48 protein-coding genes and 1 pseudogene (2 of these 49 cut by a window edge) are annotated in these 57,493 nt (G+C 64.5%); 19 read left to right on the forward strand and 30 right to left on the reverse strand.

The genetic code is table 11. The features are described 5' to 3' along the window. From NTD88_RS06770 to NTD88_RS06810, 10 genes and pseudogenes are all read right to left on the reverse strand, one after another. Positions 1–1,046, reverse strand: the 5' portion of a protein-coding gene (locus NTD88_RS06770) for a hypothetical protein (RefSeq protein ID WP_262127817.1). It extends 94 nt beyond the left edge of the window; the window shows 1,046 of its 1,140 coding nt (coding positions 1–1,046); it begins with the start codon at positions 1,044–1,046; its stop codon lies off the left edge, out of view. A gap of 60 nt (positions 1,047–1,106) precedes the next feature. Then, on the reverse strand, positions 1,107–2,249 hold the full coding sequence (locus tag NTD88_RS06775) for a hypothetical protein (RefSeq protein WP_095153449.1): 1,143 nt from the start codon (positions 2,247–2,249) through the stop codon (positions 1,107–1,109). 139 nt (positions 2,250–2,388) lie between these two features. Beyond that, positions 2,389–4,131 carry an amidohydrolase gene (locus NTD88_RS06780; RefSeq protein WP_262156207.1) on the reverse strand — a complete coding sequence of 581 codons (1,743 nt, stop codon included), beginning with the start codon at positions 4,129–4,131 and terminating at the stop codon, positions 2,389–2,391. A 98-nt stretch (positions 4,132–4,229) separates the two neighbouring features. After that, a complete protein-coding gene (locus NTD88_RS29125) occupies positions 4,230–5,066 on the reverse strand; it encodes a methyl-accepting chemotaxis protein (protein WP_410017266.1) in 837 nt (278 codons plus the stop codon). A 27-nt stretch (positions 5,067–5,093) separates the two neighbouring features. After that, a pseudogene (locus NTD88_RS29130) lies at positions 5,094–5,951 on the reverse strand (cache domain-containing protein); the annotation flags it as partial. Beyond that, positions 5,951–6,520: a DUF3237 domain-containing protein gene (locus NTD88_RS06790; RefSeq protein WP_262156209.1), complete on the reverse strand. Its 570-nt coding sequence runs from the start codon at positions 6,518–6,520 to the stop codon at positions 5,951–5,953. The gene NTD88_RS06790 and the pseudogene NTD88_RS29130, both read right to left, overlap by 1 nt. Before the next feature lie 61 nt (positions 6,521–6,581). Next, positions 6,582–8,444, reverse strand: a complete 1,863-nt coding sequence (locus NTD88_RS06795; protein ID WP_262156210.1) for a CocE/NonD family hydrolase — start codon at positions 8,442–8,444, stop codon at positions 6,582–6,584. 78 nt (positions 8,445–8,522) lie between these two features. Next, positions 8,523–9,344, reverse strand: coding sequence for a TorF family putative porin (locus NTD88_RS06800; protein WP_262156211.1), 822 nt, complete (start codon positions 9,342–9,344; stop codon positions 8,523–8,525). A 229-nt stretch (positions 9,345–9,573) separates the two neighbouring features. Further along, on the reverse strand, positions 9,574–10,695 hold the full coding sequence (locus NTD88_RS06805; protein ID WP_256587655.1) for an extracellular solute-binding protein: 1,122 nt from the start codon (positions 10,693–10,695) through the stop codon (positions 9,574–9,576). 21 nt (positions 10,696–10,716) lie between these two features. Then, positions 10,717–11,949, reverse strand: coding sequence for a serine hydrolase domain-containing protein (locus tag NTD88_RS06810; protein ID WP_262156212.1), 1,233 nt, complete (start codon positions 11,947–11,949; stop codon positions 10,717–10,719). Between the two features lie 127 nt (positions 11,950–12,076). Between NTD88_RS06810 and NTD88_RS06815 the strand changes: the two genes are divergently transcribed. After that, positions 12,077–12,679 (forward strand): TetR/AcrR family transcriptional regulator, encoded by a 603-nt coding sequence (locus NTD88_RS06815; protein WP_095153442.1) that lies wholly within the window; start codon positions 12,077–12,079, stop codon positions 12,677–12,679. Positions 12,680–12,728: 49 nt separating this feature from the next. Here NTD88_RS06815 and NTD88_RS06820 read toward each other — a convergent pair whose 3' ends face one another. The 11 genes from NTD88_RS06820 to araD1 form a co-directional block, all read right to left on the reverse strand. Beyond that, positions 12,729–13,298: an NTP transferase domain-containing protein gene (locus tag NTD88_RS06820; protein WP_262156213.1), complete on the reverse strand. Its 570-nt coding sequence runs from the start codon at positions 13,296–13,298 to the stop codon at positions 12,729–12,731. Beyond that, positions 13,295–14,317, reverse strand: coding sequence for an XdhC family protein (locus NTD88_RS06825; protein WP_262156214.1), 1,023 nt, complete (start codon positions 14,315–14,317; stop codon positions 13,295–13,297). The genes NTD88_RS06820 and NTD88_RS06825 overlap by 4 nt, the downstream gene beginning before the upstream one ends. Positions 14,318–14,333: 16 nt before the next feature. Continuing rightward, positions 14,334–15,686, reverse strand: coding sequence for a c-type cytochrome (locus NTD88_RS06830; RefSeq protein WP_262156215.1), 1,353 nt, complete (start codon positions 15,684–15,686; stop codon positions 14,334–14,336). A gap of 12 nt (positions 15,687–15,698) precedes the next feature. Continuing rightward, the gene (locus NTD88_RS06835) at positions 15,699–17,957 is read right to left on the reverse strand and encodes a xanthine dehydrogenase family protein molybdopterin-binding subunit (RefSeq protein WP_262156216.1); all 2,259 of its coding nucleotides are present in this window, start codon (positions 17,955–17,957) and stop codon (positions 15,699–15,701) included. After that, positions 17,957–18,415, reverse strand: coding sequence for a (2Fe-2S)-binding protein (locus tag NTD88_RS06840; RefSeq protein WP_262156217.1), 459 nt, complete (start codon positions 18,413–18,415; stop codon positions 17,957–17,959). Before NTD88_RS06840 ends, NTD88_RS06835 begins: the two co-directional genes overlap by 1 nt. Before the next feature lie 151 nt (positions 18,416–18,566). Then, positions 18,567–19,469, reverse strand: a complete 903-nt coding sequence (locus tag NTD88_RS06845; RefSeq protein WP_262127832.1) for a LysR family transcriptional regulator — start codon at positions 19,467–19,469, stop codon at positions 18,567–18,569. Between the two features lie 186 nt (positions 19,470–19,655). After that, entirely contained in the window at positions 19,656–20,564 is a 909-nt protein-coding gene (locus NTD88_RS06850; RefSeq protein WP_262156218.1) for a LysR family transcriptional regulator, read from the reverse strand. 122 nt (positions 20,565–20,686) lie between these two features. Next, on the reverse strand, positions 20,687–22,258 hold the full coding sequence (locus NTD88_RS06855) for an aldehyde dehydrogenase (NADP(+)) (protein WP_262156219.1): 1,572 nt from the start codon (positions 22,256–22,258) through the stop codon (positions 20,687–20,689). Positions 22,259–22,291: 33 nt separating this feature from the next. Beyond that, positions 22,292–23,845: a UxaA family hydrolase gene (locus NTD88_RS06860; protein WP_262156220.1), complete on the reverse strand. Its 1,554-nt coding sequence runs from the start codon at positions 23,843–23,845 to the stop codon at positions 22,292–22,294. Positions 23,846–23,874: 29 nt separating this feature from the next. Continuing rightward, a complete protein-coding gene (locus NTD88_RS06865) occupies positions 23,875–25,194 on the reverse strand; it encodes an MFS transporter (RefSeq protein ID WP_177454383.1) in 1,320 nt (439 codons plus the stop codon). A 72-nt stretch (positions 25,195–25,266) separates the two neighbouring features. Then, the gene (gene araD1 / locus NTD88_RS06870; RefSeq protein ID WP_095153433.1) at positions 25,267–26,265 is read right to left on the reverse strand and encodes an AraD1 family protein; all 999 of its coding nucleotides are present in this window, start codon (positions 26,263–26,265) and stop codon (positions 25,267–25,269) included. Between the two features lie 110 nt (positions 26,266–26,375). Between araD1 and NTD88_RS06875 the strand changes: the two genes are divergently transcribed. After that, positions 26,376–27,293, forward strand: a complete 918-nt coding sequence (locus NTD88_RS06875) for a LysR family transcriptional regulator (protein WP_262156221.1) — start codon at positions 26,376–26,378, stop codon at positions 27,291–27,293. 494 nt (positions 27,294–27,787) lie between these two features. On the opposite strand, the gene NTD88_RS06880 is transcribed toward NTD88_RS06875, so the two are convergent. Further along, positions 27,788–28,708: a LysR family transcriptional regulator gene (locus NTD88_RS06880; RefSeq protein WP_262156222.1), complete on the reverse strand. Its 921-nt coding sequence runs from the start codon at positions 28,706–28,708 to the stop codon at positions 27,788–27,790. A gap of 206 nt (positions 28,709–28,914) precedes the next feature. Between NTD88_RS06880 and NTD88_RS06885 the strand changes: the two genes are divergently transcribed. Both NTD88_RS06885 and NTD88_RS06890 read left to right on the forward strand, forming a co-directional pair. Continuing rightward, the gene (locus tag NTD88_RS06885) at positions 28,915–30,135 is read left to right on the forward strand and encodes an MFS transporter (protein WP_262156223.1); all 1,221 of its coding nucleotides are present in this window, start codon (positions 28,915–28,917) and stop codon (positions 30,133–30,135) included. Between the two features lie 177 nt (positions 30,136–30,312). Next, positions 30,313–31,644 (forward strand): diguanylate cyclase, encoded by a 1,332-nt coding sequence (locus NTD88_RS06890; RefSeq protein WP_262156224.1) that lies wholly within the window; start codon positions 30,313–30,315, stop codon positions 31,642–31,644. A 50-nt stretch (positions 31,645–31,694) separates the two neighbouring features. Here the strand turns inward: NTD88_RS06890 and cprA are convergent, their stop codons facing one another. The 7 genes from cprA to NTD88_RS06925 form a co-directional block, all read right to left on the reverse strand. Continuing rightward, positions 31,695–32,825: a cationic peptide resistance protein CprA gene (gene cprA / locus NTD88_RS06895; protein ID WP_262156225.1), complete on the reverse strand. Its 1,131-nt coding sequence runs from the start codon at positions 32,823–32,825 to the stop codon at positions 31,695–31,697. Positions 32,826–33,214: 389 nt separating this feature from the next. Then, complete coding sequence (locus tag NTD88_RS06900) at positions 33,215–34,180, reverse strand: polysaccharide pyruvyl transferase family protein (RefSeq protein ID WP_262156226.1); 966 nt, start codon at positions 34,178–34,180, stop codon at positions 33,215–33,217. 4 nt (positions 34,181–34,184) lie between these two features. Further along, positions 34,185–34,922 carry a glycosyltransferase family 32 protein gene (locus NTD88_RS06905; RefSeq protein ID WP_262156227.1) on the reverse strand — a complete coding sequence of 246 codons (738 nt, stop codon included), beginning with the start codon at positions 34,920–34,922 and terminating at the stop codon, positions 34,185–34,187. Next, on the reverse strand, positions 34,919–36,169 hold the full coding sequence (locus tag NTD88_RS06910; protein WP_262156228.1) for a capsule biosynthesis protein: 1,251 nt from the start codon (positions 36,167–36,169) through the stop codon (positions 34,919–34,921). The genes NTD88_RS06905 and NTD88_RS06910 overlap by 4 nt, the downstream gene beginning before the upstream one ends. Positions 36,170–36,358: 189 nt before the next feature. Further along, positions 36,359–38,167: an ABC transporter ATP-binding protein/permease gene (locus NTD88_RS06915; RefSeq protein WP_262156229.1), complete on the reverse strand. Its 1,809-nt coding sequence runs from the start codon at positions 38,165–38,167 to the stop codon at positions 36,359–36,361. A 69-nt stretch (positions 38,168–38,236) separates the two neighbouring features. Then, positions 38,237–39,460 (reverse strand): MFS transporter, encoded by a 1,224-nt coding sequence (locus NTD88_RS06920; RefSeq protein ID WP_262156230.1) that lies wholly within the window; start codon positions 39,458–39,460, stop codon positions 38,237–38,239. A gap of 31 nt (positions 39,461–39,491) precedes the next feature. Continuing rightward, positions 39,492–40,739: an MFS transporter gene (locus NTD88_RS06925; RefSeq protein ID WP_262156231.1), complete on the reverse strand. Its 1,248-nt coding sequence runs from the start codon at positions 40,737–40,739 to the stop codon at positions 39,492–39,494. Between the two features lie 186 nt (positions 40,740–40,925). Here NTD88_RS06925 and NTD88_RS06930 point away from each other — a divergent pair, with 186 nt between their 5' ends. The 15 genes from NTD88_RS06930 (at position 40,926) to NTD88_RS07000 (ending at position 57,256) form a co-directional block, all read left to right on the forward strand. Further along, on the forward strand, positions 40,926–41,828 hold the full coding sequence (locus NTD88_RS06930) for a LysR family transcriptional regulator (RefSeq protein ID WP_262156232.1): 903 nt from the start codon (positions 40,926–40,928) through the stop codon (positions 41,826–41,828). A 188-nt stretch (positions 41,829–42,016) separates the two neighbouring features. Beyond that, complete coding sequence (locus NTD88_RS06935; protein WP_262156233.1) at positions 42,017–43,354, forward strand: NAD(P)/FAD-dependent oxidoreductase; 1,338 nt, start codon at positions 42,017–42,019, stop codon at positions 43,352–43,354. 130 nt (positions 43,355–43,484) lie between these two features. Continuing rightward, entirely contained in the window at positions 43,485–44,516 is a 1,032-nt protein-coding gene (locus NTD88_RS06940) for an ABC transporter substrate-binding protein (protein ID WP_262156234.1), read from the forward strand. Positions 44,517–44,529: 13 nt separating this feature from the next. Then, the gene (locus tag NTD88_RS06945) at positions 44,530–45,564 is read left to right on the forward strand and encodes an ABC transporter substrate-binding protein (RefSeq protein ID WP_095153419.1); all 1,035 of its coding nucleotides are present in this window, start codon (positions 44,530–44,532) and stop codon (positions 45,562–45,564) included. Positions 45,565–45,661: 97 nt separating this feature from the next. After that, a complete protein-coding gene (locus tag NTD88_RS06950; protein WP_177454381.1) occupies positions 45,662–46,744 on the forward strand; it encodes an ABC transporter ATP-binding protein in 1,083 nt (360 codons plus the stop codon). Beyond that, positions 46,741–47,622, forward strand: a complete 882-nt coding sequence (locus NTD88_RS06955) for an ABC transporter permease (protein ID WP_262156235.1) — start codon at positions 46,741–46,743, stop codon at positions 47,620–47,622. Before NTD88_RS06950 ends, NTD88_RS06955 begins: the two co-directional genes overlap by 4 nt. Positions 47,623–47,626: 4 nt before the next feature. Beyond that, the gene (locus NTD88_RS06960; protein ID WP_262156236.1) at positions 47,627–48,442 is read left to right on the forward strand and encodes an ABC transporter permease; all 816 of its coding nucleotides are present in this window, start codon (positions 47,627–47,629) and stop codon (positions 48,440–48,442) included. Continuing rightward, positions 48,439–49,923, forward strand: coding sequence for a 2Fe-2S iron-sulfur cluster-binding protein (locus NTD88_RS06965; protein WP_262156237.1), 1,485 nt, complete (start codon positions 48,439–48,441; stop codon positions 49,921–49,923). The genes NTD88_RS06960 and NTD88_RS06965 overlap by 4 nt, the downstream gene beginning before the upstream one ends. Continuing rightward, on the forward strand, positions 49,920–51,089 hold the full coding sequence (locus NTD88_RS06970; RefSeq protein ID WP_262127854.1) for an NAD(P)/FAD-dependent oxidoreductase: 1,170 nt from the start codon (positions 49,920–49,922) through the stop codon (positions 51,087–51,089). The genes NTD88_RS06965 and NTD88_RS06970 overlap by 4 nt, the downstream gene beginning before the upstream one ends. Positions 51,090–51,150: 61 nt before the next feature. Further along, positions 51,151–51,942, forward strand: coding sequence for an IclR family transcriptional regulator (locus tag NTD88_RS06975; RefSeq protein WP_095153415.1), 792 nt, complete (start codon positions 51,151–51,153; stop codon positions 51,940–51,942). A gap of 106 nt (positions 51,943–52,048) precedes the next feature. Further along, positions 52,049–53,083, forward strand: a complete 1,035-nt coding sequence (locus tag NTD88_RS06980; RefSeq protein ID WP_262156238.1) for a zinc-dependent alcohol dehydrogenase — start codon at positions 52,049–52,051, stop codon at positions 53,081–53,083. A 34-nt stretch (positions 53,084–53,117) separates the two neighbouring features. Beyond that, complete coding sequence (locus NTD88_RS06985; protein ID WP_095153413.1) at positions 53,118–53,477, forward strand: RidA family protein; 360 nt, start codon at positions 53,118–53,120, stop codon at positions 53,475–53,477. Between the two features lie 56 nt (positions 53,478–53,533). Further along, positions 53,534–55,033 (forward strand): CoA-acylating methylmalonate-semialdehyde dehydrogenase, encoded by a 1,500-nt coding sequence (locus tag NTD88_RS06990; RefSeq protein WP_262156239.1) that lies wholly within the window; start codon positions 53,534–53,536, stop codon positions 55,031–55,033. A 67-nt stretch (positions 55,034–55,100) separates the two neighbouring features. Next, positions 55,101–56,528, forward strand: a complete 1,428-nt coding sequence (locus NTD88_RS06995) for an aldehyde dehydrogenase family protein (RefSeq protein ID WP_262156240.1) — start codon at positions 55,101–55,103, stop codon at positions 56,526–56,528. 263 nt (positions 56,529–56,791) lie between these two features. Continuing rightward, positions 56,792–57,256, forward strand: coding sequence for a DUF3574 domain-containing protein (locus NTD88_RS07000; protein ID WP_262127858.1), 465 nt, complete (start codon positions 56,792–56,794; stop codon positions 57,254–57,256). Positions 57,257–57,404: 148 nt separating this feature from the next. On the opposite strand, the gene NTD88_RS07005 is transcribed toward NTD88_RS07000, so the two are convergent. Further along, on the reverse strand, positions 57,405–57,493 hold the final stretch of the coding sequence (locus tag NTD88_RS07005) for a TonB-dependent receptor plug domain-containing protein (RefSeq protein WP_262156241.1). 2,296 nt of this gene lie beyond the right edge of the window; only the last 89 of its 2,385 coding nucleotides appear in the window; its start codon lies beyond the right edge, outside the window; its stop codon occupies positions 57,405–57,407.

Below are 57,493 nucleotides of genomic sequence, written 5' to 3' on the forward strand. Positions count from 1 at the left end.
TAGATGTCCGTCACCTTGACCTGGTGATCCCCGGTACGGTTGAAGTTGCCGGCATCGCCGTCGATGTAGGAGTAGTTGCCGGTAATGAAACGGGTCAGTTTTATGGCGTTGTTGGCCGTCGTCACGCTAAAGGGCCGATCCACCGAACCGCTGTACCAGTAATTGCTCAGCAAATAGCTCTGGGTGTTGCCGTTGTAGGTCGTTCCGGGCAGGTGGATACGGCCACCGGCCATCCATAGGTAGCCACTTTTCGGGTTACCACACTGGAAGTTGGTGTAATACGTCCAGTTTTCGCCGCTCACCCATTCCGCGCTGTGGATGGGGAACGCCGGGGGGGCGGACCATTGGTACTCGAACAGCCAGTTCTTGGAGTCTTTGTGGTTGGAGGGCGCATCGCCGTTGACGATGGTCCGGGTCGGGAAATATTGCAGCTCTGACGGGGAAAAATTGGGCGGTTCGTGCGATGTGATCGACACCGTACTGGCTGTGATGCCGCTGGTTTTTCCCGCGCAATCCATGTTCTGGCTACCGCCATGGCCGTCAGGCACGCCTTTGATCTGTGCGGCGATGCTGATGCTGGCAAGGGTCACCTGGTAAGGACAGGTGACGTAGAACTGGAAGTAGATGGTGCCATCATCGCCAACCGTCGCGCTCAAGCTGTGCTGCTCACGGACAAACGCGGCCCCCCCGGACGGCGTGGTCAGAAACGCGTTGCGGACATCGCTGAAGCACCAGTTATTCTGCTGCCCGTTGTTCCAGGAAAACTGCGCCAGGTTTTCCCCGTTCACCAGCCACAAGGCGCTGAATATTCTCTGGAGCAGGTCCTGGTCCGGGATGATCCAGTTTCTGCGGCTGTCTACCGCACGGGTTTGCACCGTGACCCCGACCTGGTTCTTGCCGTTGCGGTACAACTGGCCCCCGGAGGTGCCCGGGTTGTCGCTGAAATGAATGGATAGCTTGTCGATTCCGGCCCAGCTATTGCTCGCCGCCGAGGCGTTCTGGTCGATGCTGGCGGCGATTTCTTCTCTTGATTGCAATGCGTGCATGGTATTCACCGTAAGTATTGGAAGGTTTGTTCAGGTCGATCATCGGGATCACAGGGGTGATCAGGACCTGCCCGGCTTTACCTTGAAATCATCGAGAAGCCCCTCGGTTTCCGGGGTGAAGTCCCCTGAGTTGCCGAACTGATCCCACACGGTGAAATACACATTGGACTTGCCGCCGCTAGCCGGCGAAGAGACGTTGACCGGCGAACCGGGGTAACCGAAGCCGCGGCCACCGCCCAGGGTCGTGTCGTACTCGGCCACGGTGAAATAGAAGGAATTGTCATCCTGGTTGACCTGAACCGGCCACCAGTGGGACGCGCTACCCGGTTGATCCTTCAGGCCGAACACCTGCTGTTGCGCTGGGCTGGATTTGCTCCAGGCATAGGCGATGTTGAATTTGCGGTAGCGCTTGAATGCTTCGCCGGGGTTCTGGTAAGCGGTGCTTTCGTCGAAGACATGCCAGTACTCGCCGACGCTGGCCGGGGCGATGTCGAAGCGGATGAACTCATGGCCTGGCTCGCGGCAGGCAAACACATGGTTGCGCGCCACGATCTTTTGCGTCTCGCTGTTGTCCGGATCCTGATAGGCCTGGAACGAGGCCAGGTCAGTGTTGAGGTCGGTGTAGCGAACCGGCGGCACGGCGGCGATGCTGAGCGTGTTCTTTGGGAAATCGTTGGGTTCGACGCCACGCGTGGTCACCGAGTAGGTACCGCCGCCGTCGGGGTTGGGCACATCGGCTTGCGCGGCGATGGCAATGGTCGCGGCATGTTCAGCCGGCGGGCACATGACGTAGAAACTGAATTGCAGCACGTCACTGTCCGCATCATCCACGGAGCCTGTGCTGAACAGGAACGTGTTCATCGAACTGCCTGTGGTGAATCCGTTGGCCGTGTCGGTGTAGCACCAGTGTGCGCCGGTGTTGCCGGCCTGGACGAACTGCAGCCGGCTGGCATCCTTGTAGTCCACCAACCCCAGGGCGCGGCGTACCAGCGCGGTGATGCCGGGGCTGTTGCTTTCGGTCAGCGGGTTGCCCTGGTCGTCTGTCGGCTTGGCCGTCAGCAGCACTCCGATCTGCTGATAGCCGTTCTTGTAGATTTTGCCGGCATTAGGGACGCCGTCGTCCGCGAATTCGATTTTGAGTTCATAGAGCTTGCTCCATGGACCAACCGATGCGGCGGCCTGTGTCCTTGCTGTTTCACTCATGGCAATTCCTTTTGCGCGATATTACTGGCGACCTCACGCCTGACTTTTGCAGTTCCATTGCAAGGTCGAGGAACAGAAGTAATAGCACATAGATATCAATGCGCCATCGCGAAACAACAATTCCCTTTCAGCCCGTTGCCTATGGTTGCCGATACACCTCCTTCCCGCCAAACCAGGTCTGCACCACCTGCGTCTCGGCCAAGGCCTGCTCGTCGACGGTAAACACATCCCGGTCCAGCACGACGAAATCCGCCTGCTTGCCTTTGACCAGCGAGCCGATCCGGTCTTCCAGGCGGATGGTTTTCGCGGCGTTCAGGGTGTAGGCGTAGAACATCACCTCGCGCGGGATGGTTTCTTCGGGGTTGAGCACGCCTTTGCTGCCGCGCCGGGTGGTCGCCTGGGCGATGGCCATCCACGGGTTGGCGGGCGATACCGGCCAGTCGCTGGCGCCGGCGATGGTGGCGCCGGCCTTGAGCAGCGAGCGGGCCGGGTACTGGAAGCGGAAGGCAAAGGCGCTGACGTAGGGCTTGACCATGTCGATGGCGTATTCGTCGCCAATCGCCCAGAGCAGTTGCATCGAGGCAATCACGTTGAGCGGTTTGAAGCGGGTGAACTCTTTGGGGTTGACCAGTTGCAGGTGGGTGATGGAGTGGGGAATCCCGCTGTCACCGGCGGCGCGGGCCTGTTCGAAGGCGTTGAGCGATTCGCGCACGGCACGGTCGCCGACGGCGTGGATATGCACCAGCCAGCCGCGTTTGTCCGCAGCAGTGACCAATTCGCCGAAGTGCTCGGGATCGAACAGCAGTTCGCCCTGTTTGTGGCTGTTGCTGTACGGCGAGATCACCGCGGCGCTCTGCGCGGGGAATTCCAGCACGCCGTCGGCGAAGATCTTGATGCCCGGCAGGGTGAGGTTGGGTACGCCCGCGAACTGCTGGCGAACCGTTTCCAGCACGTCCAGGTCGGCGGGGCGGCTTTTCGGGTTGGCCACCAGCAAGGCGGCGACGTGGGCGCTCAACTGGCCCTTGAGGCCCAGCGCCTTGTAGCCCGGCAGCACGCCGACGGTGGTTGCCGTGGGCTTGATGGCGAACACCGCCTGACCCGGCGAGGCGTTGGCCGCCGGGTCCATCCAGCCGGTGATGCCGAGGCTGTTGTTGTAGCGGACTGCGGCTTCGGCGCCTTTGAGCAGGGTGGCGTCGTCGAGTGGCGGCAGCACGGCCGAGACCCGGTCCCATCCGGCGTCCACCAGAAAGCCGCTGGGCTCGCCGTTCGGCAGCGCGCCGATAGTGTCGCGCTCGGTCGCGTCGAGGCGGGCCAGCAGCGCTTTGTCGATGCCGGCGACGGCGAGCATGCGGGCATTGACCCAGGCGGTGTGGTGGTCGCTGCCCATCAGGATGACCGGGGTCGCGGCCCATTCGCCCTGGTTGAAGAGCCGCCCCAGCGCTTCGGCCTGGGCCCAGTAGCCCGAGTTCATGCCCTGCACTTGCAAGGTGTCCGCGCCCAGGCGGGCCTGGCCGTTGTCGCGCCATTGGCGCAGGCGCTGCTCCAGTTCGGGGAGGGCGACGACTTCATCCTGCAGGTTCGCCGCCGACAGCGAGAGCCCGCCGAAAATGGCGTGGGAATGGGTGTCGATCAGGCCCGGCATGACCCGCTTGCCGGCAAGGTCGAGCACCTGGGTGTCGGCATCGGCGAGGGCGCGGATCTGCTCGTTGCTGCCGGTGGCGACGACCTTGTCGCCCTCGACCGCCATGGCCTGGACCTGGGGCAGGTAGTGGTCGGCGGTGAAGATCCGGCCGTTGACCAGGATAAGGTCGGCCGCAGCTTGGGCATGGCCGGTGAAATGGGCCAGCAATAGGGCGCAGAGGGTGGTGGAAAGTCGTTTCATTGGCGTGCTCGGTGTCGGTGTGAAAAAGGGGAGCCTCTCGCGAGCAAGCTCGCTCCTACAGGACCGCATTACCGTAGGAGCGAGCTTGCTCGCGATACTCAGTGCTCGATCCTGAAGCGGTTCAAGGTAAGTTTCAGATCACTGGAACCGGCATGCAGGCGGTCGCTCAGTTCGCGGGTGCGCTGGGCGAACTCGGCCGCTTGCTTGGCCTGTTCGGCAGCGCTGGACAGGTTGCGGTTGATGTCTTCGACGGCCAGTGACTGTTGCAATGTCGCCTCGGCCACGCTGCTGCCCTGCAGGACGATGGCCCGCAACGACTCGACGATGGCGCGCAAGCGCTCGCCGGCCAGGCTGGCCTGGGTGACGGTGTGCCCGGACAGGGCGCGGGTCTGGCTGATCATCGCCACGGCGTTGCCGCTGCTGACGCTCAGTTCGCCGATCATCCCTTGGATTTCCGTGGTGGCGTCCTGGGTGCGCTGCGCCAACAGGCGCACTTCATCGGCCACCACGGCGAAGCCGCGGCCCTGTTCGCCAGCCCGTGCCGCCTCGATGGCGGCATTGAGGGCGAGCAGGTTGGTCTGCTCGGCAATCGCCCGGACGATGGCCAGCACCGAGCTGATCCGCTCGCTCTGTTGCGCCACGGAATTGATGGTCTCGACGCCGCTGTTGATCAGGGTCGACAGCCCGTCGATTTCACGCAGGGTCAGTTCGACGTTCTTCAGCCCGTCCAGCGCCTGGGATTCGGCGTCGGACGCTTCTTTCGCCGACGCCTGCGCGTGGCTGGCGACGTCCTGGATGCTGTAGGTCACTTCATTGAGCGCGGTGGCGACCAGCGTCACTTGTTGGGCTTGCAGCGCGCTCTGTTGCCGGGCTGACGTTGCGTTGTCGTGGATGGTCTGCGCGGCTTCGTCGGTCGCCGTCGCGGCGATGCGCATGTCACCGATGATGCCGCGCAGGGTCGCGGTGAAGCTGTTGAAGTCCCGCGCCAGCCCGGACAGTTCGTCGCGGCCGTCAGTCGCCAGTTGGCGGGTCAGGTCGCCATTGCCCCGGGCGATTTCGGCCATGGCCTGCACGGTGTTTTTCAACGGCCGGGCGATGCCTCGGGAAATCAGCGCGGTCACCAGCACCAGCAGCGCCGACAAGGCCAGGCCAATGGCGCCGATGCGCAGCACTTCGTAGTGGAATCGGGCCTGGATGTCGTCGATGTACACGCCGCTGCCGAGAATCCAGCCCCAGGGCTTGAACAGCTCGACATAGGAGATCTTGTCCGCCGCACCGGCGCCGCCGGGTTTCGGCCAACTGTATTCGACGATGCCTTTGCCGGCGCCCTGGGCGATCTTCAGCATCTCGCCGTTGATCGCCAGGCCGTTGGCATCTTTCAGGCCGCTGACGTCCCGGCCTTCGAGTGCCGGGCTCAGCGGGTGCAGAAGCATCCGCTGGTCGAGGCTCTGGATGAAGAAGTACTCGGTGCTGTCATAGCGCAGTCCGCGGATCATTTCCCGGGCCTGCTGTTGCGCGTCTTCTTCGCTCAGCGCCCCTTGCTGCTGCAGGCTGTGGAAGCGCTGGAGGATGCCGGCGGTGTTCTCCACGGCGGTCTGGATCTGGTAGATCTTGGCCCCGTACAAACCGGAGCGGATCTGCAGCAGGACCAGCGCCATGAGCACGGCGATGGTCAGCATGGCGACCAGCAGGATCAGCCACAGGCGTCTTTCGATTGCGATGTTTCTCAGGCTCAGCATGGTGCGCCTCGCGGTACGACTGCCCAACGGAAAAAAAACGGGCGCACGCCAGGGAGCGGAGTGCGTGCGCCCTGGCAGCATCAGACGCCGCCAACCTTGTAGACGCTGATCAGCACCTCATGCTCGCTGATGCCGTCGATGGTGCCGACGAACACATAGTCGTTGAGCCAGGCATTGGCGCCGGGCTGGGTCTTGAAGCGCGGTGTGGTGCGGCAATAGAAATCGCTTTCCTGCATGTCGCGCAGTTCCAGGCCCTTGGCTTTCTTGGCCAGACCGGATTCGTTGAGGCGCCATATACCGGGGTTGTCGATGATGATGAGTTGGCCGTCGTCGGTCTTCAGGCGGTACAGCGCATTGATCAGGGTGACGCCGTCGTCGCGGGTCACCGACATGTCGGCGCCGCCCGGAACGACGGTGCCCTTGACGCCCTTGCCGGTGAAGCTGCCGCCGATGATCGGGTAGTTGATGCGCATGCCGTCCGGGCCCTTGCCCATGTCTTCGCGCGGGCCGAGCTGGACGCTGATCTGCATGACCAGTTGGTTGTCCAGGCGCTTGGGGATTTTTTCCTTGAGTTCCAGCGCCTGGGCCGGTGACAGGCAGATCGCGGCGAGAAACAGGCACAGCAGGCGCAGTGTGTTGAGTGCTTTCATAAGGTCAGCTCGTGGCAATAAGGGGGTGGACCACCCGCGTCCGACGCGGGTGGCGCGAGGGTCAGAACGGCGGCCAGGACGACAGCGGATCGTGGCGGCAAGGCTGTTTGAGCAGTGAATTGCACTCGGGCAGGTCTGGCGGCACGTTCACCCCGGTCAGCTCGCCGAGCACCAGGCGCGAAGGGTGCGCCGCGTCATGGAACACCGTGTTGCGGCTGGACAGCGCGTAGTAGGCGAAGCCGTAGCCGCCGGTGCGCGAGGGCGCGTCGATCCAGATGCGCAGCCGCGAGCCTTCACGGAACGGGTGGGAGAACGGCGGGATTTCCACCCGGCCCAGCGCCGGCACGTTCGGCAGCATTGGCTGGATACCGTCCGGTTCGTTGAGCTGCTGTGGCCGCAGTTCGCTGGATTTGCTGTCGTCCAGTTTGCGGTTGGACATGCGCAGCCAGCCGCGCTGGACGAACACTTCCTTGTCGTCCGGGCGCACCTCGGTGATGGTCACCTGCACATCGGTGTCGGGGGCGAGGAAGGTCGACAGCCAGATGTCCGCGCTGGCGCTGCCGTAGCTGAGGAAGTCGCGTTCGAACGGCGCGCTGGTGTAGGCCAGGCTGCCGTCACGCCACAGCGGGTGTTGCCAGCCCCAGGCATGGTCCTTGAGGTAGGTGTTCACGTCCGGGCCGGGGATCGGGTAGATATACGCGTCCGGTTTGCCGCTGCCTTTGCCGCCCTGGACCAGTTCGCCGCCCTCGTTGAGGGCGAAGCTCACCGGCTTGACCGGCAGCGGGTACTGGTTGCGTTCGATGGTCCAGCCCGGGCGTGCGCTTTCGTTGGCCTGATGGCGGCCGCTGCGGTCGTCGGCCACGGTTTCCTGCCAGATTTCCAGGTGCGGGGTGCTTTCGAAACTGTTCTGCTCGCCTTTGACGAAGTGGTCGAGGAAGGCGTAGAGCTTTTTGCGGAAACGCTCCGATTCGTAGAGGTTGTGGCCGCCGCTGGTTTGCACCATCCAGAGCTTTTTCGGGTCGAGGCGCTCCTGGTAGAAACCTTCGCGGGCCAGCACCGCCTCGTCCTGCCAGGCCTGCATCGACAGCACCGGCACCTGCACAAGATTGGCGCGGTCGCGCGGGGCGCGCTGCTTCATCCAGTCATCGTGCTGCGGGTGACGGAGCATCTGGTACATCAGCGAGGTGTCGACCACCTTGGCCTGGTTTTCCGTCACCTGGGCGATGCAGCGCTCGTCGCCTTCGCTTTTCGCGCTGGCCTTCACCGCCTCCCAGCGCTGGTCGACGAACCAGTGCCAGGTGGTGGTGAATTCCTGGTTCGGCACGCCGCCGAGGAACCAACTGTCGGTGTAGGCATCGCCGAGGATCATGCCCGGCGCGATGGCCTTGAGGCCCTGGGGGCGTTCCGAGGCGGTCATCAACTGCGACATGCCGGCCCACGACCAGCCGAACATGCCGACACTGCCGGTGGACCAGTTCTGCTGCGCGGCGAACTCGACCGCGCTGCGGCCGTCGCTGCCGTATTCCGGGCCGAGGAAATCGAAGGTGCCTTGCGAGCAGCCGGTGCCGCGGGCTTGCACGCCCATCACGGCGTAGCCGCGTTCCACCAGGTCCTTGTCCATGGCTACGGAGAAGGTTTCGTTGTCTTGCAAATAGGCCGAGCCGCCGATGCTGCCGGAGTCATAGCCGCTGTAGCGGATCAGCACCGGGAATTTGCCGTCGCCCTTGGGCAGCAGCACCGAGTAGCGCAGTTGGGTGCCGTCGGCGGCGGTGATGTAGCCGGTGACGCGCTTGCCCCAGAAGGCTTCGAAGCTGCGGTCGGACGGCGGCAGGCCGTCGCCGCCGGGCGGGGCACCGGCGCAACCGGCAAGCAGCAGGGCCAGGCTCAGGGCGCTGAGGCTCAGCGCGCGGGTGAGGGAGGGCATGGACATAACTATCCTCGGATCAGTCGTTGCGTAGGGTGGCGGGGCGCTGACGTGCGGCCCGCATCATTCAGTCAGTGCTCAGAAGCGCTTGCTGGCGGAGAACACCACGGTGGCGGAGCAGTCGCCGCCCTTGCCGAAGTTGTTGGTGCACTCGGCCTCGGACAGGTCGGTGTCGATGTAGGCGGCCTTCCATTCCAGGCCGTAGGCGCGCTTGCTGACCGCCAGTTGCCAGTCGTTGTAGTCGCTGCGGTACTTGCCGCTGGCCGAGCGCCAGGCCTGTTCGTCCGGGGTCGAGGTGTGGCCGAAGCGGACGTTGAGCTTGGTCTGCCACGGCAGATAGAAGTCGTATTCGGCCCAACTGATCAGGCGGTGCCCATCGCGCTCGGTGATGGCGGCGTTGGCGGGCAATACGCCCCAGCCGATCAATTGGTCGACCTGGGCGGCGGCCGCGGCGCGGGCCGGCGGGTTGCGCAGGTCGTTGGCGTATTTGAAGCCCACGGTGGCGTTGCGGTAGCCGAGGGTGCCGATCCATTCGCCGAAGTTGATCCAGCTATCGCCGGGGTATTCGTAGCGGACGTAGGACAGCGAGAAGCGCGTGTTCTCGGTGATCGGTCGGGCGATGCCGACGTAGTAGTCCCACTCGCGGTTGCTCTGGGTGCCCATGTCGACGTTGGCGGTGAACACGCCGGCGTAGAGGCCGCTGATCTTGTGCACCAGGGTGGCGGACGTGAGCAGGACGGGGCCGTCGTCCTGGTTCAGGGAAAAGCCGCCGACGCGGTAGTCGCTGGCCAGCCCGACGTTGATGTCGAGCAGGGTTTCCGGGGTCAGGTCGATGGCCTGGGCGGACAGTGAGAGGCCGAGCAAGGCGCCGGCCAGCCCCCCGAGAGTCAATTTGTTCATGTGTTCTGCTCCATTGTTGTGATTGATCTGGCAGATAAGGGCGTCGCGTTGTAGGTCTTGTTATTGGATGGCCTGATGGCCCCCGCGCTTTTTCCGGGCATGACGACAGCGCTGGCTCGATCGAAGGCGAGCCACTCAGGCACCGGGCAAGGTTTGTTTTGGGCGGGTGAAGCGGGTCATGGATCAGTGTCGGCGGGTGCAGTTCTCCTTGTGCGGTTGAGCGGGTGCTTCAGACATCGGAGCGAATCCGGTTCCACAGCCGTGTCAGCAGGCGCAGCACTTGCCGTTGTGGCGGCTCGGCCTGGAACAGCAGGTGACGGTCCTCGTCCGGGACGAACAGGTTGTGTTCGCCGAGCAGTTGCGGGTCGATCAGCGCCTTGCTCGCCGGGGTAGGGTTGGGGTAGCCGATCTGGTTGGTGACCCGGGCGATCACCTCCGGCTGCAGCAGCCAGTCGATGAAGGCATGGGCCTGGGCGAGGTTCTTCGCGCCCTTGGGGATCACCATGTCGTCGGACCACATCAGCGTGCCCTGGCGCGGCAAGGCCATGCGGATGTCGTTGCCGTTGTTGGCGCCGAGGGCCATGTTGCGCGCCGCGAGCATCCCGCCGGACCAGCCAAGGGCCACGCAGATATCGCCGTTAGCCAGGTCCTGGGGGTACTTGGACGAGTTGAAATAGCGCACGTAGGGCCGGATCGATTTGAGCAGCACCTCGACCTTGTCGTAATCGGCCTGGCGCGTGCTGTTCGGGTCCAGGCCGAGGTAGTGCAGGGCGATCGGCACGACCTCGTTGGGGCTGTCGAGAATGGCCACGCCGCACTGGCTCAAGCGGGCGATGCGCTCCGGCTTGAACAGCCAGTCGTAGTCGCGCATGTCGACGTCTTTGCCGAGTACCGCCTCGACCTTGGCCTTGTTGTAGCCGATCAGTGTGCTGCCCAGCAGGTACGGCACCGAGTAGCGGTTGCCGGGGTCGAGGTGCTCGCGCTGTTGCAGGGTGCTGGCGTCGAGCTGATGCCAGTTCGGCAACTGCTGGCGGTCCAGCGGCAGCACGGCGCCGGCGGCGATCAGGTTGGGCACCTGGCTGCTGCCGGGGAACGCGAGGTCGTAACCCGCGGTGCCGGTCAGCAGACGGGCCTCCAGCGTTTGCGGGCTGTCGAAGACGTCGTAGATGACCTTGATGCCGGTGTGTTTCTGGAAATCCTGCACCACGTCCTTGGGCAGGTACTCGATCCAGTTGTAGATGCGCAGTTCACCGCCCGGGGTTTGATCCGGGGCCTGGTCCTGGGCCTGGACGAGCAGGCTGGCGCCGCCCAGCAGCAGGGCCGTGGTCATGGTTTTCAGCAAATGCTTCATGGGGCTCTCCTGTCGGTCGGGTCAGAGCGCACGGACGAGGGCGCGGAGCAGGCGGACGGTGTCGATGTCGAGGATGCTTTCGGCCACCGGCATCGACGACTGCTTGACGATCACCACGCGGCGCTCGAAATCCAGGTACAGGTACTGGCCGTGGATGCCCACCGCCAGCAGCGCTTCGCCGGGATAGACATACCACTGGCTCTTGTAGCTGGCCCCGGGACTCCACTGGGCGAAGCTCTCGTTGGCGGCATAGATGGCCGGATCACCACCGGCCAGCACGGCGCCGATGGCGTCGGCGCTGAGCAGTTGGCGGCCTTGGCAATGGCCGCGGTCGAGCAACAGGCTGCCGTAGCGGGCCATGTCGCGCAGGGTCGCGTTGAAGCCGCAGCCGGTGATGTTGCGGCCCCACGGATCAGCGAGGAAAAACCCGTCGCGCTCGCAGCCCAGGCCCTGCCAGATGTCGCCCAGCAGCTCGGCGCAACTGCGGCCGGTGGCGCGCTCCATCACCCAGCCGAGGGCTTCGGTGGTCGCGGTCACGTAGTGGAAGAAACCGCCGTGCTCGCCACGCTTGCGCATCCCTGGCAGGTATTCGTAGAGCGACTGACAGGCCTGGATACCGGCCGGTGGCGGGGTGAGCCCGCAGGCGTAGCCGAAGTGCGAACTGCCGGAGTCCGGGTCGTCATAGACCTCGTCGTAGTCAATGGATACGGCCATGTCCATCAACTGGCGCACGCTGGCATCGCCGAAGGCACTGCCTTCGAACTCCGCGACGTAGTGGGCGGCCAGGCGTTGGTCGTCCAGTTGGCCGTTCTGCACCAGCTCTTCGGCTTTCATGCCGATCAGCGACTTGGTTACCGAGAACATGATGTGACGCGTGGTCTCGCCGTGGCCGTTGGCGTACAGCTCCTGGGCGACCTGGCCGTCTTTCATGACCAGCCAGCCGTCGGTGTGGGTCGCCGCGAGGTGATCGGCCAGGCTGACGTCATCGCCCGATGCGCTGAGGAAACTGAAGTCGGCAATCGAATAGCCGGCGGCGGGCAGGGGCCCGGTGGCTGCCTGGCCACGTGGCACGCTGATGCTCGGGCGGATCCGCCCCAGGTTGTGAAACGCCCAGCGGTTGTGCGGCGGCGTCATGAAGTTGTGCCAGGTCACCCGTTGCGCGGCGGGCGGTGGAAACCCCTCCATCAACGGCGCTACGGAAGGTGCGCTGGTGCGATAGGCTCTGCGCATTGCCTCGACGAAATCGGTGTTCATGGACAGCTCCGTGGGGTGGCGGTGGGAAATTTTTATCTCCATATAATTTTATAGTCAAATAAAATATTTGATCGAGATTGAAAATTTACTAGAATCGGCACCTTGCCAAGGCCACCCGGAGAAGAACGTGAGCGGATTACGACAGAGACAAAAGGAACTGCGGCGAGAGGCCATCGTTACCGCGGCGCTGGAGCTGTTCGAGACGCACGGCTTCACCGCGACCACCGTGGAGCAGATCGCCGTCCAGGCCGGGGTGTCGACACCGACGGTGTTCAACTACTTCGGCAGCAAGCAGGACATCCTGCTGGCCCTGATGGAACACGCCGACCAGCGCGCGCTTGGCGACGCCCGGGTGCAGATGCCGGTGTTCGACAACGCCGTCGATGCCATGTGTTATCTCGAATCGCAGATCATCCGCCGTGAACTGCAGGCCTTGCCCGCTGCGATATGGCGCGAATTGCTGCCGCTGGGCGTGCTCACCCCGCGCCCTGACGCCGCGACCCACCTCAACCAGCGCCTGATCGACGAAGTGGCCGGGTTGCTGCGCGATCTGCAAGCGCGGGGCTTGTTGAAGGCGTCGTTCGATGTCGAGTTCGTCGCGGAATTTCTCAATGACTACAGCTCGACGCTGTTCATGCGCCTGGTGCAGGACGACGTGCCGGACCTGGAGGCCCATGACCGGCGCATTCGCACGCTGACCCAGACGTTGGTGGAGGGGTTGGCGCCGTAAGCGCCTCGGGGCGCTTGGCTTAGGCCGTGGCGCGGATAGTCGGTGTAACTTAGCCCGTGAGATCCCCAGGCAGATCGATATCCCGCACAACTCCCGGGTCTTGCACCTCGATCCGCACACAGGCCTGAGGGTTATCGCCGATTACCTGTCGGCCACCCTGATCGCCGTTTGCCCGCAACAAGGCGGGCCAGAAGCGGCGCCCGAACAGCACCGGATGGCCCCGCTGGCCATGGTGAGCCGGCATCAGGATGCGCTCGCTATCAGCTTGGGCGCACAACTGCCGCAGCGTCTGCGTCTCGATCCAGGGCATGTCTCCAAGCAACACCGCCACTGCCACGGCGGGATTATCCGCCAGCGCGCCAATGCCCGCGGCCAGGCTCGCGCCCATGCCTTCGTAGGCGTATTCGGCGCGGATGAGCGCGACCCGGTTATCGAGGCCCAAGTGCTGCGGGTCATCGTCGGGGCGCAGCACCACATGGACGTGATCGAAGCCCGTCAGGACCCGCTCCACTGTCGCGGCCAGCACGGTCTGGCCAGAGGGGAGCCGCGCCAGCCGCTTGTCGCTGCCAAAACGCTTGCCTCGACCGGCGGCCAGCACCAACGCCACGCAGGTGCTCATGCCGCTGGCACCTGCAGTTCGCGGCTGTGCTTGGCCCGCGAGACGCTGATTTCGCCAGGCAGGGCAACGCCGTTCTTGGCGGCAAGGATTTCGGCCATGACGCTGACCGCGATTTCGGCGGGGGTCTTGCTGCCGATATAGATGCCGATGGGGCCATGCAGGCGTTTGAGCGAGGCCTCGGTTTCGCCGAAATGCTCGATCAGCCGCTCGCGGCGCAACTGGCTGTTACGGCGCGAGCCGATGGCGCCGACGTAGAACGCCGGGCTGTGCAGGGCCTCCAGCAGAGCCAGGTCATCCAGCTTGGGGTCGTGGCTGAGGGCGACAATGCAGGTGCGGACATCGACCCGGTAGGCCCGGACCACGTCATCCGGCATGCCGACGATCTTCTCGACCCCGGCGACGTTCCAGCCGCCCATGTACTCGGGCCGTGGGTCGCACACCGAGACCTTGAAACCGTTGAACAGGGCCATGGTCGCCAGGTACTCGGCCAGCGCCCCGGCGCCGATCAACAGCACGCGGTAGCCGGGGCCGAGGGTGTTGAACATGTGCCGGCCATCGAAGCTGAACTGCTCCGGGAGTTGGGTCGGGGTCAGGGTGACCTGGCCGTCGCTCAGGTCGAGGTCGCGGCGCACCAGGCTGCCGCTGTCGAGCAGTTCGAGCAACTGCTCCAGGCGGGCCGGTGCTGGGTCGAATTCGAGGATCAGTTCGAGGGTGCCGCCGCAGGGCAGGCCGAACCGGTGGGCTTCGTCGGCGCTGACGCCGTAGCGCACCACTTCGGGCAAGCCGCCGCGCATGCCGGCGCCGCCATGGGCGGTGGTGTAGCGATGGATCAGGTCATCCTCGATGCAGCCGCCGGAGACGCTGCCCACCACCCGGCCATCGCCGCGCAGCGCCATCATCGAACCCACTGGCCGGGGTGACGAACCCCAGGTGCGGGCGACGGTGGCCAGCAACACCGGCTCGCCCGCCTTGACCCAGTCGCGGACGCTACGCAGGACCAGAAAATCGATACTTTCCATGACTGCCATAACCTCCTCAGCGCATCTGCAGAATGATCGGGCTGCTGCTGGCCGGATCGGTGTGACCGCGCAGCTTGCCGACCGACTGGGGCTCGACCTTGCCACCCTGGTTGCCCCAGGTGGTGCGGATGAAACTCAGCACATCGGCGATTTCCTGGTCCGTCAGTTGCGCGCGGAACGCCGGCATGCGGTAGGCATCCGGCAACCCGGCGGCGACCACCCGTTGCGAGCCATTGAGGGTGATATTGATCGCCGAGGCGTCCTCGCGGGCGAGCGCCGAAGTCGCCCCGGCCAGCGGCGGCATCCACTCGGCCAGGCCCTTGCCGTCGAGGCCGTGGCAGGAGGCGCAGCGGGTCACGTAGGTATGCGCGCCGGCATTGTCCAGGTGCTGTGCGGCGGACACCGCCTGGTATTGCCAGGGTGCGCCGTCGCGTTGTGCATCGCCGGGCAGCGATTTCAGGTAATGGGCGATCGCTGCCAGGTCATCGTCGCCCATGAACTGCGTGGAATTGTTGAAGGCCTCGGTCATCGAGCCGTAGACCACCGCATGCTGATTGCGCCCGGTCTTGAGGAACCGGACGATATCGGCCTCGCTCCAGCGCCCCAGCCCGGTGTTGTGATCGTCGCGCAGGCTCGGCGCGTACCAGCCGTCGAGCAGGGCGCCGGCAAGGTACGGCTTGCCGGTTTCATCCAGGGCTTTTTCGTTGAACGCCAGGCCGCGGGGAGTATGACAACTGCCGCAATGGCCGGGCCCCTGGACGATGTAGGCACCGCGGTTCCACTGCGCGTCCTGTGAGGGTTTGTCCGCGTAGGGGCTGGTCGCGGCGAACACACCGTTCCATAGAGCGATGGGCCAACGCATGTTCAGCGGCCAGGGAATGCTCCCCGCAAGGTTGGCTTGCCTGACCGGCCGCACGCCTTGCATGAAGAATGCATAGAGCGCGCGGACATCGTCGTCACTGAGCTTGGCGTAGGACGGGTAGGGCATGGCCGGGTACAAACGCCGACCGCCGGGCGCGACGCCATGGCGCACGGCGCGGTCGAAGTCGGCGAGGCTGTAGCCGCCGATACCGGTCTCCCGTTCGGGGGTGATATTGGTGGCATGGATCACGCCCAGCGGTGTCGCCATCGGCAACCCGCCAGTGAATGGCGCGCCGTCCGGCAGGCTGTGGCAGGCGACGCAATCGCTCAGGCGCGCCACATATTCGCCATGGCTGACCAGCGCCGCATCGGCACTGGCGTCAGCGCGTGGCGCGGCGTCGAACGGCGAGGCGGGCTCGCGGTTGACGTACCAGGCCAGCAGGCCCGCCGCGACAAGGCACGGCAGCACCAGCCAGCCGGCGGTTCTTGCGAATCGGCTGCGAGTCATGGGCGTTCCCCGTCAGGTGAAGGTGTAGCGGCTCAGGGGCATGCTGCGAATGCGCTGCCCGGTCAGCCGCGCTACCGCGTTGGCCACTGCCGGCGCGACCGCCGGCAACGGTGGTTCGCCGATGCCGCCCATTTTCGCCCCGCTCTCGATGATGCGCACATGCACCTTGGCCATGCGCGACGGCGGCAGGATCGGGTACAGGTCGTAGTTGCGCGCCCGTGGCTTGCCGTCGATGAACACCGCTTCTTCCAGCAGCGCCTGGGACAGGCCCAGGGCCACGGCGCCATTGACCTGCGCCTCGATGATCGCCGGATTGACGATGCTGCCCGGATCGATTGCCTGCCAGATGTCGTGCACCCTGACCTGGCCGTTCTCGATCGACACTTCGGCGATTACCGCAGCTTCGGAGCCGAACGGCGAGGCCATGGCCACGCCGCGGGCACGCCGGGTGCCGTCTTCAGCGGTAAACGGGCCGCGCTTCCAGCCGCCGGACAACTCGCCCACCGCATTCAGCAGGTTGGTCAACCGCGGGTTGTCGCGCAGCAAGTGCTGGCGCAGCTCGAAGGGGTCCTTGCCGCCCTTGTCGGCGAGTTCGTCGAGAAACGCCTCGTAGAAGAAGTCATTCAGGGAATTGCCCACCGAACGCCAGTAGCCGAGCATCATCGGGCCTTGGACGTAACGCTGGGCGATACGTTTGTTGGGGATGGCGTAGGACTTGCCTGACAAGCCTTCCAGGGCGGTGGGGTCGATTTTGTCGCCCTGCTTGCCGGCGAGGGCTTCGCTGGGGCCTTCGGTGGCGCTGATCGCTTCGATCGCCAGCGGCAGCCCGTCGCCATCCAGCGCGGCGCGGAACCTTACCGCGGCGATCGGGCGCAGCACATCACGCAGGAATTCTTCCTCGCGGCTCCAGATCAGCTTCACCGGGCGGCCGACCGTCTTGGCCAGCTCGATGGCCTGGGGGTACGGATTGGCGGACTCGTAGAGAAAGTGCCGGCCGAAAAAGCCGCCCAGCAGCGGCGAGTGCAGGGTGATCCGGGCGGGATCGAGGCCGGTGCGTTTGGCGATGTCGGCGCGGAACATGTCCGGCGCCTGGTTGGGCAGCCAGACTTCCAGCGAGCCGTCGGGGTTGAAGCGTGCCAGGGCGGACGGCGGCTCCAGTTGGGCGTGGTTGAGGTATTGGTTGTGATAAGTGGCCTCGACCGTGGTCTTGGCGGTGGCGAGGATGCCGGCGATATCGCCCTCGTGTTCATCATCCCGGGCCGGCCCTTGTTCGGCGGCGAGGCGTTCGCGAAAGGCGTCGCTGGAGAAGTCCGCGGGCATCGCCCGGACCTTGCCGCCGCTGACCGCTTCTCGCCAGTCGACCTGGATGGCTTCGGCCGCACGCTTGGCGTGCCACCAGCGTTCGGCGACCACGGCGACCGCGCCGGGCAGGCGATGGACCGAATGCACGCCCTTCATCGCCTTGACCTGCGCTTCATTGCGCAGCTCGCCGACCGTCATGCCCAGGCGCGGCGCGTGTTGCACCGCGGCATGGAGCATGCCGTCGAGCCTGATGTCGATGGTGTACTGCGCCTTGCCGGTGGACTTGTCGTAGGCGTCGACGCGGCGCACCGGCTTGCCGATCCAGCGGAACTGGCTGGGGTCGCGCAGTTGCACACTGGCCGGGTCGGGCACTGGCAGGTCCATGGCACGTTCGGCCAGCTCGCCGTAGGCCATCGAGCGGCCCGAAGCCACATGCAGCACCTTGCCGGGCTCGGTGGACAGTTCGCTCACCGGCACGCCGAGACGCTCGGCTGCGGCCTGCAGCAACATGGCCCGGGCCAGGGCGCCGAGACGGCGCATGGTCGGGTAGCTCATGCGCACCGACATGCTGCCGCCGGTAATGCGCATGCCGTTCTCCATCACCACATAGGCGTCGCCCGGCGGCGCGCTGTCGACGAGGAAGGTGGCGGGATCGGCGTCCAGTTCCTCGCCGACGATCTGCGCCATGGCGGTGTAGGTACCTTGTCCGCCCTCCATGAACGGGCAAAGCAGGCGCACGGTGCTGTCCGGGCGGATTTCAAGAAACGCCGGCACCTGGGTGCCGCGCTCCTGGGCCGCGGCGGCGGCAGCCTGGACCCTGGCCGAACCCAGCGGCAGGCCGAAACCGATGACCAGAGCGCCGACCGCGGTGCCGGCGGATGCCAGCAGGAAACCCCGTCGTGACAGGTTGACCGGTTCACCCTTGAGCAGGGCAGTCAATGCTTCGGGCGCGTCGATGGGCGTGTTCATCAGACGTTCTCCTGTTGCGTCGCCAGGTCATGCACGGCGGCATGGATAGCGTTGTAGGTGCCGCAACGGCACAGATTGACCATCGCCGCGTCGATCTGCGCGTCGCTGGGTTTGGCCGTGTGTTTGAGCAACGCGGTCGCCGCCATCACTTGCCCGGACTGGCAGTAACCGCACTGGGCCACCTGGTGTTCGACCCAGGCCGCCACCACGCGCTTGCCCACCTCGTCGGCCTCGATGGCTTCGATGGTGGTCACCTCGCGCCCGCTCACCGCCGCCACCGGGGTGACGCAGGAGCGCACCACGTTGCCGTCCACCAATACCGAACAGGCGCCGCACTGTGCCAGGCCGCAGCCATACTTGGTCCCGGTCAGCCCCAGGTCGTCGCGGATCACCCACAGCAGGGGCGTATCGGCGTCAGCCTCGACCTGATAGGTCTTCTGGTTGATTCGTAGCTCCATGGTTCACCTGCTAATCAGTCGGTTGATGTCTTGGTTTTCTTATAGGCAGGTGCCACGCACAGGCGCGTGGCCCAAACCAGAAACGCTAGCACAAGGCTGCAAGGGGCATTCTTCGCGTTCATCGCATGAGTCCAGCAACGGGATTGATGAATCAGGGCGCGTCGGACGGCAGCCGCAGAGCGTCGATCACCACCTGCATGGCCGGCGAGGGCTTGCGCTGCGCCGCGTAGTACAGGTGATAGCCGGGAAAGCGCCGCCAGCACTGCTCCAGCACCGCAATCAAGCGGCCGGTCGCGAGGTGCGGGCGGGCCAGGTCTTGCGGCACATAGGCGAGGCCGTGACCATCCAGCGCGGCGTTGAGCACCTGATAGATGCCGTTGAACACCAGGCGCCCGCCAACCCTGACGCTTAGCGCCTGCTCATCGTGCTGCAGTTCCCAGGCGTAGAGGTTGCCGTAGGTGGGCAGGCGCAAGTTGATGCAGTCGTGATCCATCAGCTCACCGGGAGTACGCGGTGGTTCGCGACGGGCGAAGTACGCCGGGCTGCCGATGATTGCCATGCCGAAGTCCGCGCCGATCGGGATCGCACGGATGTTCCGGGCCAGGCCGTCACCCAGGCGCACGCCAAAATCGAACCGGCCCTGGACGATGTCGACGAGGTTGTAGTCGGCGTGCATTTCCAGGTTCAGCCGGGGATGAACGGCCAGCAAAGGTGCCAGCTTCGGCCACAGCAGCGAGTCGATGGCATGGTCGCCGGCGGTGATGCGCAGGGTGCCACTGACGGAATCGGTGAACTCGGCGACCGCATGCAACTGCGCCTCGATGGCCTCCAGCCTCGGCGCCACGCTGGCGATCAGCCGTTCGCCGGCCTCGGTCACGGCAACGCTGCGGGTGGTGCGGGTCAGCAGGCGTACGCCCAGGCGGGCCTCCATCGCACCGATCGTATGGCTGAGCATCGATTGCGACATGCCCAGTTGCGCCGCGGCGCGGGTAAAGCTGCGTTCGCGGGCCACGGCGATCAATGCGAGCAAGTCGCTGTAGGGCTCTTTGGCCATCCGGGGGTTCCTTGAAGTGGCTTGAAATCCAGGCTCGAAAACAGGTGAGGAACGGCCGGGGTCGCGCTTGACGTTGACGGGTCGTCAAGCGGGCTACGGGACGATGGCACCAGTCTAGGGATTGGCATGCCCTGCAAAAACCCGGATAAAGCGCATGTACCTATGCATCGGATTGATAAATAGGACTCAGGCTGCGGGATAGCGCAAGGCCGCGATGAGCAACGTCATCGCCGCAGACGGCTGGCGTCGGCTCGGGTAGTACAGGTGCAGCCCGGGCCAGGTCGGGGACCAGTCGTGCAGCAGTTGCACCAGCGCGCCGGCCTGCAAGTGAAGCCTGGTCATTTCTGCCGGCATATAGCAAATGCCCAGCCCGGCCACTGCCGCTTCCACGCAGTCGAAGCTGCTGTTGCACACCAGTTGGCCGTCCACCCGCAGGTTGAGTGGCGTACCGTCCTTCTCGAACTCCCAGGCCCACAGATTGCCGAGGCTGGGCAGGCGCACATTGATGCAGTTGTGCTGGAGCAGGTCCGCCGGCGTTTGCGGTCGGCCATGCTGGGCCAGATAGCCCGGGCTGGCCACCACCGCGAAGGGCGCGTCGGGACCGATGCGCACCGCGATCATGTCCTGATCCAGCGACTCGCCCATGCGCACGCCGGCGTCGAAGCGCTCGGCGACGATATCGACGAAACCGTTGTCGGCGACCAGCTCGACCTTGATCTGCGGGTAGTGCGGCAGGAACTGCCTGAGCCTGTCCATCAGCACCGCGTTGATCGCATGGTCCGAAGCGCTGATACGAAGCGTACCGGCGGGGCTGTCGCGAAACGCGTTGAGGGCCTCGAGTTCGTTATCGATCGCTTCCATGTGCGGGGCCACCGTGCGCAGCAGTTGCTCGCCGGCTTCGGTGGGGGTGACGGTGCGTGAGTTGCGGGCCAGCAACTGCACCCCCAGTCGCGCTTCGAGGGCGCGAACGGCATGGCTGACCGCTGTTTGTGTCACCCTCAGGCGTGCGGAGGCCTTGGTGAAACTGCCTTCACGGGCGACGGCGAAGAAAACCGGGAGGCCGCTGAAGGCCTCGCGGAGGGATTTGTGCTCCATGGCTGGCGCATCTCACTGAAAGGATTGATGCACGGTAATGGCTTGGGGAAGGATTTTGAAGGGTAGATTCTTTGAACCTGGGTGTCGGCGCATCGAGTTCACCGCGCCAACACCCAGTGCCTTTACCTGCTGTACTCACCATCGATCAGGCGCGGAATGCCCAGCGGATTGGCATCCTGCAACGCGGCAGGCAGCAGCTCATCGGGGTAGTTCTGGAAACACACCGGCCGCAGGAAACGATCGATGGCCAGCGTACCAACCGATGTGCCACGGGCATCCGAGGTGGCCGGATACGGACCACCGTGAACCATCGCATCACAGACCTCGACACCGGTCGGATACCCGTTGAGCAGGACGCGGCCGACGTTTTCCAGCAGCAACTCACTCAGCCAGCCATAGGCGCGCAACTCGTCCGGCTCACCGATCAGCGTGGCGGTCAGTTGCCCGCGCAGGGCCTGGATGGCGGCGCTCAGTTGCGTCTGATCTTCGACTTCGATCACCAGCGTGGCCGGGCCGAACACTTCTTCCTGCAACAGCTCGTCGCCGTTCAGCAGCAGGCTGATATCGGCCTGGAACAGTTGCGGTTGCGCCTGCGTGCCGGTTTGCACGGCGCCGGCCAAATGCCGAATGCCGGAGTGACCGTGCAGATGCTCCAGCCCCTTGCGGTAGCTGGCCAGGGTGCCGGCATTGAGCATGGTCTGCGCCGGTTGGTCAGCCATGTGCGCCGTGAACTGTTCGATGAACGCGCTGAACGCCGGCGAACGCAGGCCGAGGATCAGCCCGGGATTGGTGCAGAACTGGCCGCAGCCAAGCGTCACCGAACTGCTGAGTTCGCGGGCGATGGTGGTGCCACGGGCTTGAAGGGCATCCGGCAGGAGGATCACCGGGTTGATGCTGGACATCTCGGCAAACACCGGGATCGGCTGCACCCGTTCGGCGGCCATGCGGCACAGGGCGTTGCCGCCCTTGAGCGAACCGGTGAAGCCCACGGCCTGGATTGCCGGATGCTTGACCAGCCATTCGCCCACGCCACCGCCATAAATCATGTTGAACACGCCCGCTGGCATGCCGGTGCGCTCGGCGGCGCGCAGGATTGCGTCGGCGACCCATTCCGCTGTCGCCATATGGCCGCTGTGGGCCTTGAACACTACCGGGCAGCCGGCCGCCAACGCGGAGGCGGTGTCGCCACCGGCGGTGGAGAAGGCCAGCGGGAAGTTGCTGGCGCCAAACACCGCCACGGGGCCGACGCCGATGCGGTATTGACGCAGGTCCGGGCGCGGCAGCGGCTGGCGCTCGGGCAGCGCGTGGTCGATGCGTGCGCCGTAGAAGTCGCCGCGGCGCAAGACCTTGGCGAACAGGCGCATCTGGCCGCTGGTGCGGCCGCGCTCGCCCTGGATGCGCCCGGCAGGCAACGCCGTTTCGCGGCATACGGTGGCGACGAAGTCGTCGCCCAGGGCGTCGAGTTCGTCAGCGATGGCGTCGAGGAAGTCCGCGCGTGTGGCGGCGCTCAGGTTGCGGTAGATCGGGAAGGCGGCGCTGGCCGCCCTGGCCGCGGCATCCACTTGCGCCTCGGTGGCCTGGCTGAACCGGTGCGGCAGCGGCTCGCCGGTGCTGGCGTCGAGGCTGTGCAGCCAGGTGTCGCCTTGGGCCGAGCGCTGGCCGCCGATGTAGTTGTGACCGAGGATCGAGGTCATTGGGGTCTCCGTAATCAGGTAAAAACAAGGAAATCAGGTGATGGCGCCGATCTGCCACGGCACGAATTCGTTCTGCCCGTAGCCGTGCTGTTCGCTCTTGCTGCGCTCGCCCGAGGCGATGCTCAGCATCAGGCGGTAGATGTGCTCGCCGCGCTCTTCGATGGTCATGCTGCCGTCGGCGATGCCGCCGCAGTTGACGTCCATGTCTTCCTCCTGGGTTTCCCAGAGGCGGGTGTTGGTCGCCAGCTTGATCGACGGCGAGGGCGCGCAGCCGTAGGCCGAGCCGCGGCCGGTGGTGAAGGCGATCAGGTTGGCGCCGCCGGCGACCTGGCCAGTGGCAGAAATCGGGTCGTAGCCGGGGGTGTCCATGAACACCAGGCCGTGGGCGCGCACCGGTTCGGCGTATTCGTAGACGTCGACCAGATCGCTGGAGCCGGCCTTGGCCACGGCGCCGAGGGATTTCTCCAGGATGGTGGTCAGGCCCCCGGCCTTGTTGCCGGCGGACGGGTTGTTGTTCAACTCGGCGCCCATACGCTCGCAGTAGGCTTCCCACCACTTGATGCGGGCGATGAGTTTTTCGCCGACCTGCTGGCTGACCGCACGGCGGGTCAGCAGGTGCTCGGCGCCATAGATTTCCGGGGTTTCCGAGAGGATCGCGGTGCCGCCGGCGGCGACCAGGCGGTCCACCGCGTTGCCCAGCGCCGGGTTGGCGGTGATGCCCGAGTAGCCGTCCGAGCCGCCGCATTGCAGGCCGACGGTGAGGTGGCGAACGCTGACCGGCTCGCGCTCGACGCGGTTGGCCTCGGCCAGCAGCGATTTGACCTGGGCGATGCCGCTGGCGATGGTCTTCGAGGTGCCGCCGGTGCCCTGGATGGTGAAGGTGCGCAGGGCGTCGCTGCTTTCCAGGCCCTGGGCCGCCAGCAGGTCGGGGATCTGGTTGGTTTCGCAGCCCAGGCCGATCATCAGCACCGAGGCGAAGTTGGCGTGTACCGCGTAACCGCCGAGGGTCCGTTGCAGCATGGCCAGGGCTTCGCCGCCCGGGTCCACCGCGCAGCCGACGCCGTGGGTCAGGGCGACCACGCCGTCGACGTTCGGGTAGGCCGCCAGGGCTTCGGGGTGGATGTCGCGGCGGAAATGGTCGGCGATGGCGCGGGCCACTGTCGCCGAGCAGTTCACCGAGGTGAGGATACCGATGTAATTGCGCGTGGCGACCCGGCCATCGGCGCGGACGATGCCCATGAAGGTGTCGCCGGTCGGCGCCTGCACGCCCTTGGCATCGACGCCGAACGCGTAGTCACGGGCGAAGTCGCCCATCGCCAGGTTATGTACGTGAACGTGTTCACCGGCGGCGATGGCCTGGCTGGCAAAGCCGATGATCTGCCCGTAGCGGCGCAGCGGCTGGCCGGCGGCGATGGCGCGGGCGGCGACCTTGTGTCCGGCCGGGATCGGTGCCAATACGCGGATGCCTTCTTCCAGTTCCAGGCCCGCGGGCAGCGCTTGGCGGGCGATCAGCACGTCGTCCAGCGGGTTGAGGCGGATCACGGCGTTGGCAGCGCTTTCACTGCCTGTTCTTGTAATGAGTTGCATGGCGGTTACCTCAGAAATACAGCGGGGGCTCAGGCCAGCCCGCGCTCGCGATAGTCGATCAGGCCGGAGAACAGCATCAGGCCGAAAGCCATGACCACGAAGAAGATCAGGGCCAGGAAGTAGGAACCGGTGAACTGCACGATCAGGCCGATCAGGATCGGTACGATGACGCCGACCATGTTGCCGCAGAAGTTCATGCTGCCACCCAGCACGCCGGCCTTGGACTTGCCGCCGAGGATTGCCGGCAGGCACCAGTACATGCCGCACCAGCGGATGAAGAACAGGGCGACGCAGAGCAGGGCGATGACCCGCGCGGCATCCGGGGTGTAGGCCACCAACAGGATGCACAGCGCGGCGACGGCGGCAGAGCCGGCGAACATGCTGCGCATCACGGTGTTTGGCTGGCCGCCATTGGTTTTCCATTTGTCGGCGACCCAGCCGCCGATCAGTTCGCCGACGAAGCCGCACATGAAGATCAGGAAGGTCGCGCCACCCATGGCCTTGATATCGAGGTTGTGGGCTTGGTGCAGGTAGCTCGGCATCCAGGTCAGCAGGCCGTAGAACACGCTGTTGTAGCAGGCGTAGCCGGCGAACATGCACAGCACCGAGCGGCTTTTCAGCAGTTCCTTGAGCACGGCCTTGCGGTTGCCGTTGTTCTTGCTCGCGGCGTCGTTGGCCTGGGTGATGTAGTCCAGCTCGGCCTTGTTGACTTGCGGGTGTTCGCTCGGGTGGTTGCGGATGTACCACCAGGCCCAGATCCCCACCACGACGGTGCCGACACCGGCGATGAAGAAGGCGATGCGCCAGGAATCGAACCAGGTAATCAGGCCGGCAATGATGATCGCGCCGAACGCGGTGCCCAGCGGCGCGCCGCCGTCCACCAGGGTGGCGCCACGGCCACGCTCGTTGGGGGTCAGCCAGGCGCCGTTGAGCTTGGCGCCGGCGGGCATGATTGGCGACTCGGCGACACCCAGGCCAATGCGGGTGATCAGCAAGGTGATCCAGTTGTGCGCGAAACCGCCCAGCGCCTGGAACGCACCCCAGCCGACAGTGGCGACACCGACGATATTGCGCACCTGGAAGCGGTCCAGCAGCATGCCGCTTGGGATCTGCATCAGCGCGTAGGACCAGAAGAAGGCGCTGAGGATCAGGCCTTCCAGGGCCGGGGTCAGTTCGAACTCGGCGGAAATCAGCGGTAGGGCGACCGACAGCGAGGCACGGTCGATGTAGTTGATCGCCGCCAGCAACAGCAGGATCAGGAAAATGCGCCAGCGCACGGTGGTCGGGCGAGCGCTGTCAGTGGCGGCGAGGGCGGGCGAGGGGGCCGCCGGATAGGGGCTGTTCTTCATGCTCATCTCACTCTTATGGTTGTTATGAAATGCCGGGCGGCGCCTCCCTGCGCCTGCTTCACATGCGCCGGGTCAGAGCGGCTTCACGGCGCCCGGTTCCAGCGGCTCGGCGGCACGGGCAACGCTGTTGCGCAGTGGCGCGCCGAACTCGCTCAGGCTGATCTCGAACACATCGCCTTCGACGGTCTTGATCTGGTCGGCGAACGACAGGGTCGCGGTGCCGAAGAAATGGATATGCACGTCGCCAGGGCGGAGGAACTGGCCGTACTTGAAGTGGTGATACTCCAGGTTCTCCAGCGAATGGCACATGTTGTCTTCGCCGCTGAGAAAAGGTTTTTCCCACAACACGGTGTCGCCACGGCGAATCCGGCTGGTGCCTTCCAGGTGGCGGGGCAGCTCGCCGACCCGCAATTCCGGGCCATACGAGCAGTTACGCAGTTTCGAATGGGCGAGGTACAGGTAGCTGCGGCGCTCCATGACATGGTCGGAAAACTCGTTGCCGACGGCGAAACCCAGGCGGTAAGGCTGGCCATCATCTCCGATCACGTAGAGGCCGGCCAGTTCCGGTTCCTCGCCGGCGTCTTCGGCGAACACAGGGCTCTGGAATGCCTGTCCCGGACGGACGACCGTGGAACCGTCGCCCTTGTAGAACCATTCTGGCTGCGCGCCCACGGTGCCTGCGGCGGGACGGCCACCGTCGATGCCCCACTGGAACATCCGCGCGGTGTCGGTCAGGGCGGCGGCGTCATCGATTTTCTGCTGGTGCATCTTGTCGCGGGTCGAGGCGCTGCCCAGGTGGGTCAGGCCGGTGCCGCTGATCAGGCAGTGAGCCGGGTCTTCGTGGTCCAGCGGCGGCAGCACGCGGCACTCGGCCAGGACCAGGGAATAACTTTCAGTACTGCTGTCCAGCCCGCGCTCCAGAACCTCGGCGCTCAGGCTGCGCTGGTTACGGATGGCGGCGAGGGCCAGTTCACGCATGTGGGAGGTATTGCGCACAACCTGGATCAGGTCGCCTTCGACCACGCCAACATGGCGTTTGGCTTGTGCAGTCTCGAATTGGATCAGGCGCATGAGGGCTCCTGTTTGTTCTTGTGGAGGATCGTCTGAGGGCCACTTTAATTTTCCCGGGCGATGCTGCCTAATGAGAGCTGTTTACCCCGTGATAACTTTTAGTGATCCCTATGCTGCCTTCCTTGAGTTCCATGGCTTCACGCCTGCGCCTGCGTCAGTTGCGCCTGCTTATCAGCCTCGACGAACTGGGCTCGATCCACAAAGCCGCCGAGGCCATGTCCATCACCCAGCCCGGTGCGACCAAAGCCCTCAACGAAATCGAATCGACCCTCGGCGCGGTGCTGTTCGAGCGCACCAGCAAGGGGCTGGAAGCCAATGACCTGGGGCGTTGCGTGGTGCGTTACGCACGCTTGATCAATACCGACCTGGCGCATTTGCGCGAAGAAATGCTCGGCATTCTTCAGGGCCATGGCGGGCGGTTGTCGGTCGGCACCATCATGGGCGCCGTGCCGATGCTGGTGGAGGGCCTGGCGCACTTGCGCGAGAGCCAGCCAGACCTGTCGGTGACGGTGGTCGAGGACACCAGCGACCGCCTGCTCAGCCTGCTCGACCAGGGCCGGCTGGACGTGGTGATCTGCCGGACCAGCGTCAGCCGGCGGCCGGATGCGTATGACAGCCGGGTCAAGCATCAGGAGCAACTGGTGCTGGTGGCGAACCCAGCGCACCCGCTGGCCGGTAGCGAAATCTTGAACCTGACGCAACTGACGGATTCACGCTGGGTGGTGTTCCCGGTGAACATGCCCCTGCGCCTGACCCTGGAGCGCGAATTTCGCCAGGCGGGGCTGAGCTTTCCGCAGTACCCGATCGAAACCTCATCCACCTTCACCACCTTGTCGCTGCTGCGCCAGGACGCGGGACTGCTCGCGGTCATGCCGTGGGACGTGGCCAAGGTGGCGGTAGAGCACGGCATGCTGGTGAAGTTGCCGCTGCAGTTGCTGTCGCGCAGCGAGCCGTATGAAGTGGTGACGCGGCGGGGTGTCGAGTTGAGCGGGCCGACGCAGGTGTTGATTGGTATTTTGATGGAGTGAGGGGCATGGGTATTTACACATCTTTCTGTCATGTGGTGGCTGGAAGGCGCCTGTCAAAAAACCGCGTAATGGCCACCATGCGCATGTCGGAAGTTTTCTAGCGCTCTCAAGACCGAGCGCCGCCCGCGCGGCGCATCGCGGATGAATCCGCTCCTACATTTGCTGCAACGTACCTATGCCTGTCAGGCCATGGTTGACCGCCTTGGTGGTATGACGCGGTATCGAGTCGACCTCAATAGCCTCCCCGCAATTCATCGTCAAACGCCAAAGACGGGCAACGCCTATCTGACAGGCCATGGCACGTTGCAGCAAATGTAGGAGCGGATTCATCCGCGATGCGCCGCGCGGGCGGCGCTCGATCTTGAGAGCGCTGAAAAACTGTCGGCTCGCGCTTGGCCGCCATTACCCGATTTCCTGACTGACGCCTCATGGTCTTCATACAGCCACAAGATGTTTAGATACCCATGCAACGATGGCCTCCACTAAACAATACGTTACCCACCAGACCGCCCCCAATACGGCGGCTCACCAAAATGCTCGACGAAGAACTCGACAAACGCCCGCACTTTCTTCGAATTGCGCCGATTCGGCAGGTACACCGCATACACGCCGCTGTCTTCGCTGTTCACGTGGGCCTTCCATTCCGGCAACACGATCTGCAACCGGCCGGCGTCGATGTCCTTGCCCACCAACCAGTCGGCGATCAGCAGCAAGCCCATGCCATTCAGCGCGGCCTCACGCAGCACCAATGAGTTGTTGGCCCGCAACGGGCCGCTGACCCGCACGCTTTCTTCGCTGCGACCAGTGAAATGCCAGAGGTGGTTGCCGCGGGTGTAGGCGAAGGTCAGGCAGGCGTGCTGGGCAAGGTCGGCCGGGGTGCGTGGCACGCCATGGCGCCGCAGGTACTCGGGGCTGGCGCACAGCAGTCGGTGATGCGGCGCCAGGCGCCGGGCGACGATATCCGGCGAGTTCACGCTGCCCAGGCGGATCGCAAGGTCAAGCCGCTGCTCGACCAAATCCGCCACGTCATCGGACAGCAGCAGTTCCAGGGTGATGCCGGGGTAGCGCGCGAGAAAGGCCGGCAGCGCCGGGGAAATATGCAACTGCCCGAAGGCCACCGGCAGGCTGACGCGCAGTTGACCCCGGGGCGGACCCTGCGCTTCGCTGGCTTCCAGGTTGGCGCTCTCTAGATCCGCCAGCAACCGCACGGCATGTTCGTAGTAGGCTTCTCCGGCGGTGGTGAGCGTTACCCCGCGGGTCGAGCGATTGAGCAGCCGCGTACCGAGCTTTTCTTCAAGGGCATCCACCTGGCGCGTGACTGACGAGGTGACCATGCCCAACTGTCGCCCGGCCGAGGCGAAGCCGCTGGCATCCACGGTGGCGACGAAAGCGTTGAGCGCCGCGAAACTGTCCATGATTTTCCCTATTGCGCTCTGCGCAACGAAATTTTCCGCATCTTCTGTAGCCTGAGCACGACTCGTCAAGCGAAGTTAACCTTGGCCTCAGGCTAGTCGTTGCGTAATGCGCAACGCTGCGTTGCCCGACAGACGGATTCTCTCGGCTGACGCCGCGCTCTACGCTGGCGTCCTTACTCCCGATTCACCCTGATGAGGTGTCGTCAATGTCCTCCGGCAATTCAGCTACCACTGCTCCCACCAGCCAGTCCGCCAGTGCCACGCCGGCGCTACCCACGGCCCTGGTGGTGTTTCTCGCCTTCTGTTGTGGCGCGGTGGTCGCCAACCTCTACTACGCGCAGCCGATCGTGGAAATGATCGCGCCGTCCATTGGCCTGTCCACCACCCACGCCAGCCTGATCGTGTCGCTGACCCAGTTCGGTTACGCCCTGGGCCTGTTGTTCCTCGTGCCATTGGCGGACTTGCTGGAGAATCGCCGGCTGCTGGTGACCTTCACCCTCGCCGCGGCGGTGTGCCTGGCCGCGGCGGCGTTGAGCCAGACGCCTTCGCTGTTCCTGCTCTGTTCGCTGCTGATCGGCCTGACCTCGGTAGCGGTGCAGATCCTCGTGCCGCTGGCCGCGCACATGGCGCCGGAAGAATCCCGTGGCCGGGTCGTCGGCAACATCATGAGCGGCCTGCTGCTGGGCATCCTGCTTTCCCGTCCCTTGGCCAGCACGCTTGCGCAAGCCTTCGGCTGGCGTGGGGTGTTCTTCAGCGCGGCCGGGCTGATGGTGGTGATGGCGCTGGTGATGGGCTGGTTGTTGCCGCGCCGGGTGCCGGCGCATCGGGTCAGTTACCCGGCGCTGATCGGCTCGGTGTTCACCCTGGCCCGTCGCTATGGGGTGTTGCGTGAGCGTTCGCTGTATCAGGGTTTGCTGTTCGCCAGTTTCAGCAGTTTCTGGACCATCGCACCGATCGAGCTCATTCGTCAGCACGGCTTCAGTCAGAACGGCATCGCGCTGTTTGCCCTGGTCGGCGCGGTCGGCGCCATTGCCGCGCCCATCGCCGGCCGTCTGGCGGACGCCGGGCATGGCCAGCGCGGCACCCTGATTGCCTTGTTGCTGGCGCCACTGGCATTGCTCGCCGGGGCGTTGCCGGGGGCAGGGTGGTGGTGGATGGTGGTCACCGCGGTGCTGCTGGATTTCGCGGTGCAACTGAACATGGTGCTCGGCCAGCGCGAAGTCTATGCCCTGGATCCGCACAGCCGGGCGCGGCTGAATGCGGTGTACATGACCAGCATTTTCGTCGGCGGCGCACTGGGCTCGCTGATTGCCAGCCCGCTCTATGAAACCCTCGGCTGGACAGCGTTCGTGGTCTTGTCGGCGATCCTGCCGGGGCTGGCGCTGCTGAAGTTCATGCTGCGGGCCGGTGGGGCGGCCCGTCACTGACGGGGATGGCCAAAAGCCTTTTAGCCGCTTCAGTTCAAAGACTTTCAGGGTCTTCGTGCAATAGAATGCCCGGCTGGCGGACGCGGTACGGTTCGCCAGCACGCTTTTTGCTGAACTGAAAATAGGCCCCACATGCCCAGCGTCGCTCCAGAAATACAAGCCAGGGAATGGCACAACATGGTTGCGCATTTTCCCGGCGCACTCATTCAATCGTTGAAGAGCCTGGTCGAAAGCAACAAGGTCACCCTTGCCGCTCGCTTCTATGAACACATGCTGGCGGACCCCAACGCCTCGCTGATCCTGTCCCACGACGAGGTCAAGAACCGCCTCGGCAGTTCGATGCAGGCCTGGCTGGTCAAGGTCTATTCGGCGTCCGCCGAGGGTGACTTCCTGCCCCTGGTGGCCCTGCAAAAGCAGGTCGGCGAAGTTCACGCGCGCATCGACGTCCCGCTGCACCTGGTGCTGAGCGGTGCGCGCAACCTGAAAAAGCAGTTGTTCCAACTGATCATTCAGCAGGACTGGCCTGTGGAAGACCGGGCGCAAGCGCTGCACCTGGCCAGCGAAAGCATGGACCTGGCCATGGAAATCATGAGCCACGCCTATTCCCGCTCCCATGACCGCAACTCGCGCAACGAAGAAGGCTACCGGCTGTTCTCGGTGCTGCAGAACATCACCACCGAGCGCGAACGCCAGCGCGGCGCCTTGCTCGATTGGGAAAACAGCCTGATGTTCGACCTGGTGATGGGCTCCAACGGCGTCAACCTGCCCCGGCTGGCGGCCTCGGATTTCGGCCTGTGGTTCCGTCACAAAGGCGCCTATGCCTTCCAGAACACCGATGAGAGCAACCAGATCCTGCAGATCATCCGCAACATGGACGAGGTGCTTCTGCCGATGTTCCTGGCCGCCTCGGAGGCGTCGCGGATGGGCCTGCTGCGGGAAATCCGCGACCAGACCAAGAGCCTGATGTTCAACCTCGACAGCCTGTTCAACACCGCGAATGAACTGGAAAGCGGCCGTGACGTGCTGACGCGCATGCTCAACCGCAAATTTCTGCCAGTGGTGATCGGCAATGAAATCACCATTGCGCAGAAGACCGGGCAGCGCTTCTCGGTACTGTCCATCGATATCGACCATTTCAAATCGATCAACGACAACTTCGGCCACGACGCCGGCGACATGATTCTCCAGCAGACCGCGGAAATCCTCAGCAGCCACAGCCGCGCGGGCGATTACGTGTTCCGCATGGGCGGCGAAGAGTTCCTGATGATCCTGGTGGACATCAACGACAACAACGCGCTGAAAGTCGCGGAGAAACTGCGCCGCAAGATCGAAGAGGAAAAACTGCAACTCACCGACGGCAGGAAGCATCGGGTGACGGTGAGTATCGGCGTGGCGACGTACAACGGTCACCCGGACTACCAGCACCTGCTGCGCCAGGCCGACCAGGCGATGTACCAGGCCAAGCAGAGCGGGCGCAACCGGGTGGTGGCGTTCGACGAGATAGCCTGAGGCGGTTGATCTTCGGCGCGCAGCGCAAGGCCGCGCGCTGAAGCTGGGCGTTACTTGAAGTCGGCTTGCATCTGCGTGGCGATGCTTACGCCGCTGGACGACTGCACGCACACGCCCAGGTAGTCGGTGAAGCGCGGCGGCATGGCAATCCCTTCATTGATCAGCCGGCTGTTGTCGAACAGGTAGTTCAGGTCGGCAAAGCCGCTGTACAGGCGCAACGCCCGCAGGACCAGACGCGGGTTGGCCGGGCCGATGCGCGATTCGAAGTCGCCGGCCAGTTGCTTGAGGTCGTCCACGCCGATCTTGCGGTAGCGCTCGCCCACCGGCGCCGCGCCGTTGGCCTGGGCGAAGGCGGCGTCGATTTCGGCGAAGGTGCAGGCCGCCTGATGCCCGGCGGAGATGTGGTAGAGGTCGTGTTCCAGGGTTGGCTTGAGCGTCAGGCCGATCAGCGCTTCGGCGCAGTAGTCGACGGGGATCACGTCGATCTGCTCCTCCAATCCGCAGGTGAAACTCTCCAGGGCAAAGCCCATGCGGAACACCCAAAAAATACTGCCGGACGCCTGACAGCCGAGGGTCCGGTGCCCCACGACAATCGACGGCCGCGCGACCACCAGCGGCAGGCCGGGCAGTTCCTCGCTCATGCGCCGTTCGATTTCCGCCTTGGACGCGGTGTAGTCCACCAGTTGCTCGCGCGCTTCGGGAAACACCCAGGACTCGCTGATCGGCGAGGCCTGTTGCGGGCCGCAGCACATCGCGGTGCCGACGTGAAGGAAGCGCTTGAGGCGCTTGGAACGGCTCATGACCTCGGCGAAGGCGAAGGTGCCTTCGACGTTCACCGGCCAGATGGTCGGGTTCTTCGAAAACGACGCTACTGCGGCGCAGTTGATCACACGGTCGATCTGCATCAGGCGTGGCGTTTCGCGGGGCAGCCAGGTGGTGTCGAGGAAGTCGCCGCAGATGATTTGCGCAGGTTCCAGCGCCAGGCTGGCGGCTTCGCTGACGCCGTGTTGGCGCAGGTTGTCGCGCAGGCGTTGCAGACCTTGTTCGCGGTTTTCGGCACGCACCAGAAACGACAGGTTCGCGCCTTGGCCCTCGGCGATCAGTTGGGCGCTTACCGAACCGCCGAGAAAACCGGTGGCGCCGGTCAGCAGAATGCGTTCCAGGGTCGTATTCGAAGTCATATGTTCACCAGTTGATAAGCGGGTTACCCATGTTTCATGGCGAACACATTGCGCCGGGAACTTCTGGATTAACCTGGATTGAGGTTGGTTGAAACTTTCGGCCGCGCGAAACCGTTCGCCTCGAGAACTTTGAGTCGAGGTCGGCAGGGTCTTGATTGACGGAGCGGCGCTGGCCGTGGGGCCTGTGGCGTTTTCACCCGGGAAGGGGCGGCGAGTTATTGTTGCGGTAACTTCGGGCCGTTTCAATTAACGAAAGTGTCAAACCGATGAAAGAATTTTAATAACGGTTTGATGACAGGGGCGGGGTTAATTGCTGTGGGGTGTCTTTGTTGCGGACTTATTCATCCCAGTGGGATCTGGCTGGAGCACAAATGTACTCCACCCTTGTTTCAGCGCAAAAAGAGCAGCGGGTCACCCGTCAATCGACCCACGGGCTGCGCATTCAATTCGGCACGCAATTGGTCAACCCGCTCATAAAGCTGATCCACCCGCTGGGCCAGCACAGCATCCGTGCTGAGCATCCCTGGCGTCTGCGCCAACGCGCGCAATTGCTGGGCGAGCCGTCTGCCTGCGGCGTGCGCCCGGAATGACGGCAGCGTTATGCGTTTCCACTTCTCGCGGCCGAGGCCGATCCGGCTCAGGTGCACCTTGAGCACTTTGCCGACGTGATAGCGCAGCGGGCGATCCTCGCTGAAGCGGTCCGGATCGTAGAAGCCGGGCAGGGCGCGTACCTGGGGATCCAGGTCGAACATCTCCGCCCAATCCAGCCACTTGTCGGCGTTGAACTGGCCGCCGAAGGCGAAGCCTTGCCAGGGCACTCGAACAATGTCCGCGAGGATCGCCCCGTGCATGGCTTCGGTCAGCACCAACCGCGCGCCGGCCACTGCTGTCATGAACTGCGCCGCCGGTAGCAGCGGCGATACGAAACGGGCCCCGGCGCGTTCGCAAACCTGCTGCCAATCCACATAACGCAGCGAACGATGGTGGGGCACGACCACTATCTCGCCGTGCGGCTGGCGCAGGGACGCCCAGTCCAGGCTGGCGAGCAGGTAGGCGGAATCCGCCACCGCCCGGTCCGGGTCGAGCCCCAGCGCCCGCGCGGTACGCTGGCCGCGCACCGCATGGAAACTCCAGCGTTCGTCGAGGGCGGGGACCGGGCCGTATCCGGCGCCGGAACCCATGACCAGAATCTTTCGCGCATCCGCCACACGACGGCAGAAGTGCTCGTTCAATATGGTGCCGACGCCCAGTACCGCAGCGCCTTTCTGCTGGACGTCACCGAGCAGGGCGGGCCAGATCCATTCGTTCAATTCGTCGCCCACATTGGCGCTGCCTGCGGCAAAAACGGCTTTCACGGGTTCACTCTCCAAAGGCTTGGGCAAGCCGGGCGGCTACCGTGTAGCGACACAGTTGCAGGCCATGGCCAAGGTTGCCCGGCGCTTTGCGCAGTGCGCGCCATGTGCGGCTGAGCGCGCTTTTGCGCTCTCGATTGCGCCAGCTTCCGGCGTACAGGTGCCGGGCGACGGGCTGGATGCCAACTGGCGCCTGATGGCGTGGGTCGGCAAAGACCCCGACCGGGCATACCCGGTCCCAGCCGATTACTTGTTCGTGCTCGACGCCGGCAAAACCCTTGGCAAGCAGCAGGCGACTGACCTCGTTGACGTTGACCAGGCTGGAAAGCCGGGTTTCGTCGAAGCGCTGCCGGTCGTAGTAGGCAAGCATCGCGTTGGGTAGCCAGTGGCCGGGCGCGGCGCCTATCACCGAGGTGCCGAAGCGGTCGTCCCATTCCAGGCCGATGAAGAAATCGTTGTCGAGCAGGTCGTCGAACGCACCCAGCACCTCGACGTCGGTGTCCAGGTAGATGCCGCCTTCACGGTGCAGCACCTGCATGCGCACGTAGTCGGCGACGAAGGCATAGCGTTTGGCGGTATAGGCCGCCGCGGTGAAGGTATGGCTGTAGACGTCGAAGTTGCTTTCGTCCCAGCGCACCAGCTCGTAGTCCGGCAGGTGGTAGGCCCAGGACGCGAGGCAGCGGCGTGCCAGCACGGGCATCGGTTTGCCGCCGAACCAGCAGTAGTGGATTTTCTTGGCGATCACCCCAGGGTTCCTTCCAGTCGAGTGGTAGGCAGTGGCTGCCCGTGGATCAGGCGGTCAATGGCCTCGGCGGTCTTGCGCTGGCCGTGGACGCCGTGGGAGAGGTGGTAGTCGGCGAATGCCCGGGCGCTGCGCAGCGCCTGTTGGTAGTGCCCGCACAGCCAGGCGAGACGGTCGTCGAGCATTTCCAGGCTGGTCACGCACTCGCCAAAGAAGCGGGTCTGTTCGAGGTCATCTTCGTCCTCGCTGGTGTTGATGTAGATGACCGGACGGCTCGCCAGGCTGGCCTCCAGCGCGGCGTTGGACATGATGCTGAGCACCACGGAACTCTGTTCGAGCGCCTCGGCCAGGGGCATGTCCGGCGACAGCAGGCGCAGGTTCGACGGCGCTGCCGAGGCGTCTTTCCAGAACGTCATCGGGCTTCGCGGGTGCGGTTTGAAACTGACGGGAACGTCCGGATGGCGGGCCGCCCAGTCGCGGATCAGCGCGTAGGTGCGCTGATAGCCGGGGCGCTTTTCCTTGTCGGGGCCCACGCCCAGCACCAGTACGTGCGGGTCCTTGGTGGCCGGCGGCATGTCGTAGCGCTGATCGATCAGGTAGGAACCGGTGAGAATGGCCTGGGTGGTGCCGAAGCGCAGCGTCCGGCGTTGCAGCGCCGCCAGCGAGCTTTGCCCAAACAGCAGGTAGTAGTCGTAGTCGGTCATGCTCAACCGGCGCGAACGCTCGACGGTGGTAGCGTGGGCCAGTTGCGCCAGGTGTTTGTCCTGGGCATTGAGGGACAAGCGCAGAAACGGGGTGACCAGGCTGCCATGCCGCTCGCTCAGCACCAGCCCCGGCTGGTGATGCCGCGCCAGCCATTCGGCGTAAGCGGCATGGGCGTAGTAACGCAGTGGCACCTTGGCCGATGGGCGATACAGCAGTTTCTGTCGGATGGCCACGTCGAGCGGCTCGATGGCGGCTTCGACCACTTCGTGACCGCGCTCGCGCAGCGCTTTGATCAGCCCGTTCTTGCGCCGCTGCGCCAGCAGTTTCGGCGAGCCGTGAAGCACCAGTATTCGCTTGGCAGCGCTGTCCGGGGCGGTGCTCGCGCGTAGTCGCGCGCCGATGCCGTACTTGAAATCGAGGATCGCATCACGCACGACCCGCACGGCTGCGCCGATCAGCCCATAACGTTCACGCCAGAGTGCCCAGCGATAGGCGTCGAGCTGGCGGGCGCGGATTTGCCAGAGGTCTGTGGTTTGATTGGTCATCGAAGTTGCTTAGCTTGCTATTGACCAAAAAATGCTAACAGCGTCCGGGATCCAATTTTGTCAGTGCTAAGTAAGGTTTAAGTAAATTACAGCGCTGCCGATAAGACATTGCGGACTTCTGCTTTTCAAAATGCCAAGCATCGCGCAATCCATTGTTAAGCTTCGGCCTTTGCCCGGCGGGCGGTTGTGTTAGTCCACTTTTTCCGCCATTTCGTGGACCTTCCACGCCCCGTTGCCATCCAGCTCCAGATGATGGCTATGGAACCCCGCCAGCGTGGCGCGGTGGCCGACGCTCACCAGCACGCTGTCGCCCATGCGCTCGCGCAGCAGCGAATAGAGTGCGTGTTCCAGACCTTCGTCCATGGCCGACGTCGATTCGTCGAGGAAGACGATCCGCGGCTGGTTGACCAGCACCCGGGCGAATGCCAGACGCTGCTGCTCGCCGATGGACAGGATGCGCGCCCAGTCATCGCTGATACCCAGCTTGTCCGCGAGATGCGCAAGATTGACCTGGCGCAAGGCCTGCCGCAGGCGCTCGTCGTCGGTCGGCGAACCGGTGGCCGGATAGGCGACGGCGGTGCGCAGTTCGCCCAGTGGCAGGTAAGGCCGCTGCGACAGAAACAGCGCCGCCGTGCCACCCGGGCAACGCACTTCACCTTCGGCATACGGCCAGAGTCCGGCGACGGCGCGGAGCAGGGTGGTCTTGCCGCAACCGGAAGGGCCTTTGATCAGCAATGACTGGCCGGGGGCGAGGCGCAGGTTGAGGTTGTCCAGCAGGTGATGGCCATCGGGGCGCAGCACCTGCAGAGCGCGGATCTCCAGAGCCTCGGCCTGGTTCACGCGCAATACCTGCGGCAATTCCCGGGCCTGTTCGTTGGCATCGAGAAAACCGGTCAGCCGGTCCAGTGTCGCCCGGTACTGGGCAAAGGCATCGTAGGACGAGCGGAAGAACGACAGCGAATCCTGCACCTGGCCGAAGGCCTGGGACGTCTGCATCACGTCCCCCAGCTTGATCGCCCCGCTGAAAAAGCGTGGAGCCTGGAGAATGAACGGAAACACCACGGCCACCTGGCTGACGGACAGGTTGAAGCCATCGAACTTCAGGCTCCGGAACACCAGCGCCCAGACATTGCCGATCAAGGCCATGAAGCGGCCGAGCAAGGTGTCCCGCTCGATCGTCGAGCCCTGATAGAACGCCACGTTTTCCGCGTATTCGCGCAGCCGCATCAGCGCATAGCGGAAGTTGGCGGTGAGTTTTTCGTTGAGGAAGTTGAGGCGGATAAGCGGTTTGCCGAGCTTGAACGCAATCCAGGTGGCGATCAGCACATAGACGTACACCGCGAACACCATGGCGCGCGGCACCTCCACGCCGGCGACCGTCAAGGGCGCCGACAGGCCCCAGAGAATCGCGGTGAAGGCCACCAACGACACCAAGGCGCTGACCGCGCCCAGGGTGAGCGTCACCGAACCGGTCACGAAGGTATTCACGTCCAGTTCGATACGCTGGTCCGGGTTGTCGACCGGGTGTTCGAGAAACTGGCCGCGATAGTAGGCATCGCCGTCCATCCAGTCACGGGTCAGGCGCTCGGTGAGCCAGGTGCGCCAGCGGATGCTGAAGGCCTGGGTCACGTAATAAGTGAACAGTTCGCGCAGCACATGAATGGTCGCCAGCACCGCGAACACCCCGAGCAAATACCAGAACGCCACTTCATCCAGTCCTTGCAAAGCGCTGTAGAAGCCGTTGTACCAGAAGGAAAAAAGCACGTTCAGGCGCACTGCAAACAGCGTCAGCAACAGCAGCAGACTGAACACCAGCATCGGCCGCCAACTGTGTCGCGGGCGCAGGTACGGCCCGGCGATCTGCCAGAACTGCTGGCCCCAACGGGTAAAGCGCACCACCAGCGTGGCGCAGACCGCGAGCGAGATGAAGGTGATGAGTGACGCGATCGCCAGCCAGCGCAGGCTCTCCTGCAATGCTTGATGCCAGTCCATTTCCATCGGCGGAGTTCCACGCAAAGTTTGAGCTGAGCGTAGATGAGTCGCGGCGTGGGATGGGTGAAGGAATCTTTAATGACGCAAAGGCGGGCCGATCTGGCCGCGCTGGCTTCGCCACACCAGTCGCCCAAGGGTAATCGCCCAATTGACCAGGGCAATCAGCAGAACCAGTTGCAACAACGCCGGCATGCCCGCGTGGACGATGATCGAGCCGGCCAGCAACGGAAAACCGAAAACCCCGACGAAGTAGGCAAGGCTGAACAGCAGCAGCGACTGTGCGGTATGACCGACCGGCGCTTCATTGGCCGCCAGGCCGTTGATCACCGAATAGGTCAGGCCGTAGCCGACGCCGAGGACGACGGCGGCAAGCAAATAGGTGGCGGCACTGTCGACCAGGAACATGAACATCAGCACCGAGACCACCATCAATGCGGTCAGCACGCAGGCGGTGCGGTAAGGATCGCGCTTGACGATAAACCCGGCGATCAGCAGCCGGCAGGAAATCGCGGCAGACATAAAACCAAGGAAAAACAACGAGTAATCCAGATATTTTAGCGTGGCGTATGAAGTCTGGAAGCTGGAAAGCCCACCGAAGATCGCGCCGCCCAGGCCCACCATGAGAATGGCGAAGGCCGCTTTGGAGCCCAGCACCGAGCGTGCGGCGGCGGGGGTGATCCGGCACACCACCACCGGCCCGAGATTCGCTTGCTGTTGCCGAATCCGCGGGCCCATCAGCAGGAACAGGGCGCCGCCCAGCAAGCTTGTCACCGCCGCGACAACAAAGGCCGCCGCCACTGGATACCCCAGCGCTTCCGACAGTCGCCCGACCAGGGGGCCGGTGCCGATGCCGGTCATCATGCTGCCCGACAGCAGGGCGAAGTACTTAACCCGACGCGCCGGCTCGATGATCATTGCGACGATGATCGGCCCCAGGGTGTAAAAAACGCCCCAGCCAAAACCGAGCAACAGGCCGAACAGCAAGAGCGCGGTGCCGCCGCCGGGCACCAGGGCAAAGCCAAGGCAGGCGGCGGCGAGGAAGACCGCGCCGGTTGCGATGGCTTTCGGCGCGCCCATCCTGTCGGTCAGGTGCCCGGAAAAGATCACGGCGAGGAAGGTGCTGAGCATCGCCACGGAAATCACCGAGCCCGCATCGGACTCGCTGCCGCCATGGGCACTGAGCATCTTTGCCAGCAGGAAGGTGGTGCCGTAGGACAGTGAAAGCAGGTAGCTGCTCAGGCAAAACGTGCCGAACAACCCAGGCGCGGGCACCGCGCCTGTATCGGATACCGAGGACATCGTGTTCTCCGTGAGTGACAAGGCGCGTCATCTAATCACGGCTTTCTCGCAGGACAGGTGTGAGATCGCTGGAGTGAAGATGCTGCCCGCCCGATGTATCCGCCGTTGTCGCCGCGAAGCCGTGGTGCCGGGCCGCCCACACCACCACCAGCGTCGCGGTCAGCAGCACCAGCAACGCCGGCGGGAAGGCGCCGACACCGAAGCGGTCCAGCAACACGCCACCGAAAATGCCGCCACCGGCGATCGCCAGGTTCCAGGCCGTGACCAGCATCGACTGCGCGACATCGGCGGCGTCCCCGGCGGTATGCGCCAGGCTGGTCTGCAACAGCGTGGCCACGCCGCCGAAGGCCAGGCCCCAGACGGCCACCGCCACATACACCAGCGCCGGAACATCACTCGCCACGGCGAGTGCCAGCACTGCCAGGCCGAACAGCACCGTGCTGGCCAAGGTGAGTGCGCGCAGATAACGGTCGATCAGCACGCCGATGATCCAGATGCCCAGCAGCGAGGTCACGCCGAACACCAGCAGCACCAGGCCGGTGCTCGCGGCCATATCCGCCGCCGCGAGGAAGGGCGCGATGTAGGTGTAGAGGATGTTGTGCGCCAACACGAAGGCCAGCACCACGAACAGCACCGAACGCACGCCCGCCAGGCGGAACACCTGCCCCAGCGAGCGCTGCTGGCTCGCCGTCTGCCCGGCGAAATCCGGCACCTTGAGCCGCACCCAGAGCATCAAACCCAGCGCCAGAACGCTCATGATGCCGAAACACAGGCGCCAGCCCAGCAGTGTGCCGAGCGCGGTGCCGGCCGGCACGCCGAGCGCCAGCGCCACCGGCGTACCGACCATCGCGATGGCGATGGCCCGGCCTTTCTGGTGCTCGGGCACCATGCGCGCGGCGTAGCCCGCGATCAGCGCCCACAGCAGGCCGGCGGACATGCCGGCGAGAAAGCGCGCCACCAGCGTCAGGACATAGTTACCGGAGAGGGCGGTGAGGGTATTGGCGACGACGAAACCGGCAATCGCCACCAGCAGCAGCGGGCGCCGACGGAGGCCCTGGGTCAGGGTGATGAGCGGGATCGCCGCCAGCAGCGAGCCGATCGCATAGACCGTGACAAGCTGCCCGGCCAGCGCCTCGGAAATCTCCAGGCCGGCGCTGATCTGCGGTAGCAAGCCGGCCGGCAGCGCTTCGGTCAGGACCGTGACGAAGCCTGCCAGCGCCAGGGCCAGGAGGGCGGCAATCGGTAAGGGGTGGTGTGTGGGGTTGCTTGGTTGTGGCATGGGTATCTATGCATCTCGTGGTTGTGTGGAAGGGATTCAGTGCTCTTTAGATCTAGCGCCGCTTGCCAGCGATGGGGGAACCCCCGAAATGCACCTGCTACACACAATAGAAATCCGGCGATTAAAGAAAAACCCGAGTAGAGTTCCTTGCTCTACGGACACAGGTGTCCGCAATCGAGGTGTTGTATGGACCGCTTGAATGGATTCGCCGTCTTCGTCCAGGTCGCGGAAACTCGAAGCTTTGTCGCTGCCGGCAGGCTGTTGGGCGTTTCAGCGTCCGCCGTCGGCAAGAGCGTGGCGCGTCTGGAAGAACGCCTGGGCGTTCGCCTGTTCCACCGCAGTACGCGCAGCGTCACGCTGACCGCGGAGGGGTCGCTGTTCCTTGAGCGCAGTCGGCGCATCCTGTCCGAAATCGAGGCGGCGGAATTGGAGTTGTCCGAGGCCAGCGCCGCGCCACGCGGGCGGTTGCGCGTGAGCCTGCCGCTGGTGAGTCCGCTGGTGTTGCCGGTGCTCGCCGACTTTATGCGCGAGTATCCCGACATCGAACTGGACCTGGATTTCACCGACCGGCTGGTCGATGTGATCGAGGAGGGCTTCGACGCCGTGGTGCGCACAGGAGAACCCTGCGACTCGCGCCTGACCGCCCGCCGCCTGGGCGCCTTCCGCTCAATCCTGGTCGCCGCCCCCGCGTACCTGGCGCGCCGCGGTACACCCCGGGTGCCCGAGGACCTGCTGCAACACACCTGTCTCCACTTCCGCTTTCCCTACAGCGGCAAGCTCGAACCCTGGACGCTGCAACTGGCGCCAGGCGCGGCCGAGTTGCAACTGCCCACCTCGATGATCTGCAACAACATCGAGACTCGGGTGCACTTCGTGCTGAAGGGGCTGGGCATCGCCTGCCTGCCGGACTTTTCCATCCGCGAGTTGCTTGCCGATGGCCAACTCGTGCCGGTGCTGGATGACCATGTGGGGCGCACGGGTGTGTTCAATGTGCTGTGGCCGGCGAGCAAGCACGCGTCGCCGAAAGTCCGGGTGTTCGTCGATTACCTGTGCGCCCGGGTGTTTCCTGCACACGATACGGGCCGCTAAACCCCCGTCCGGGCGCTCTGGCGCCTGATATCGCCTGTTCGCTGTCCTGCCTTACGCCGCCTCGGGAATCCGGGACGGCGTTTTTGTTTTGCACGGCTCTCAAGATTTTCGATTGACATGAATCACTATCTGATCGAATATTTCGCTCAAGTGATTTATGTATATCGCACAGCGATACGGAGAATAAATTGTACGATCCACTGGTCAATGCGCACCCAGGCGTCGGATTGCCACATTCCGCGTCCTACTGGGTAGATACGGCGGGCACCGCACCGCAGGATGATGGGCCGGTTTCCGGGGCCATGGACGTTGAGGTCGCGATCATTGGCGCCGGTTACACGGGCTTGAGTTGCGCGCTGCACCTGGCCCGCGAGCACGGCATTCGCGCCGTGGTCCTCGAGGCGAATCAGGTGGCTTGGGGCTGCAGCGGTCGCAATGGCAGCTTCGCCCGCATTTCCGGCGGCCGGGTGCCGCTGGCCGAACTGATCGAGCGCTATGGCGCCAGCACGGCCAAAGCCTATTTCGAGGAAATGTCGGCAGGCTTGAACACGGTGCGCGGGCTGATCCGTGAAGGGCAGATCGACTGCGATGCGCAGCCGGACGGCGTATTCAAGGTCGCCAGTCATGCCGGGCATGTGGCGGCGCTCAAGCGTGAAGTCAGTCTCTACAACGACGTCTTGAACTACGGCGCCCGCTTTGTCGACGGGGCCCAGGTGCACGGGGTGCACAGCGGTGCGGAGGCTTTCGGGGCGCTGTACATGCCGGACGGTTTTTCCATGCACCCGTTGAAGCTGGCGTGGGGCATCCAGCGCCTGGCTCGCGAAGCCGGGGCCAAGGTCCATGTGGCCTCGCCGGTGACTGACTGGCACAGCGACAACGGCCGGCACCGGCTGGTGACGCCGGGCGGCGTAGTGACGGCCCGTCGCGTGGTGGTGGCCACCAACGGCTACACCTCCGGCGCGCTGAACAAGGCCACGGCCGGCCGGGTGTTGCCGGTCCATTCGCAGATCATCGTGACGCGCCCGCTGACCGCCGACGAGAAACGCCAGAGCCTGGCCGGCAGCGAATGCATGTTCGATACCCGCAACCTGCTCTCGTATTACCGCCGTCTGCCGGACGACCGCATTCTGTTCGGCGGCCGCAGCGCCATCACCGGCCGCGACGCGGAAAACCCGCGCCATCGGCAAAACCTGCACGACGCGCTGTGCCGCAAGTTCCCCGCGTTGCAGGGCATCGAGGTGGATTACAACTGGGGCGGCTGGGTGGCGGTCAGCGAAAACTCCCTGCCGTTCATTTGCCGCGTGCCAGGCCTGGACAACGTGTTCTCCGGTGGCGGTTATGCCGGCAGCGGCGTGTCGTTCTCGGTGCAGACCGGCAAGCGCCTGGCGCAGATGGTGGCCGGTGACGAGCAGCCCACGGGCATCGATTTTCTCCATCAGAGCCCGAGGCGTTTTCCGTTTCAGCCGTTTCTGCGGATCGGCCAGCGAATGGCCTACGCCTGGTACCGTTTCAAGGATGCGCAGTAAGCAGCGAGACAGGCCCGGAGTGGCCAGCGAGGCAGACGAGCAACGTCTCCCGGTATAACAACAGCAACAGGGGCAGCAACGCCCGGCGTTCGATTCAACTGTCTAATTACAATAACCTCAGGAGTTGAAAATGCGATCAACCAACAAGCGAATGGCGGGGCTGGCATTGACCCTGTCCTTGTGTGCCGTGGCCCAGGTGCAGGCCGCGGGGAGCGTGACCTTTGCCGGCTGGGGCGGCGCGCTGCAGGACGCCGAGCGCAAGGCGTACCTCAAGCCCGCGGAAGAAGCGCTGGGCATCAAGATCCAGGAAGACAACATGGATGGCCTGGCCGCCGTGCGCGCCCAGGTGATGTCGGGCAAGCCCAAGTGGGACGTGGTCGAGCTGGCGTCCAACGATTGCGTGCTGGCGCAAGAACAGGGGCTGACCGAGCCGCTGGACTACTCGGTGATCAGCACCGAAGGCGTGGCGGCAAATTTCTACGGCAAGAACTGGATCGCCAGCAACGCCTATTCCACCGTGCTGGCCTGGGCCAACGATGCCGGCGACACCACGCCGAAAACCTGGAAAGCCTTCTTCGACCCCGAGGTGAAAGCCTCGCGTTCGATGTACCGGCAGCCCTATACCACGCTCGAACTGGCGCTGATTGCCGACGGCGTGTCGCCCAAGGCGCTGTACCCGCTGGATGTCGACCGGGCCTTCAAAGTGCTCGAACGCATCAAGCCGCAAGTCATCAACTGGTGGCGCAGCGGCACCGACTCCGCGCAACTGCTGCGTAGCCGTGAAGTGGACGCGCTGGCGATCTGGGCCTCGCGGGTCGATGAGTTGAAGCAGTCCGGCGATGACGTCGACTACACCTACGACCATGCCTTGCTCGACTACGATTGCGTGGTCGTGCCTAAAGGCGCGCCGAACAAAGCGCTGGCGATGAAACTGATCGCCGAAATCATGAAGCCGCACAGCCAGGCGACCCTGGTGACCCTGATCCCCAACCCGCCGATCAACGTCAAGGCCTATGACACCGAGATCATCCCCGCCGCCATGGCCGCGACGCTGCCGACGGCGCCGGCCAACCTCGACAAGGTGGTGTTCTTCGACCCGGTCTGGTGGCAGGCGCATCAGGCTGAAGTACAACGTCGTTTCGACCTGTTCATCCAGAATTGACAAGGCGGCCACTATGAAGACTCTCAAGAAAAGCCTGTTTCAGGGGGCCGTCGTCGCCGCGTTGACGATGGCCGCGAGTTCCGCGGTGCTGGCCGACAGCCTGACCTTCTCCGGTTGGGGCGGCGCGTTGCAGGACGCCGAGCGCAAGGCCTACCTCGAGCCCGCCGCGAAGGCGCTGGGCATCACCATCAAGGAAGACAACATGGACGGCCTGGCCGCCGTTCGTGCCCAGGTCATGTCGGGCAAGCCGAAGTGGGATGTGGTGGAACTGGGTAGCACCGAGTGCGCCCAGGCCCAGCAGGAAGGGCTGGCCGAGCCGTTGGACTATTCGGTGATCGATGCCACCCATGTCGACAAATCGGTGGTTGCCAGCCACTGGATCGCCAGTCACGCCTACGCAACCGTGGTTGCCTGGGCCGAAGACAGCGGCGCACCGGTAGCGAAAAACTGGCAGCAATTCTTCGATCCGCAGGTCAAGGGCGCCCGTGCCCTCTACCGTCAGCCCTGGCTGACCATGGAAGCGGCGTTGCTCGGCGATGGCGTGGCGCCAAAAGACCTGTACCCGCTGGATGTGGAGCGAGCGATCAAGGTGCTCACCCGGATCAAGCCGCAGGTCGCCAACTGGTGGAGCGCGGGCGCCGATTCGGCGCAGTTGCTGCGCAGCCGCGAGGTGGATTTCCTGGCGATCTGGAACGGTCGCGTCGCCGAGGTCAAGGCCAGCGGTGACAAGGTCAATTACAGCTTCGACGGCGCGCTATTGAGCCATGACTGCCTGATCGTGCCCAAGGGTTCGCCCAACAAGGCGCTGGCGATGAAGCTGATCGCCGAGATCATCAAGCCTGAAAGCCAGGCGGCCCTGGCCACGCTGATCCCGTATTCGCCGGTGAATGCCAAGGCCTACGAGCTGCCGGTGATTACCGAGGAACTGGCCGCGCGCCTGCCGACCTCGCCGCAGAACATCGACAAGGTGGTCACGGTGTCGCCCGAGTGGTGGGTGGCGAATCAGGAAGCGGTGCGCCAGCGGTTCGCCTTGTTCCTCGCCAACTGATCCGCCGCAGGTGATGTGAGAAGTGGGGCGGGGCGCCCAAGGCCCCCCACCTTCGATAAAAAGGACGCTGGACGTCCGAATTGTGCCGAGTGTGAGCATGTCCGAAGACGCTAAACTTTCGATGTCCATCGACATTGAAAACCTGACCAAGACCTACGACAGCTTTGCTGCGTTGGATGATGTCTCGCTGTCGATCAAGAGCGGCGAATTCCTCTCCTTGCTCGGTTCTTCCGGTTCCGGCAAGACCACCTTGCTGATGGCCCTGGCCGGGTTCGTCCGGCCCGACGCCGGGAGTATTCGCTTCGGCGGTCGCGAGATGATCTTCGAGCCGCCGCACAAGCGCGACGTCGGCATGATGTTCCAGAGCTACGCGCTGTTCCCGCACATGAACGTGTTCCAGAACGTCGCCTACCCGTTGAAGCTGCGCGGCTACAGCCGTGCGGACATTCGCCAGCGGGTCGAGCAGGCGCTGGCCACGGTGGAGCTGGATCACCTGATCGAGCGCGGTATCACCGAAATGTCCGGTGGTCAGCGCCAGCGCATCGCCCTGGCCCGCGCCATCGTCTTCGAGCCGAAGATCCTGTTGATGGACGAGCCGCTCTCGGCCCTCGACAAACGCCTGCGCGAAACCATGCAACTGGAATTGCGCCGCCTGCACGAGCGCCTGGGCATGACTGTGGTCTACGTCACCCACGACCAGCGCGAAGCCCTGACCATGTCGGACCGCATCGCGGTGATGAGCAAGGGCCGGATTCGCCAGATCGACACGCCGATCAACCTCTACGAGCGCCCGGCGAACCGCTTCATTGCCGAGTTCGTCGGCGAGTCGTCCTGCCTGCCGGTCACCCTGCAGGACGGCAAGGTGCAGTTTCAGGGCCGCCCGTTGCGTGCCGCCGGCATCGCCGCGGGACTGAAGAACCCGAGCCTGGTGGTGCGCCCGGAAAAACTCCAGTTCGTGACCGCCAACGCCGCCGACTACAACCTGCTGCACGGCAACGTCACCGATGTGATTTTCCAGGGCGAAAGCCAGTTGGTGCAGATTGACCTGGGGCAGGGCATGGCTGTGGCGATCCGCCAGCCCACCCGCAGTTCCGAAAGCGGCCGCCTGCCGGCCCGTGGCGAGAGCGTGGTGCTCGGCCTGCACCTGCAAGACACCCTGGTGGTGGGAGACGAGCAATGAGCGGCGGCGGATCGGTTGCGCGCAATGCGCGCGAGCTGCGCAGCGCGGAACGGCGGCAACGCTGGTTCCTGTTCGGCTCCGGGCTGCCGGCGCTGCTGCTGGTACTGCTGACCTTCGTGCTGCCGATCGGCTGGCTGTTCTGGCTGTCGCTGTTCGATGCCAATGGCCAGTTGACGGTGGAGAACTACACCCGGCTGCTGGAGCCGATCTATGTGCTGACCTTCGTCCAGACCTTCAAGATCAGCATCATCGTCACCGTCGCCTGTGTGCTGATCGGCTACCCCTACGCCTATTTCATGATCAAGGGCCCGCGCTGGCTGGCCAACCTGGCGATGGGCCTGTTGCTGGTGTCGCTGTGGACCTCGCTGCTGGTGCGCACCTATGCCTGGCTGATCATCCTGCAGCGTCGCGGCATGGCCAATGACCTGCTGATGAGCCTGGGCCTGACCGACGCGCCGCTGCCGCTGGTGCACAACCTGACCGGCACGGTGATCGGCATGGTGCACATCATGCTGCCGTTCATGATCCTGCCGCTGTTCGCCGCGATGAAGAGCATCGACCCGATCTACAACCAGGCGGCCGCAGCCTTCGGCGCGTCGCCGTCCCGGGCCTTCCGCGATGTGTTCCTGCCGCTGTCGCTGCCGGGCCTCGCCGCGGGCGCGACCCTGGTGTTCGTCATCACCCTCGGTTTCTACGTCACCCCGGCATTGCTGGGCGGCGGCAAGGTGCAGATGATCTCGATGCGGATCGAGAGCGATGTGTCGATGTACGCCAACTGGGGCGCGGCCTCGTCGCTGGGTGTGGTGCTGCTGGTGGCCACCCTGCTCATGCTGTTTATCGTCAAGAGGAGCGCGGGCCTTGGCCGGCGCAGCGAGTGAGATCATGGCCCGACTGAAACAAACCCTGACGGATGCGCTGCGCGCCTCCTGGCTGTACCTGCTGGTGCTGGTGACGATGCTGTTCCTGGTGCTGCCGACGCTGATCGTGATCCCGATGTCGTTGTCCGATGCGCGCTACCTGAACTTCCCGCCGAAGTCCTTCAGCATCGAGCCGTTCTTCAGCTATTTCGCCTCGCTGGAATGGCGCGCGGCAACCACGGTCTCGCTCATTACCGCGACCCTGACCATGCTGCTGGCGACAACCCTGGGCACCGCCGCGGCGTATTCGCTGCACGTCACCCAGTCGCGGCTTTCGGGGGTGCTGCGCGGCCTGTTGATGGCGCCGATGATCGTCCCGACCATCTTCATCGCCATTGGCCTGTTCTTCGTCTATGCGCGGCTCGACCTGAACAACACCATCCCCGGCCTGGTGCTGGCGCATACGCTGCTGGCCTTGCCGTACGTGGTGATCAACGTCAGTGCCGGGCTGCGCAGCTACGACATGACCCAGGAACAGGCGGCCTGCATCCTCGGCGCCACCCGGTTGCGGGCGTTTTTCGACGTGACCTTGCCGCAGATCCGCTTTTCGGTGATCGCCGCGGCGATGTTCGCCTTCGCCATTTCCCTCGATGAAGCGGTGATCTCGCTGTTCATCAGTGGCGGCGACAGTTCCACCCTGACCAAGCGCATGTTCAGCTCGCTGCGCTCGGAGATCGACCCGCTGATCGCTGTGGTCGCGACGCTGATGACCCTGCTGTCGATCATCATGCTGTGCATCAGCATCATGGCGCAGCGCGAGGCCCGGAGGAACGCCGCATGAGCCGCCGCGTCAACCTGCGCCTCGGGCACGCCGCAACCGCCAGCGTCGAGTTCTACTGGAACGGCCGTGCGCTGCAGGGCCGTCAGGGCGAGAGCGTCGCGGTGGCGTTGCTGGCCAACGGTATTCGCACCCTCGCCTGGAGCCGCAAGTCGCACCGTCCGCTGGGGTATTCCGGCAACTACGTCGCCGGCGTGCTGGCGCGGGTCAACGGTGTGCCGAACATGCGCCTGGACCTGCTGCCGGTGACGGCCGGCGCACGGGTGGAAATGCAGAACTGCTGGCCGACCCCGACGTTCGACCTGTTGCGGCTGTCGCGGCTGATCCCGGCGGGCTGGATTCAGGGCGGTTTCGAACACACCAACCTGGTGCCCAGCGGCACGGCGCTGTTCCAGCGCTGGGAGGCGCTGCTGGCGTTTCTCGCGGGCTCAGCCAAACCGGCTGAGCGCACCGGCGAGGTGGCCGTGCCTGCGGCGCAGCACCTGAGTGCCGACGTGCTGGTAATCGGTGGCGGGCCGGCGGGTTGTGCTGCGGCCAATCAGGCGGCGGCCGGCGGACGTGATGTATTGCTGGTGACCCGCGGCCAGTCGCTGGCCCGTTTTGCCTGCGCCGCAGGCGTGGCCCGGCCGGTGCTGGACCCACGGGTGCGCCTGGTGACGGGCGTCGAAGTGTTCGGTGCCTATCGTGAAGGCGAGCTGCTGCTTGCCGCGCCTGAAGACCCGGCGCAAGGCGCGCTGGCCCTTGAGGCGGATGAAGTGATTCTGGCCAGCGGCCGCCGCGCTTGCCCGCCCGTGGTTCCGGGCATGTGGCTGCCCGGAGTGATGGAGGTACGCACGGCGCTGATCATGGCCCATCAACAGGCAGTCGCGCCGGGCGCACGGGTGGTGGTGGTCGGCAATGGCGACCAGCAGGCGGTGGCCAGCCGTTTGGGCGAACTGGGCGTGAACGTGGTGGCCGCGCTGCCGGTGGCTGGGCTGCGCCAGGTAGTGGGGCACCACCAGGTCACGGCGGCGCTGTTCGACGAAGCGATTCCGTGCGATGCGCTGGTTCATGCCGGTCCGTGGTTGACCGAAGCCAGCCTGACCTTCCAGAGTCGCGCCGAAGGTTTGCTGCAATTGCGCGAGCAACGCCAGAGCCGTCTGCGTACGGTGGGTTCAGCGAGCGAAACCGATCAGCCGTTGCCGGTGGCCGCGCGATCGCGGCACGCGGCGTTGTTGTGCCCGTGCTTCGACGTGTCCTGTCATGAAGTCGAGGCCCTGATCGCCCAGGGCATTACCGACCTGGAAGTGATCAAGCGCCTGACGTCCTGCGGCATGGGCCCTTGTCAGGGGCAACCTTGTTGGGATTTGTTGCGGGCGCTGGTCAGTGCCCGTAGCGGTATCGCCCTGACGGCATTGGCCCGTCCGACGCTGCGCCCGCCACGCCGTGCCTTGACCGTTGCCCAGGCCGCCGGCCTGGCTGCGGTTGTCGAGCCACTGCAATGAATGCCGTCAAGCCATTGCCTGGCAAGGCATCGATCATCATCGTCGGCGCGGGGATCCAGGGCCTGTCGCTGGCGTTCAACCTGACGGAACTGGGCGTGCGCGACATCCTCGTGCTCGATGCCGGTTACTGGCAGGGCGGCGCTTCGGGCCGCAACGGCACGCTGATTCGCGGCGCGTTCAGTTCGCCGGAGTGGACGCGCTTCTTCGCCCATTCCTGCCACCTGTGGCAGGGGCTGTCGAAACGCCTGGGCGAGAACGTCATGTATTCGCGCCGTGGCTACACCATGGTCGGCGAGCGGGACACCACGGCGGCGCTGCTGGAACGCACGCGGCAAGTGCACAAGGATTGCGGCATCACCTCCGGCCTGCTGAGCCCGGCGCAACTGCGCGAAGTGCTGCCGGCCCTGGCCCACGAACGGGTGAGCGCGGCCTTGCACCTGCCCGACAGTGGCGTGGCGCCGCACCATGCCGCCATGCATGCCTATCGGCAGGCGTGCGAGGCACGCGGAGTGACCATCCACTACCGCACCGAGGTCACCGCCATCGACCAGAGCGCCGGGCGGATTTCCGGGGTGAGGGTAGGGCAGCAGTGGATTGCCAGCGACACCGTGGTCCTCGCCGGCGGCGCCGAAAGCAATCGCCTGGCGCAACTGGCGGGGGTGGCGCTGGACGGTTACCCGATGCGCCTGGAAGCCATGGCGCTGGAACCGACCCGGCCCCTGATCGGTCCCGCCGTCGCGCTGCTGGATCGGCTCTGCTACATGCACCAGACTGCGCGCGGCGAAGTGGTGGGCGGCGCCGAAGTCGCCGAACGACCACAGCACACCTTGAATGCCGATGTGCCAGTAATGGCGGCGACGGCACGGGCGTATCTGGAGATGTTTCCGCAGTTGGGCCATGCGCGGATCTTGCGTCAATGGGCCGGCCTGGTGCATATCTCCAAGGATTTCGGGCCGCTGTTGGGGGCCCATCAGCAACTGCCGGGGCTGTTTGTCAGCGCGGGCTGGTGTTACGGCCATGCCGGTGCACCGGCCGCCGGGGAATTACTGGCCAAGGCCATCGTCAGCGGCGAGGTGGATGAGCGCATGCGCCCCTTCGCGGTGGACAGGTTTGAACGCAACGCGCCGGTCGTGGAACCTGGCATTGTCTTGAGTCATTTCGAATGAAACACAGCGTTGAAAGCACCGTGATAACCGCGTTTTTCGCGGCAAAAACAAGGAAAACCCCATGAGTACTGCAGAAGACTCGCCACTGTTCATTACTGCTTTGTCCAAGGGGCTGGCGATCCTGACGGCGTTCCGTGCCGGACGCCCGAGCATGAGTCTGATCGAATTGGCCGAGGCGACGGGGCTGAACAAAAGCACCGTGCAACGTTCGGCCTTCACCCTCGAAGCGCTGGGTTACCTGTACAAGGAGCCCGTGACCAAGCGCTTGCGCCTGGCGCCCAAGTCACTCGACCTGGGCACCGGCTACCTGCAGACCAGCGAGTTGATCGAGCGTGCCAACCCGTACCTGCACGAACTCAACCGCAACGTCGAGGAAAGCTGCAACCTGCTTGAACCGTGCGGGCTGGACATGCTCTACGTCGCCCGTTTCCCGAGCCACAAGCAGATCGCCATTCATATGCCGCTGGGCCGCCACCTGCCGATGTACTGCACCTCGGCGGGGCGCGCCTACCTCGCGGCACTGCCGGAGGCGGAAGCGGACGCGATCCTGATCGCCTCCGAGCGTCAGGGCTACACCGCGAGCACGGTCACCGACCTGGACGCCTTGCGCACGATGGTCGCCGAGGCCCGCCGCGAAGGCTATGCCTACGCCCAGGAAGAGTATTTCGCCGGGGATATCAGCGTCGCCGCCGCAGTGGTCAACGCCGATGGCTACCCGCTGGGGGCGGTCAACATCTCCGTGCCCTTCAGCCGCTGGAACCTGGAAGACGCGCGCAAGCAACTGGCACCTAAAGTGATCAATACCGCGCGCACCATCGCCAGCGCGACACGCAGTTTACGTCCCGTGGGCTAGCGCCCCCGGGCAACATCTTTCGACCCGCACACACCGTCGCCAGCCCAGGCTGGCGGTATAGGTGCCCAATTGCCCGAAAACCGGGTGGATGTATCAGGAGAGAGCGATGAGTCAAACCATGAAGGCTGCCGTTCTGCACGGCGTCGGCGAACCCCTGCGTATCGAACAGGTCCCGATTCCGCAACCCGGTCCCGGCGAACTGTTGATCCAGATCGTCGCCTGTGGCGTCTGCCACAGCGACCTGCATGCCATGGACGGTGACTGGTCGGACCTGCCGACCTTGCCGTTGATTCCCGGCCATGAAATCACCGGCCATGTCGTTGCCCACGGCGAAGGCGTCAGCGAGCCGGCGATCGGCACCGCGGTCGGCATGCCGTGGATGTACAGCGCCTGTGGCACCTGCGAATTCTGCCTCGGCGGCATGGAAACCATCTGCGAGCGCCGCGAATCCACCGGCTACAGCAAGCAGGGCGGGTATGCCGAATACATGGTTGCCCCGGCCGCGTTCGTCGCCAGCATTCCGCCCAATGTCGATCTCTATGCCTTGGCGCCGATCCTCTGCGCGGGCGTCACCACCTACCGTGGCCTGATGCGCTCGCGTGCCCGGCCGGGACAGTGGGTCGCGGTCATGGGGATCGGCGGCCTCGGTCATGTCGCGGTGCAGTACGCCATTGCCATGGGCCTGCGTGTAGCGGCCATCGATGTGTCCGCGGACAAGCTCGAACTGGCCCGCAGCTATGGCGCCGAATGCCTGATCGATGCCCTCGACAACCCGGTCGAAACCCTCAAGCAACAGATCCCTGGCGGCGTCCACGCCGTGCTGGTGACCGCCACCGCGAATGCCGCGTTCGAGCAGTCGGTGAAGATGCTGCGCCCCGGCGGCACGGCGGTGTTCATCGGCCTGCCAGGCGGCGACGCCGACAGCGTGCGCGCGTCTATCTCGGCCATCAGCGGCTGGGAGCTGTCGATCACCGGTTCCAATATCGGCACCCGCCAGGACCTCAACGAAGCGGTGGCATTCGCCGCCCGCGGCCAGGTGAAAGCGCAGATCAGCCTCGAGCGCCTGGACGATATCAACGACATCTTCGCCCGCATGCGCAAAGGCCAACTGGTCGGCCGCACCGTGCTGAAAATCGCCTGATCCAACCCCTTTATCCGCAACAGGAGTCACCTTCATGACCATCACCCGCCTGCAACCCAACCCCGGTCTGCTCAGTCACGCGCTGGTGCATAACGGCATCGTCTACATCACCGGCCAGGTGCCGGCCGACCGCACCCAGGACGTTTCCGGCCAGACCGCCCAGGTGCTGGCGCGCATCGACGCGCTGCTGGCCGAGGCCGGTTCTGACAAGTCGCACATTCTGTTCGCGCAGATCTGGCTCAAACATGCCGTGCAGGACTTCGCCGCGATGAACGCGGTCTGGCGCGAGTGGGTGCCGCAGGACGCGCTGCCGGCGCGGGCGACCGTCGAGGCCAATATGGCGGCGGACAACATCCTGGTGGAAATCGCCCTGCAGGCGGCGGTCAAGGCCTGAGTCAGCCATTCACTACCTGCCGGCGAGAGGTCTCGTCCGGCACTGGAGAGTTTTCAATGAGCAGTATCGTTCCCCATCTGATCAACGGCGCACGCGTGCAGGGCACGGGTCGCACCGCGGATGTCTACAACCCGTCCACCGGCGCCGTGGTCCGGCAAGTGGCGCTGGCCGACAGCGCCACCCTGCAGCAGGCGATCGACGTCGCCCGTGCCGCGTTCCCGGCCTGGCGCAATACGCCACCGGCCAAGCGCGCGCAGGTGATGTTCCGCTTCAAGCAACTGCTGGAGCAGAACGAAGCGAAGATCTCGCAACTGATCAGCGAGGAACACGGCAAGACCCTCGAAGACGCCGCCGGCGAACTCAAGCGCGGTATCGAAAACGTCGAGTTCGCCTGTGGCGCGCCGGAACTGCTCAAAGGCGACTACAGCCGCAACGTCGGGCCGCATATCGATGCCTGGACCGACCTGCAGCCGGTGGGCGTGGTGGCGGGCATCACGCCGTTCAACTTCCCGGCCATGGTGCCGCTGTGGATGTACCCGCTGGCGATCGTCTGCGGTAACTGCTTCATCCTCAAACCGTCCGAGCGTGACCCGAGTTCCACCCTGTACATCGCCGAACTGCTGATCGAGGCCGGCCTGCCCAAGGGCGTGATGAGCGTGGTGCATGGCGACAAGGAAGCGGTGGACGGCCTGATCCAGTCGCCGCACGTCAAAGCCCTGAGTTTTGTCGGCTCCACGCCGATTGCCGAGTACATCTACAGCGAAGGCACAAAGCGCGGCAAACGCGTGCAGGCGCTGGGCGGGGCGAAGAACCACGCGGTGCTGATGCCCGATGCCGACCTGGACAATGCCGTTGGTGCTTTGATGGGCGCGGCCTATGGCTCGTGCGGCGAACGCTGCATGGCGCTGTCGGTGGCGGTGTGTGTCGGCGACGCCATCGCCGACGCGCTGGTGACCCGCCTGGTGCCCGAAGTGCGCGCCCTGAAAATCGGCGCCGGCACCTCCACGGGCCTGGACATGGGCCCGCTGGTGACCGGCGCGGCGCGGGACAAGGTCAAGGGCTACATCGACGCCGGCGTCGCCCAGGGTGCGAGCCTGCTGGTGGACGGTCGCGACCTGGTGGTGCAAGGCAATGAAAACGGCTTCTTCGTCGGCGGCACGCTGTTTGACCGGGTCAGTGCGGACATGAGCATCTACACCGACGAAATCTTCGGCCCGGTGCTGTGCGTCGTCCGTGTCGGCAGCCTGGAAGAGGCCATGCAACTGATCAACGATCACGAGTACGGCAACGGCACCTGCATCTTCACCCGCGACGGTGAAGCGGCGCGGCTGTTCTGCGATGAAATCGAAGTCGGCATGGTCGGTGTCAACGTGCCGTTGCCGGTGCCGGTGAGCTACCACAGCTTCGGCGGCTGGAAGCGTTCGCTGTTCGGCGACCTGCACGCCTACGGCCCGGACGGCGTGCGTTTCTACACCCGCAAGAAGGCCATCACCCAGCGCTGGCCACGCCGCGCCAGCCATGAGGCGGCGCAGTTCGCGTTCCCCAGCAACGGTTGAGTTAGCACCCATTCACCCGGGTGAGGGCGCTGTCCTCACCCGGCGTCCCAGCCAAACGAGAAAAACCATGAACAATGCGCTCAAGTTCTACATCGACGGCCAATGGACCGATGCCCGCTCCGGCAACACCCTGGAGGTCATCGACCCGTCCACCGAACAGGCCTTCACCACCATTGCCGTGGGCAATGCGGCGGACGTCGACGACGCGGTCAGCGCCGCGGCCAAGGCCTTTCCGGCGTTTTCGGTGACCAGCGTCGGCGAACGTCTGGCACTGCTCAAGGAGATCCTGCGGGTTTACAACCTGCGCTACGAAGACCTGGTCAAGGCCGTGAGCCAGGAGATGGGCGCGCCGCTGCATTTCGCCCGTGACGCGCAGATCTGGAGCGGCCGCGCGCACCTGGAATCGACCATCAGCGCCCTGGAAAACTTCACGTTCAGCGAGTCCCATGGCAGCACCCGCGTGGTCCGCGAAGCGATTGGCGTGTGCGCCCTGATCACCCCCTGGAACTGGCCGCTGAACCAGATCGTCTGCAAGGTCGCGCCGGCCATCGCCGCCGGTTGCACCGTGGTGCTCAAGCCCAGCGAAATCGCGCCGCTGACCGGGATCATCTTCGCCGAGATCCTGCATGAGGCGGGCGTTCCGGCCGGGGTGTTCAACCTGCTCAACGGCACCGGGCCTGACGTCGGCCAGCACCTGGCGAGCCACCCGAAGGTCGACATGGTGTCGTTCACCGGCTCGACCCGCGCCGGCATCAGCGTCGCCAAGGCGGCGGCCGACACGGTCAAGCGCGTGGCCCAGGAACTGGGCGGCAAGTCGGCGAACATCCTGCTTGAAGATGCCGATTTCGACGTGGCGGTGGCCAAGGGCGTTCAGGGCTGCTTCTCCAACTCCGGGCAATCGTGCGATGCGCCGACCCGCATGCTGGTGCCGGCCTCGCAACATGCCCGCGCCCTGGAAATTGCCCGGCAGACCGCTGAGCAACTGGTGACCGGCAGCCCGCTGGAGGCCAGTACCAACCTCGGCCCGGTCATCAGTGAGGCGCAGTTCGCGAAGATTCAGGGCCTGATCGCCACCGGCATCGACGAAGGCGCAACCCTGGTGGCGGGTGGCATTGGTCGTCCCGAGGGCCTGGAAAAGGGTTACTACGTGCGGCCCACCGTGTTCGGCAACGTAACGCCGCAGATGACCATTGCTCGCGAAGAAATCTTCGGCCCCGTGCTGTCGATCATTCCCTACGAAAACGAAGAGCAGGCCATCGAAATCGCCAACGACACCGTCTACGGCCTGGCGGCCTACGTGCAGTCGACCGATAGCGAACATGCTCGCCGCGTGGCGGGGCGCATGCGCGCCGGGTCGGTGTACCTGAATTACCCGAACTGGGACACTTTTGCCCCGTTCGGTGGTTACAAGCAGTCGGGCAACGGCCGTGAGTACGCGGGCTGGGGCATCCACGACTTCCTTGAAATCAAGGGCGTGGTTGGCTGGGGCAACTGATCGTTGGCAAGCCAACTCCCACAGGCGCGCTGCAACCCTTGTGGGAGCCGGCTTGCCGGCGATGCGCCGCGCAAGCGGCGCTCGATCTCAAAGCACCTGGTGACCATTGGCGAAATAGGCCCATTAACTGAATTTGAATATTTGCAAGTTGCGCCAAAGTTTGTAGCGAACAAGGCAATCTAGTTACCTTTGAATTAGTTATTTTGAACCGCCAAGTGCCGCCTCTATAGTGTGTTGCCATTAAATTTCAATAAGGAAGTTTCATGTTTCAACGCATTGTGCTGGCCTCGGTTTTAATTGCATTGACGGGTTGTGCCAGCGCGCCACTCCCTTCCGTCCATACCAAGGATCCCGCCAGTTCCACCCTGCAAGGTGACCCGACCCGGCCGGCAGAGGCGAAGTGGTTGCGCACGGAGTTGTATTTCTCGCTGGGGCGAGTCGGGGGCGGAGCCCAGGAGGTCATCAGTCCCGCGCAGTGGCAGGCCTTTCTCGATACTGAAGTGACGCCGCGCTTTCCTGCGGGTTTCAGTGTTCTGGATGCCTATGGGCAATGGCGTGACCAAGGCGCGAAGGAACCTGAGCGGCTGTTGACCAAGGTGATTGTGAAGTTGCATGAAGACAATGCGCAGAATGCCGAACGCATCGAGGCTATTCGCCTTGCGTGGAAGCGCGTTACTGGCGATCTTTCTGTGCTGAAGGTGTCGCAGCCTGCGCAGATTTCATTTTGATTGAAGTTGCCGGATATTAGTCGATAGTTTTTCTGGGTTCTCAAGAGCGAGCGCCGCTTATGCGGCGCTTCGCGAGCAAGCTCGCTCCTACAAGGGGGTGTAATGCACCGTGGCAAAAATGTAGGGGCGAGCGGCGCGGATACCCATTCTAGAAACCGTATGTCACCTTCGCGTAGTAATACGCGCCGTTGCTACCCAGCGGCGACAGTACGTCATGGGGCAAGTTTCCGCCGTAGT

Origin of the sequence: Pseudomonas sp. 20P_3.2_Bac5 (assembly GCF_025466035.1) — a bacterium.
Classification (GTDB): Bacteria; Pseudomonadota; Gammaproteobacteria; order Pseudomonadales; family Pseudomonadaceae; genus Aquipseudomonas.

What these genes read in the sequence shown, in the direction of transcription:
- NTD88_RS06995 (WP_262156240.1), top strand. Translation starts at nt 55,101, where the DNA reads ATGAACAATGCGCTCAAGTTCTACATCGACGGCCAATGGACCGATGCC.
- NTD88_RS06985 (WP_095153413.1), top strand. Translation starts at nt 53,118, where the DNA reads ATGACCATCACCCGCCTGCAACCCAACCCCGGTCTGCTCAGTCACGCG.
- NTD88_RS06835 (WP_262156216.1), bottom strand. Translation starts at nt 17,957, where the DNA reads ATGAACACGCCCATCGACGCGCCCGAAGCATTGACTGCCCTGCTCAAG.
- NTD88_RS06920 (WP_262156230.1), bottom strand. Translation starts at nt 39,460, where the DNA reads ATGTCCTCGGTATCCGATACAGGCGCGGTGCCCGCGCCTGGGTTGTTC.
- NTD88_RS06925 (WP_262156231.1), bottom strand. Translation starts at nt 40,739, where the DNA reads ATGCCACAACCAAGCAACCCCACACACCACCCCTTACCGATTGCCGCC.
- NTD88_RS06910 (WP_262156228.1), bottom strand. Translation starts at nt 36,169, where the DNA reads ATGACCAATCAAACCACAGACCTCTGGCAAATCCGCGCCCGCCAGCTC.
- NTD88_RS06970 (WP_262127854.1), top strand. Translation starts at nt 49,920, where the DNA reads ATGAATGCCGTCAAGCCATTGCCTGGCAAGGCATCGATCATCATCGTC.
- NTD88_RS06965 (WP_262156237.1), top strand. Translation starts at nt 48,439, where the DNA reads ATGAGCCGCCGCGTCAACCTGCGCCTCGGGCACGCCGCAACCGCCAGC.
- NTD88_RS06940 (WP_262156234.1), top strand. Translation starts at nt 43,485, where the DNA reads ATGCGATCAACCAACAAGCGAATGGCGGGGCTGGCATTGACCCTGTCC.
- NTD88_RS06780 (WP_262156207.1), bottom strand. Translation starts at nt 4,131, where the DNA reads ATGAAACGACTTTCCACCACCCTCTGCGCCCTATTGCTGGCCCATTTC.
- NTD88_RS06960 (WP_262156236.1), top strand. Translation starts at nt 47,627, where the DNA reads ATGGCCCGACTGAAACAAACCCTGACGGATGCGCTGCGCGCCTCCTGG.
- NTD88_RS06775 (WP_095153449.1), bottom strand. Translation starts at nt 2,249, where the DNA reads ATGAGTGAAACAGCAAGGACACAGGCCGCCGCATCGGTTGGTCCATGG.
- NTD88_RS06810 (WP_262156212.1), bottom strand. Translation starts at nt 11,949, where the DNA reads ATGAACACCGATTTCGTCGAGGCAATGCGCAGAGCCTATCGCACCAGC.
- NTD88_RS07000 (WP_262127858.1), top strand. Translation starts at nt 56,792, where the DNA reads ATGTTTCAACGCATTGTGCTGGCCTCGGTTTTAATTGCATTGACGGGT.
- NTD88_RS06845 (WP_262127832.1), bottom strand. Translation starts at nt 19,469, where the DNA reads ATGGCCAAAGAGCCCTACAGCGACTTGCTCGCATTGATCGCCGTGGCC.
- NTD88_RS06840 (WP_262156217.1), bottom strand. Translation starts at nt 18,415, where the DNA reads ATGGAGCTACGAATCAACCAGAAGACCTATCAGGTCGAGGCTGACGCC.
- NTD88_RS06830 (WP_262156215.1), bottom strand. Translation starts at nt 15,686, where the DNA reads ATGACTCGCAGCCGATTCGCAAGAACCGCCGGCTGGCTGGTGCTGCCG.
- NTD88_RS06855 (WP_262156219.1), bottom strand. Translation starts at nt 22,258, where the DNA reads ATGACCTCGATCCTCGGTCACAACTACATCGGCGGCCAGCGCTCGGCC.
- NTD88_RS06950 (WP_177454381.1), top strand. Translation starts at nt 45,662, where the DNA reads ATGTCCGAAGACGCTAAACTTTCGATGTCCATCGACATTGAAAACCTG.
- NTD88_RS06945 (WP_095153419.1), top strand. Translation starts at nt 44,530, where the DNA reads ATGAAGACTCTCAAGAAAAGCCTGTTTCAGGGGGCCGTCGTCGCCGCG.
- araD1 (WP_095153433.1), bottom strand. Translation starts at nt 26,265, where the DNA reads ATGCGCCTGATCCAATTCGAGACTGCACAAGCCAAACGCCATGTTGGC.
- NTD88_RS06915 (WP_262156229.1), bottom strand. Translation starts at nt 38,167, where the DNA reads ATGGAAATGGACTGGCATCAAGCATTGCAGGAGAGCCTGCGCTGGCTG.
- NTD88_RS06860 (WP_262156220.1), bottom strand. Translation starts at nt 23,845, where the DNA reads ATGCAACTCATTACAAGAACAGGCAGTGAAAGCGCTGCCAACGCCGTG.
- NTD88_RS29125 (WP_410017266.1), bottom strand. Translation starts at nt 5,066, where the DNA reads ATGCGCATCGCCGCGACGGCGACCGACGAAGCCGCGCAGACCATCCAC.
- NTD88_RS06885 (WP_262156223.1), top strand. Translation starts at nt 28,915, where the DNA reads ATGTCCTCCGGCAATTCAGCTACCACTGCTCCCACCAGCCAGTCCGCC.
- NTD88_RS06980 (WP_262156238.1), top strand. Translation starts at nt 52,049, where the DNA reads ATGAGTCAAACCATGAAGGCTGCCGTTCTGCACGGCGTCGGCGAACCC.
- NTD88_RS06850 (WP_262156218.1), bottom strand. Translation starts at nt 20,564, where the DNA reads ATGGAGCACAAATCCCTCCGCGAGGCCTTCAGCGGCCTCCCGGTTTTC.
- NTD88_RS06990 (WP_262156239.1), top strand. Translation starts at nt 53,534, where the DNA reads ATGAGCAGTATCGTTCCCCATCTGATCAACGGCGCACGCGTGCAGGGC.
- NTD88_RS06955 (WP_262156235.1), top strand. Translation starts at nt 46,741, where the DNA reads ATGAGCGGCGGCGGATCGGTTGCGCGCAATGCGCGCGAGCTGCGCAGC.
- NTD88_RS06865 (WP_177454383.1), bottom strand. Translation starts at nt 25,194, where the DNA reads ATGAAGAACAGCCCCTATCCGGCGGCCCCCTCGCCCGCCCTCGCCGCC.
- NTD88_RS06795 (WP_262156210.1), bottom strand. Translation starts at nt 8,444, where the DNA reads ATGCCCTCCCTCACCCGCGCGCTGAGCCTCAGCGCCCTGAGCCTGGCC.
- NTD88_RS06805 (WP_256587655.1), bottom strand. Translation starts at nt 10,695, where the DNA reads ATGAAGCATTTGCTGAAAACCATGACCACGGCCCTGCTGCTGGGCGGC.
- NTD88_RS06930 (WP_262156232.1), top strand. Translation starts at nt 40,926, where the DNA reads ATGGACCGCTTGAATGGATTCGCCGTCTTCGTCCAGGTCGCGGAAACT.
- cprA (WP_262156225.1), bottom strand. Translation starts at nt 32,825, where the DNA reads ATGACTTCGAATACGACCCTGGAACGCATTCTGCTGACCGGCGCCACC.
- NTD88_RS06875 (WP_262156221.1), top strand. Translation starts at nt 26,376, where the DNA reads ATGCTGCCTTCCTTGAGTTCCATGGCTTCACGCCTGCGCCTGCGTCAG.
- NTD88_RS06790 (WP_262156209.1), bottom strand. Translation starts at nt 6,520, where the DNA reads ATGAAAGCACTCAACACACTGCGCCTGCTGTGCCTGTTTCTCGCCGCG.
- NTD88_RS06890 (WP_262156224.1), top strand. Translation starts at nt 30,313, where the DNA reads ATGGTTGCGCATTTTCCCGGCGCACTCATTCAATCGTTGAAGAGCCTG.
- NTD88_RS06975 (WP_095153415.1), top strand. Translation starts at nt 51,151, where the DNA reads ATGAGTACTGCAGAAGACTCGCCACTGTTCATTACTGCTTTGTCCAAG.
- NTD88_RS06825 (WP_262156214.1), bottom strand. Translation starts at nt 14,317, where the DNA reads ATGGAAAGTATCGATTTTCTGGTCCTGCGTAGCGTCCGCGACTGGGTC.
- NTD88_RS06820 (WP_262156213.1), bottom strand. Translation starts at nt 13,298, where the DNA reads ATGAGCACCTGCGTGGCGTTGGTGCTGGCCGCCGGTCGAGGCAAGCGT.
- NTD88_RS06800 (WP_262156211.1), bottom strand. Translation starts at nt 9,344, where the DNA reads ATGAACAAATTGACTCTCGGGGGGCTGGCCGGCGCCTTGCTCGGCCTC.
- NTD88_RS06880 (WP_262156222.1), bottom strand. Translation starts at nt 28,708, where the DNA reads ATGGACAGTTTCGCGGCGCTCAACGCTTTCGTCGCCACCGTGGATGCC.